The sequence below is a fragment of the Collinsella aerofaciens genome (assembly GCF_018785245.1).
Classification (GTDB): domain Bacteria; phylum Actinomycetota; class Coriobacteriia; order Coriobacteriales; family Coriobacteriaceae; genus Collinsella; species Collinsella aerofaciens_AD.
Genome location: NZ_WQPL01000059.1, coordinates 1 through 56,332, shown reverse-complemented (window position 1 = coordinate 56,332; position 56,332 = coordinate 1). Strand labels below are relative to the sequence as shown.

The 56,332-nt window shown below is 60.6% G+C and carries 48 protein-coding genes, 6 tRNA genes and 1 pseudogene; 7 read left to right on the top strand and 48 right to left on the bottom strand.

All coding sequences use genetic code 11. The annotated features are described in order from the left end of the window. Nucleotides 1–48: 48 nt before the first annotated feature. From GPK39_RS09125 to serS, 7 genes are all read right to left on the bottom strand, one after another. Entirely contained in the window at nucleotides 49–189 is a 141-nt protein-coding gene (locus GPK39_RS09125; protein ID WP_215675167.1) for a hypothetical protein, read from the bottom strand. A gap of 162 nt (nucleotides 190–351) precedes the next feature. After that, nucleotides 352–2,793, bottom strand: a complete 2,442-nt coding sequence (locus GPK39_RS09120) for a tetratricopeptide repeat protein (protein ID WP_215675159.1) — start codon at nucleotides 2,791–2,793, stop codon at nucleotides 352–354. 353 nt (nucleotides 2,794–3,146) lie between these two features. Next, nucleotides 3,147–3,223, bottom strand: a tRNA-Arg gene (locus GPK39_RS09115). Between the two features lie 348 nt (nucleotides 3,224–3,571). Continuing rightward, a tRNA-Arg gene (locus GPK39_RS09110) sits at nucleotides 3,572–3,648 on the bottom strand. 243 nt (nucleotides 3,649–3,891) lie between these two features. Next, a tRNA-Arg gene (locus tag GPK39_RS09105) sits at nucleotides 3,892–3,968 on the bottom strand. A 79-nt stretch (nucleotides 3,969–4,047) separates the two neighbouring features. Continuing rightward, a complete protein-coding gene (locus tag GPK39_RS09100; RefSeq protein WP_215675157.1) occupies nucleotides 4,048–4,425 on the bottom strand; it encodes a hypothetical protein in 378 nt (125 codons plus the stop codon). A gap of 171 nt (nucleotides 4,426–4,596) precedes the next feature. Next, nucleotides 4,597–5,880 (bottom strand): serine--tRNA ligase, encoded by a 1,284-nt coding sequence (gene serS / locus GPK39_RS09095; protein ID WP_152074052.1) that lies wholly within the window; start codon nucleotides 5,878–5,880, stop codon nucleotides 4,597–4,599. 111 nt (nucleotides 5,881–5,991) lie between these two features. On the opposite strand from serS, the gene GPK39_RS09090 reads away from it, so the two are divergent. Beyond that, entirely contained in the window at nucleotides 5,992–6,165 is a 174-nt protein-coding gene (locus GPK39_RS09090) for a DUF6724 family protein (RefSeq protein WP_215675155.1), read from the top strand. 156 nt (nucleotides 6,166–6,321) lie between these two features. On the opposite strand, the gene proC is transcribed toward GPK39_RS09090, so the two are convergent. The 26 genes from proC to GPK39_RS08960 form a co-directional block, all read right to left on the bottom strand. Further along, nucleotides 6,322–7,092, bottom strand: coding sequence for a pyrroline-5-carboxylate reductase (gene proC, locus GPK39_RS09085; protein WP_215675152.1), 771 nt, complete (start codon nucleotides 7,090–7,092; stop codon nucleotides 6,322–6,324). A 73-nt stretch (nucleotides 7,093–7,165) separates the two neighbouring features. Further along, entirely contained in the window at nucleotides 7,166–7,636 is a 471-nt protein-coding gene (rlmH, locus tag GPK39_RS09080) for a 23S rRNA (pseudouridine(1915)-N(3))-methyltransferase RlmH (protein ID WP_099432630.1), read from the bottom strand. A 6-nt stretch (nucleotides 7,637–7,642) separates the two neighbouring features. Then, nucleotides 7,643–8,581 carry an SPFH domain-containing protein gene (locus tag GPK39_RS09075; RefSeq protein ID WP_215675150.1) on the bottom strand — a complete coding sequence of 313 codons (939 nt, stop codon included), beginning with the start codon at nucleotides 8,579–8,581 and terminating at the stop codon, nucleotides 7,643–7,645. 288 nt (nucleotides 8,582–8,869) lie between these two features. Next, nucleotides 8,870–8,956: transfer RNA gene (locus GPK39_RS09070), tRNA-Leu, on the bottom strand. Between the two features lie 43 nt (nucleotides 8,957–8,999). Then, a complete protein-coding gene (locus tag GPK39_RS09065) occupies nucleotides 9,000–9,917 on the bottom strand; it encodes a TatD family hydrolase (protein WP_215675148.1) in 918 nt (305 codons plus the stop codon). Beyond that, complete coding sequence (gene rsmA / locus GPK39_RS09060) at nucleotides 9,907–10,767, bottom strand: 16S rRNA (adenine(1518)-N(6)/adenine(1519)-N(6))-dimethyltransferase RsmA (RefSeq protein WP_215675146.1); 861 nt, start codon at nucleotides 10,765–10,767, stop codon at nucleotides 9,907–9,909. Before rsmA ends, GPK39_RS09065 begins: the two co-directional genes overlap by 11 nt. 107 nt (nucleotides 10,768–10,874) lie before the next feature. Next, the gene (gene metG / locus GPK39_RS09055) at nucleotides 10,875–12,476 is read right to left on the bottom strand and encodes a methionine--tRNA ligase (RefSeq protein WP_215675144.1); all 1,602 of its coding nucleotides are present in this window, start codon (nucleotides 12,474–12,476) and stop codon (nucleotides 10,875–10,877) included. Between the two features lie 69 nt (nucleotides 12,477–12,545). Beyond that, nucleotides 12,546–13,424, bottom strand: a complete 879-nt coding sequence (gene rsmI, locus GPK39_RS09050) for a 16S rRNA (cytidine(1402)-2'-O)-methyltransferase (RefSeq protein ID WP_215675142.1) — start codon at nucleotides 13,422–13,424, stop codon at nucleotides 12,546–12,548. A 6-nt stretch (nucleotides 13,425–13,430) separates the two neighbouring features. Then, a complete protein-coding gene (locus GPK39_RS09045) occupies nucleotides 13,431–14,492 on the bottom strand; it encodes a glycoside hydrolase family 5 protein (protein ID WP_215675140.1) in 1,062 nt (353 codons plus the stop codon). A gap of 667 nt (nucleotides 14,493–15,159) precedes the next feature. Beyond that, nucleotides 15,160–15,232, bottom strand: a tRNA-Phe gene (locus GPK39_RS09040). 123 nt (nucleotides 15,233–15,355) lie between these two features. Continuing rightward, complete coding sequence (locus GPK39_RS09035) at nucleotides 15,356–15,640, bottom strand: ATP-binding protein (RefSeq protein ID WP_035137167.1); 285 nt, start codon at nucleotides 15,638–15,640, stop codon at nucleotides 15,356–15,358. Then, a complete protein-coding gene (locus GPK39_RS09030; protein WP_215675138.1) occupies nucleotides 15,640–15,906 on the bottom strand; it encodes a hypothetical protein in 267 nt (88 codons plus the stop codon). Before GPK39_RS09030 ends, GPK39_RS09035 begins: the two co-directional genes overlap by 1 nt. A gap of 58 nt (nucleotides 15,907–15,964) precedes the next feature. Next, entirely contained in the window at nucleotides 15,965–16,324 is a 360-nt protein-coding gene (locus GPK39_RS09025) for a DUF192 domain-containing protein (protein ID WP_338404412.1), read from the bottom strand. Then, nucleotides 16,321–16,797 (bottom strand): TadE/TadG family type IV pilus assembly protein, encoded by a 477-nt coding sequence (locus tag GPK39_RS09020; RefSeq protein WP_215675134.1) that lies wholly within the window; start codon nucleotides 16,795–16,797, stop codon nucleotides 16,321–16,323. Before GPK39_RS09020 ends, GPK39_RS09025 begins: the two co-directional genes overlap by 4 nt. Further along, complete coding sequence (locus tag GPK39_RS09015) at nucleotides 16,797–18,950, bottom strand: hypothetical protein (protein ID WP_252204863.1); 2,154 nt, start codon at nucleotides 18,948–18,950, stop codon at nucleotides 16,797–16,799. Before GPK39_RS09015 ends, GPK39_RS09020 begins: the two co-directional genes overlap by 1 nt. Next, on the bottom strand, nucleotides 18,922–19,458 hold the full coding sequence (locus tag GPK39_RS09010) for a TadE/TadG family type IV pilus assembly protein (RefSeq protein WP_215675132.1): 537 nt from the start codon (nucleotides 19,456–19,458) through the stop codon (nucleotides 18,922–18,924). The genes GPK39_RS09015 and GPK39_RS09010 overlap by 29 nt, the downstream gene beginning before the upstream one ends. After that, complete coding sequence (locus GPK39_RS09005) at nucleotides 19,394–19,612, bottom strand: hypothetical protein (protein WP_215675130.1); 219 nt, start codon at nucleotides 19,610–19,612, stop codon at nucleotides 19,394–19,396. Before GPK39_RS09005 ends, GPK39_RS09010 begins: the two co-directional genes overlap by 65 nt. A 1-nt stretch (nucleotide 19,613) precedes the next feature. Then, nucleotides 19,614–20,177 carry a hypothetical protein gene (locus GPK39_RS09000; RefSeq protein WP_215675128.1) on the bottom strand — a complete coding sequence of 188 codons (564 nt, stop codon included), beginning with the start codon at nucleotides 20,175–20,177 and terminating at the stop codon, nucleotides 19,614–19,616. Further along, nucleotides 20,141–20,374: a hypothetical protein gene (locus tag GPK39_RS08995; RefSeq protein WP_252204861.1), complete on the bottom strand. Its 234-nt coding sequence runs from the start codon at nucleotides 20,372–20,374 to the stop codon at nucleotides 20,141–20,143. The genes GPK39_RS09000 and GPK39_RS08995 overlap by 37 nt, the downstream gene beginning before the upstream one ends. Nucleotides 20,375–20,384: 10 nt before the next feature. Next, entirely contained in the window at nucleotides 20,385–21,026 is a 642-nt protein-coding gene (locus GPK39_RS08990; protein ID WP_195621199.1) for a type II secretion system F family protein, read from the bottom strand. Next, nucleotides 21,023–21,916 carry a type II secretion system F family protein gene (locus GPK39_RS08985; protein ID WP_232219721.1) on the bottom strand — a complete coding sequence of 298 codons (894 nt, stop codon included), beginning with the start codon at nucleotides 21,914–21,916 and terminating at the stop codon, nucleotides 21,023–21,025. Before GPK39_RS08985 ends, GPK39_RS08990 begins: the two co-directional genes overlap by 4 nt. Nucleotides 21,917–21,921: 5 nt before the next feature. Continuing rightward, nucleotides 21,922–23,250, bottom strand: a complete 1,329-nt coding sequence (locus tag GPK39_RS08980) for a TadA family conjugal transfer-associated ATPase (protein WP_006235095.1) — start codon at nucleotides 23,248–23,250, stop codon at nucleotides 21,922–21,924. Continuing rightward, nucleotides 23,247–24,896: a nucleotide-binding protein gene (locus GPK39_RS08975; protein ID WP_215675126.1), complete on the bottom strand. Its 1,650-nt coding sequence runs from the start codon at nucleotides 24,894–24,896 to the stop codon at nucleotides 23,247–23,249. Before GPK39_RS08975 ends, GPK39_RS08980 begins: the two co-directional genes overlap by 4 nt. After that, on the bottom strand, nucleotides 24,896–25,555 hold the full coding sequence (gene cpaB, locus GPK39_RS08970) for a Flp pilus assembly protein CpaB (RefSeq protein ID WP_022094089.1): 660 nt from the start codon (nucleotides 25,553–25,555) through the stop codon (nucleotides 24,896–24,898). The genes GPK39_RS08975 and cpaB overlap by 1 nt, the downstream gene beginning before the upstream one ends. Nucleotides 25,556–25,807: 252 nt before the next feature. Further along, nucleotides 25,808–26,761, bottom strand: a complete 954-nt coding sequence (gene rsgA, locus GPK39_RS08965; protein WP_215675161.1) for a ribosome small subunit-dependent GTPase A — start codon at nucleotides 26,759–26,761, stop codon at nucleotides 25,808–25,810. Nucleotides 26,762–27,239: 478 nt separating this feature from the next. Next, nucleotides 27,240–29,921, bottom strand: coding sequence for a cation-translocating P-type ATPase (locus GPK39_RS08960; RefSeq protein WP_215675124.1), 2,682 nt, complete (start codon nucleotides 29,919–29,921; stop codon nucleotides 27,240–27,242). A gap of 441 nt (nucleotides 29,922–30,362) precedes the next feature. Between GPK39_RS08960 and pyk the strand changes: the two genes are divergently transcribed. Continuing rightward, the gene (gene pyk, locus GPK39_RS08955; protein ID WP_099432613.1) at nucleotides 30,363–31,823 is read left to right on the top strand and encodes a pyruvate kinase; all 1,461 of its coding nucleotides are present in this window, start codon (nucleotides 30,363–30,365) and stop codon (nucleotides 31,821–31,823) included. 203 nt (nucleotides 31,824–32,026) lie between these two features. Here pyk and GPK39_RS08950 read toward each other — a convergent pair whose 3' ends face one another. The 6 genes from GPK39_RS08950 to pheS form a co-directional block, all read right to left on the bottom strand. Continuing rightward, on the bottom strand, nucleotides 32,027–32,875 hold the full coding sequence (locus GPK39_RS08950) for a hypothetical protein (protein ID WP_252204859.1): 849 nt from the start codon (nucleotides 32,873–32,875) through the stop codon (nucleotides 32,027–32,029). 79 nt (nucleotides 32,876–32,954) lie between these two features. Then, nucleotides 32,955–33,725 carry an energy-coupling factor ABC transporter ATP-binding protein gene (locus tag GPK39_RS08945; protein ID WP_052044000.1) on the bottom strand — a complete coding sequence of 257 codons (771 nt, stop codon included), beginning with the start codon at nucleotides 33,723–33,725 and terminating at the stop codon, nucleotides 32,955–32,957. 44 nt (nucleotides 33,726–33,769) lie between these two features. Continuing rightward, nucleotides 33,770–34,606 carry an energy-coupling factor transporter transmembrane component T family protein gene (locus tag GPK39_RS08940; protein WP_035136805.1) on the bottom strand — a complete coding sequence of 279 codons (837 nt, stop codon included), beginning with the start codon at nucleotides 34,604–34,606 and terminating at the stop codon, nucleotides 33,770–33,772. After that, the gene (cbiM, locus tag GPK39_RS08935; protein WP_035136804.1) at nucleotides 34,584–35,669 is read right to left on the bottom strand and encodes a cobalt transporter CbiM; all 1,086 of its coding nucleotides are present in this window, start codon (nucleotides 35,667–35,669) and stop codon (nucleotides 34,584–34,586) included. Before cbiM ends, GPK39_RS08940 begins: the two co-directional genes overlap by 23 nt. A 246-nt stretch (nucleotides 35,670–35,915) precedes the next feature. Further along, the gene (gene pheT / locus GPK39_RS08930) at nucleotides 35,916–38,369 is read right to left on the bottom strand and encodes a phenylalanine--tRNA ligase subunit beta (protein WP_215675120.1); all 2,454 of its coding nucleotides are present in this window, start codon (nucleotides 38,367–38,369) and stop codon (nucleotides 35,916–35,918) included. A gap of 63 nt (nucleotides 38,370–38,432) precedes the next feature. After that, on the bottom strand, nucleotides 38,433–39,509 hold the full coding sequence (gene pheS, locus GPK39_RS08925; protein WP_215675118.1) for a phenylalanine--tRNA ligase subunit alpha: 1,077 nt from the start codon (nucleotides 39,507–39,509) through the stop codon (nucleotides 38,433–38,435). 504 nt (nucleotides 39,510–40,013) lie between these two features. Here pheS and GPK39_RS08920 point away from each other — a divergent pair. Continuing rightward, nucleotides 40,014–41,588, top strand: a complete 1,575-nt coding sequence (locus GPK39_RS08920; RefSeq protein ID WP_215675116.1) for a carboxypeptidase M32 — start codon at nucleotides 40,014–40,016, stop codon at nucleotides 41,586–41,588. Between the two features lie 266 nt (nucleotides 41,589–41,854). On the opposite strand, the gene glmM is transcribed toward GPK39_RS08920, so the two are convergent. The 3 genes from glmM to GPK39_RS08905 all read right to left on the bottom strand — a co-directional run bounded on the left by glmM (nucleotide 41,855) and on the right by GPK39_RS08905 (nucleotide 46,754). Continuing rightward, complete coding sequence (gene glmM, locus GPK39_RS08915; RefSeq protein ID WP_215675114.1) at nucleotides 41,855–43,186, bottom strand: phosphoglucosamine mutase; 1,332 nt, start codon at nucleotides 43,184–43,186, stop codon at nucleotides 41,855–41,857. An 83-nt stretch (nucleotides 43,187–43,269) separates the two neighbouring features. Beyond that, nucleotides 43,270–45,582, bottom strand: coding sequence for a DUF4012 domain-containing protein (locus GPK39_RS08910; protein WP_215675112.1), 2,313 nt, complete (start codon nucleotides 45,580–45,582; stop codon nucleotides 43,270–43,272). Between the two features lie 149 nt (nucleotides 45,583–45,731). Next, nucleotides 45,732–46,754, bottom strand: a complete 1,023-nt coding sequence (locus GPK39_RS08905; protein ID WP_215675110.1) for a DMT family transporter — start codon at nucleotides 46,752–46,754, stop codon at nucleotides 45,732–45,734. A 289-nt stretch (nucleotides 46,755–47,043) separates the two neighbouring features. Here GPK39_RS08905 and GPK39_RS08900 point away from each other — a divergent pair. Together GPK39_RS08900 and GPK39_RS08895 are read left to right on the top strand one after the other, a co-directional pair. Then, nucleotides 47,044–47,118, top strand: a tRNA-Val gene (locus GPK39_RS08900). 226 nt (nucleotides 47,119–47,344) lie between these two features. After that, nucleotides 47,345–48,031, top strand: coding sequence for a DUF5710 domain-containing protein (locus tag GPK39_RS08895; RefSeq protein WP_215675108.1), 687 nt, complete (start codon nucleotides 47,345–47,347; stop codon nucleotides 48,029–48,031). A gap of 444 nt (nucleotides 48,032–48,475) precedes the next feature. Here the strand turns inward: GPK39_RS08895 and GPK39_RS08890 are convergent, their stop codons facing one another. Beyond that, the gene (locus tag GPK39_RS08890; protein WP_215675106.1) at nucleotides 48,476–49,558 is read right to left on the bottom strand and encodes an HNH endonuclease; all 1,083 of its coding nucleotides are present in this window, start codon (nucleotides 49,556–49,558) and stop codon (nucleotides 48,476–48,478) included. A gap of 215 nt (nucleotides 49,559–49,773) precedes the next feature. Here GPK39_RS08890 and GPK39_RS08885 point away from each other — a divergent pair, with 215 nt between their 5' ends. Next, nucleotides 49,774–50,265 carry a hypothetical protein gene (locus tag GPK39_RS08885; protein WP_055309616.1) on the top strand — a complete coding sequence of 164 codons (492 nt, stop codon included), beginning with the start codon at nucleotides 49,774–49,776 and terminating at the stop codon, nucleotides 50,263–50,265. Nucleotides 50,266–50,365: 100 nt separating this feature from the next. Here the strand turns inward: GPK39_RS08885 and GPK39_RS08880 are convergent, their stop codons facing one another. The 5 genes and pseudogenes from GPK39_RS08880 to GPK39_RS08860 form a co-directional block, all read right to left on the bottom strand. Continuing rightward, nucleotides 50,366–51,832, bottom strand: a complete 1,467-nt coding sequence (locus GPK39_RS08880) for an ATP-binding protein (RefSeq protein WP_215675104.1) — start codon at nucleotides 51,830–51,832, stop codon at nucleotides 50,366–50,368. Nucleotides 51,833–52,262: 430 nt separating this feature from the next. Continuing rightward, nucleotides 52,263–53,012: pseudogene (locus tag GPK39_RS08875) on the bottom strand (PTS system mannose/fructose/sorbose family transporter subunit IID); the annotation flags it as partial. A gap of 98 nt (nucleotides 53,013–53,110) precedes the next feature. Further along, the gene (locus GPK39_RS08870) at nucleotides 53,111–53,884 is read right to left on the bottom strand and encodes a PTS mannose/fructose/sorbose/N-acetylgalactosamine transporter subunit IIC (protein ID WP_215675102.1); all 774 of its coding nucleotides are present in this window, start codon (nucleotides 53,882–53,884) and stop codon (nucleotides 53,111–53,113) included. An 81-nt stretch (nucleotides 53,885–53,965) separates the two neighbouring features. After that, nucleotides 53,966–55,000: an SIS domain-containing protein gene (locus GPK39_RS08865; protein WP_022094037.1), complete on the bottom strand. Its 1,035-nt coding sequence runs from the start codon at nucleotides 54,998–55,000 to the stop codon at nucleotides 53,966–53,968. 194 nt (nucleotides 55,001–55,194) lie between these two features. Next, nucleotides 55,195–55,677, bottom strand: a complete 483-nt coding sequence (locus GPK39_RS08860; RefSeq protein WP_338404411.1) for a PTS sugar transporter subunit IIB — start codon at nucleotides 55,675–55,677, stop codon at nucleotides 55,195–55,197. Nucleotides 55,678–55,823: 146 nt separating this feature from the next. On the opposite strand from GPK39_RS08860, the gene GPK39_RS08855 reads away from it, so the two are divergent. Further along, a partial coding sequence (locus GPK39_RS08855; protein ID WP_215675100.1) for an IS110 family transposase occupies nucleotides 55,824–56,332 on the top strand: 509 nt, incomplete at its 3' end.

Below are 56,332 nucleotides of genomic sequence, written 5' to 3'. Positions count from 1 at the left end.
GATGGGGCCTCGGGGGCGTTCGGCTAACTGCGGGAATGGCCTATTTGCTCAATGTGTTCGGCTGAGATCGGAAATCAACCGACCATTCTCAAGAGCCTCGGCAAAGTCATCCAAAACAGTGTCCCGTCCGATAAGCTCAGGCGGATTCATGCCCGCCGTTGGCTTAAAGGGGTTAACAGCTTTCATCATTCTGCCCTCCTCTGCTAGTTTTAACAACTTTAACAAAGTTTAGCAACTTTAGCAGAGTTTAACAGTTTTAGCAGGCTCGGCGGCTTTATGCCTTACCAATCCTGCCGGGTCCTCCCGCCCGCGCCGATACAAATAGCGCGGTGCGGCCCCTCTATATCGCCCCTACCCCAGCGAGCGGTTGAGGGAGCCGAGCTCGTCGTTACCCATGGTGCGCCACATTTGGAAGATGCAACCGCGTGCAAGGAAAAAGAAGCCGTTGTCGACCAGTTGCACGGCGGCATCCGCCAGCTGATTCGTCACGGCGGACACTGGCGGCAGCTCAAGTCCAGCCGTGCGGATGGTCTCGACCGCTTCCTCGAACGTCGGCGGCTCGCTGACGCCCATCTCGTTCATGAGGCCCTGCATTTCTTCCAGCGCGCTGCTGCCCGATTCCTCACCGCGCGGCACTAGACGGTAACAAGCCAGCGCCAGGTCGAGCTGATCGCAATTCCAATAGGCAAACGCCAAGCGGTAGAACAGGTAGCCAATTGCAGAACGATCGCTGGCAATACGTAGGCCGTGGCGCGCCACCTCGATAATCTCGTCAAAGCGCTCCAGACGCGCAAGCACGTTGATGAGCGCAAAGTGCGATTGCATGGACGAGCGCGCCAGATCGTAAAGATGGCGCACCTCGGGCAGTGCTCGTTCAAAGTCCTCTTGCTCGGCGTAAAAGCTGCAAATCTCGTGCTGGGCAAAGTACAGCGCATCGGGCGCACGAAGGATCCGCACAGAGTCGTCTTCTTCCAACACCGGTAGCACCATGCGCACCAGCTGGTTATCGCAAAACTGCGTTTGAACCGGACCTGTCGCCAAAAGCTCGGCGACGGCGCACTTAGCCTCCAACTCCTCGACAAGACGGGAAAAGCCTTCAAAAGCACCTGTACGGTCGACTTTTGCCTGCTCGCGCAATTCAACAACACGGGCCACGTATGGGTCGTCGTCCTCTTCCATGACCTCCAACTCGTCAGCCGTATCGGCAAGCAGCAGATCGCGCAGCGCCGGCGGCAGCGTGCGATGGTCATCACGCGGACGAGCATGAACCTCCGCAGGCTCAATCGTCTCCGGAGCGGTTGACTCATACGCCTCAAGCACACGCTTGCACGGCATATCGTCCATGTCCATGCTCTCAAGATCCTTGGCGACAGGCACGCAATCGGCCAGATAGGCCGCGCGCCCAAAGAAATACGTTGCAACAACGCGCTCGCCCTGCTCACTGTCGGGAGCAGCAATCTGCACATAGCAGCGCGTGATGCAGGTGCCCGCGGCAAAACACGCTGCCGCAAGCGTGAGTGCCACGCGCGCATCGTGCTCCGCGGCCCAGATCGCGCGCGCGTCCTCGTCCAGCTCGCGCCAGGCGTCATCCTGAGCGTCGTATTCACGTTGCAGCATGGCATCAACGACAGACTGCCCAAACCGAACGAGCATAATCCCCTCGGCAACGTTTGCCCGATAGGTATAGTCGAGCCGCGTGACCACGTTGAGCGCCTCAACGATTCCCGCAAAACGGGTGCGCACGTCCCACTCGCCGCCCGGCTGGCACGAAACCGTTCCCGGCTTGGCCCACGGGTTATCGCTCGAAGCCGTATCGAGCAGTCGGGGAACATCGTTGGTCGTCTTAGCGATATGCCACGAATCAAAGAGTGCACAGCCCTCAAGGCTCGGCGACGAGGCCGCGGGGGCCAATCCGGCCCCGATGCGCTCGAGGATGCCGGAAAGGCGGTTGAGACGGCACTCTATTGCAAGCAGCATGTCAATCTCGTCCTGGTCCAGCAGGCTACGATCAAAATTGAGATAGAAAAGCTTTGAACGATCAATGCGAGCCAGGCTCATCTCGGACTTGGCAGCGATGGTGCGCAGACGGGGCAAGTCAATTTCGCTCATAAGGGTGGCGGCATAGCGCTCGATACCGCTCGGATTCTCGGCATGGTCAACGCGGTAGAGCAGCGTCTCGATAGCGTCAGGTAGCGGTGCCGTGTTAAAGCCCAAAAACACCTCGACCGGCTCGGGCAACTTTACGAGCTTGATCTTGTCGACAACATTTTGCATACCCTCGTCGAGTCCGCCGGCGTCCGCCGTGCTCGCAATGGCATTTTCGGAGTCAGCGAATATCACGTAGCGCAGGAACATCGATGCCATGAACTCGCCGTAAGGAAGGGCGCGGGTCGAATTCCATGTCTCGTGGTCGGACTGCTCGCGCATGGGGCCTTCGGGAGAACCGACAGTTTGCGCACATGCGTGCATTGCACCGTTGGCTTCCCTTACCATAATCTCACCAATACTGGAATCCGACTCGTCAAGGACCAGTTCCATGTCGGGATCGTTGGGCAGCGGAGCCTCGCTGACGGGGCGGTCCACCTTGTACACCTCACCCGAAACGCTTACGTAGCCCAAAAGCGACACATGACTTTTGCCAACGAACTCGACGACATAACAAGATTCACGCTGATCCTCGCCAAAGAGTTTCCAGACCACGCCATATGAGCGTCCCGCAGGCTGCTCGGGTATCGCCGGAAAGCGCTTCTTGGGATCGAGAAACCTGAGCTTGTATGTCGGACGCTCTGCCACGAAGTATCACCCTGATCGGTCGCTTGAAGAAGGAGTGGTCGCGAATAAGTCGCGACATCTACTCGGAATCTTACACGAGTCGACAGGAAATCGTCCCTTTGGACGAAAGCACTCAAGCTGGCGCTAAAGAAAAGCCCCCGTTGCCGGGAGCTTTAATCTCAAATGGCGCGGCGTATAGGATTCCGCGCATCCGCTGCGCGGATCCGCACCGGCTTCGCCCGCCTGCCGGCGTGCTCGCCCGCGGGCTAAAAACGCTCCGCGTTTTCTTTACGCCCGCGCCTCGACCGAGGTTCGAATCCATGCGGTGTTTACGTAAAAGAAAAGCCCCCGTTGCCGGGAGCTTTAATCTCAAATGGTGCGGCGTATAGGATTCGAACCTATGACGTTCTGATTCGTAGTCAGACCCTCTATCCAGCTGAGGTAACGCCGCGACTTGTTGATTATTATGCACATGGACTGAATAATGGTCAAGCGTTTTTTCAAAAAAAGTTATTGAATTTGATTTTTACTCATTTGGACCACTTGGCGTGATCTTCGATGCATCTCGATATAAGAAAAGTCCCCGTTGCCGGGAGCTTTAAAGTCAATTGGTGCGGCGTATAGGATTCCGCGCATCCGCTGCGCGGATCCGCACCGGCTTCGCCCGCCTGCCGGCGGACTCGCTCGCTCGCTGAAAACGCTCCGCGTTTTCTTGACGCTCGCGCCTCGACCGAGGTTCGAATCTCCGCAATGCTCCCATATAAGAAAAGCCCCCGTTGCCGGGAGCTTTAAAGTCAATTGGTGCGGCGTATAGGATTCGAACCTATGACGTTCTGATTCGTAGTCAGACCCTCTATCCAGCTGAGGTAACGCCGCAACGCACGGATTATTATGCACGTGACCCCTCGATGGGTCAAGCAACAATTTGGAAAAATTTTTACGGTGCGTCGATTTGTTGCTTCGCGGATCCGCACCGGCTTCGCCCGCCTGCCGGCGGACTCGCCCGCTCGCTACGGACGCTCCGCGTCCGCTTCACGCTCGCGCCTCGACCGAGGTTCGAATCCATGGGGTGTTTCCATAAAAGAAAAGCCCCCGTCGCCGGAGGCTCTCAATTTCAATTGGTGCGGCGTATAGGATTCGAACCTATGACGTTCTGATTCGTAGTCAGACCCTCTATCCAGCTGAGGTAACGCCGCAGCGCAAGACATATAAAACCACTTTAGTTCATCAGAGTCAAGCGCAATCTCAAACTTTTTTCTCCTGGGCGTATTTACCTCACGCTGCTCCGCATACGCCAGCGCTCACCGTGCGATCGATCGGTTTTTCGACCACGTCAAACTTGGCATCGAGTTCCCCAAGGAGTGAGCGGACCCGTTGAGCGCAATCGTAATCGGCAAACGAGATGCTCAGCATTCGAGCAACCTGGTTAGATGTCCGAACCCCATAGAAGTGCTCAAGGGCCACAAGTCCCTCGTGCGCCACAAATGTCTCGACCACATGCGGCGATTCCTCAAAGCACCATTGCGTCAACGGGCCCTCGCTCGTCTGCCGTACCACCAAGCCGCCCATACCAGACGGCTCGCACGTTACCAACAGGCGCTCTCCCTCTTCGTCGCTCTCAAACAAAACCACCCGCTCGTCAAACAGTTCCATCGCGTCCCTTTCTCTCGCTCTTATCTGGTAAAAGCATAGCAGGTAGATGACTGTATACAGAACGCGTGTTCGTGTATTTTCTATTGAGCTGTCCGGACGGCATGGTATGGGCTGCGCACAAAATAGGGCGCCCCAGATGGAGCGCCCTTGCAAATCGCTTGTGCGTCTAAGTTACGCGACCGGCTCGATCTTCTCGAGGCCACCCATGTAGGGACGAAGAACCTCGGGGATCGTGATGGTGCCGTCGGCGTTCTGGTAGTTCTCCAGAATGGCAGCCATGGTGCGGCCAGCCGGCAGACCGGAACCGTTGAGGGTGTGCAGGTAGCGCGAGCCCTTGAAGTTCTCGGGGTCGCGATACTTGATGTTGGCACGACGGGCCTGGAAGTCGCCGCAGTTGGAGCAGGAGCTAATCTCCTTGTAGGCGTTGTAGCTCGGCAGCCAAACCTCGACGTCGTAGGTCTGACGGGCAGAGAAGCCCAGGTCACCGGTGCACAGGCTAATCACGCGATACGGAAGGCCCAGCTGCTGCAGCAGGTACTCGGCCTCGGCGGTCATGCTCTCGAGCTCCTCGTCGGACTCCTCCGGCTTGGCAAACTTGACCATCTCGACCTTGTCGAACTCGTGCTGGCGGATAATGCCGCGGGTGTCGCGACCAGCGGAGCCGGCCTCCTCGCGGAAGCAGGGGGTGAAGGCAGTGTAGCGGCGCGGAAGGGTGTCGGCGTCCAGGACCTCGCCAGCGTGCAGGTTGGTAAGCACGACCTCGGCGGTGGGGATCAGGAAGTTGTCGCCCGAGACGTGATAGGCGTCGTCCTCGAACTTGGGCAGCTGGCCCGTGCCAAACATGGTCTGACGCTTGACGACGATGGGCGGCCACCACTCCTTGAAGCCACGGCTGGTGTGCGTGTCCAGGAAGAAGTTGATGAGGGCGCGCTCCAGGCGGGCGCCAGCGCCACCGAGAACGGTGAAGCGGCTACCGGAGAGCTTGTTGCCGCGCTCGAAATCGAGGATATCGAGGTCGGTTCCCAGGTCCCAATGCGGCTTGAAGTCGAAGTCGAACTCGCGCGGGGTGCCCCAACGACGACGCTCGATGTTCTCATCCTCGTCCTTGCCGTACGGGGTAGCCTCGCACGGAATGTTGGGCAAGTGAGCCATGAAGTCGTACTGCTCCTGCTCGAGGGCGGTACGGCGCTCGGCCAGACCGTCGATCTTCTCGTTGACGGCGCGCACGGCCTCCTTGGCTGCCTCGGCCTCGTCCTTCTTGCCCTCCTTCATCAGGGCGCCGATCTTCTTGGACTCGGCGTTGCGCGTAGCCTGGAGCTCCTCGACCTCGGTGATGACGGCGCGACGCTCGTCGTCGAGCTCAAAGAACTTCTCGCGATCCCAAGACGTCTGGCGGTTAGCCATGGCGGTGTCGATGGCATCGGGGTTCTCGCGAACAAACTTGATATCAAGCATTAGATCCTCCGGCGATATACATTCCATTTAGGTTGCAACCTTGTACATGTATGGGCAAGTATATACTTATGAGCGTTTACGACCCAACTCAACTACGCAAGAAGGCACCCAATGGACGCAGTTTTTTCCTTTTTGTTTGGCACCAGCACCGGTTTTGCCATTCTTTTTGGCGGCGGCATCCTGCTGTTTGCGATCCTCGCCTTTGTGCTCGAGAAGCGCACGCATAAGATTTACGTCGACCGCGGGCCCAAGTCCGAGGACGAGGAAGACAGCTTCTGGGACTAACCCGCCAAAAAGGGACAGGTTTATTTTGGTCGGTTTTATCTGGGCAAACGCAAGCGCCCCGCAACTGGAATCAATCCGGTTGCGGGGCGCTTTTTGCTAAAGAGACAAAACCGCAGGAAAAACCTGCCAAAATAAACCTGTCCCCTTTTGGTCGGTTTACTGGAGAGTGGCGTCGATGGCCTTGACCAGGGCGCTGCGCATACCGGCGTCCTCGAGCGCAACGACACCCTTAATGGTGGCGCCGCCGGGCGAGCACACGGCGTCCTTCATCGCCGCAGGATGCTGCCCCGTTGCAAGCTGCAGTTTTGCCGTGCCCAGCACCATCTGGCTCACGATGCGATAGGCATCGGCACGCGGAATGCCATGCTTGACGGCGGCATCACCCAGGGCCTCGATCGCCATGGCAACAAATGCCGGGGCACAACCACCCACGGTACCGCCCACAAACAGCAGGCTCGTGTCGAGCTCGACAACGGCGCCAAGCCTACCGAGCAGGTCGAGCACCGCAGCTCGCTGCTCGCTGCTAAGCGTGGAGGCCTTCTCGCAGACGATGACGCCCTCGCCCACCGAAACCGGCGTGTTGGGCACCGTCGAGATATGCGCGACACCCGGCAGGACCTGCTCCCATTTAGCACTATCCCAAGTCCAGGCAACCGAAAGGACGACCTTGTCGGCAAGAGCGTCCTTGAGCGGTGCGAAGACCTTCTCGATCATGTACGGCTTGACCGCGGCGACTACGATATCGGACGCAGCAACAACCTCAGCTGCATCATGGCAGGCGGTCATCTCGCGCGCCTTGCAGCGATCGACCAGCGCGTCGTATCGACCCGCGCAGGCACACATGTCGCTCGCAGCCACACCGGAAGCGATCCAGCCATCGGCCATAGCGCTCGCCATATTGCCAAAACCGACAAATCCAATCTTCATATCTCATAGTCCTCTCAGACACGCTCTTCAAAACGAAAGCCATTGTCCCACGTCATTGTTTCGTATTGCCGACCTATTTGTGATACGGCTCGCCGCGGCTGATCTTGCAGGCACGGTAAATCTGCTCCAGCAGTACCACGCGCGCCAGATTATGCGGCAAGGTAATGCGTCCAAAGCTGAGCATCTCGTCGGCGCGTGCGCGCACATCATCGCTCACGCCGTCCGATCCGCCAATCACAAAGGCGATGTCGCTGTTGCCTCTCAGCATGAGGTCATCGAGGCGGGCCGAGAACTCCTCGCTCGAACGCTCCTTGCCCTCGATAGCCAGCAGGATCACATGCGCTCGAGACGGCAAGGCAGCAAGAATCGCCGCCCCCTCCTTGTCGCGCGCGGCATCCACGCCGCCCGCCTTAGCCGGGTCGATATCGGCCACCTCGCGGATATCCACCTTGGCGTAGGCACCTAGGCGCTTGGTGTACTCAGCGCACGCGTCCTTCCAAAAGCGCTCTTTAAGCTTGCCGACACAAACGACGGTGTATTTCACGCGTGCCTACTCCTTCGACTCGTTCTGGACCTTGCCGGCGGTCAGCATCTGCTCGAACATAGAGGCTGACTGCGAGAAGTCGCTCGGCAACACGACCGTCGAGGTTTTACCCGTGCGAGCGAACTCCGTCATCATCTCGGACCACTGCGTAAACATGAACAGTTGGTTGGCCTCGTCATTGCCGACACCCGTCTCTTGGATGATCTCGAGCGAATCTTTGATACCCAGCGCGATGGCCTTGCGCTGGTTGGCGATGCCCTCGCCCGCCTTTTCCATAGCCTCAGCCTCGGCGGTCGCCTCGGTGACGCGCTTGATGCGGTCGGCCTCAGCGAGCTCCTGTGCCGCAGCGCGCTTGCGCTGGGCAGCGTTGATGTCGTTCATGGAGTTCTCGACCTCGGTCGGCAGTGCGATTTTGGTGATGAGCGTCGACACGAGGGTGAAGCCGTAGGCGGCCATCTGCTCGGAAACGGTAGCGTTGACATCCTTGGCGATGTCATCCTTCTTGGCAAAGACCTCATCGAGTGTGTAGACGGGAATCGAAGAGCGCAGGGCGTCGGTGATGAAGTCACGCATCTGGTCGACGGGCTCCTGCAGCATGTAGTAGCTCTTGTAGATACCCGAATCTGCCGGGCCGGCGCCCATGTCATAGCTCACGTGGTACTGAGCAGAGACCTCAAGGCCGATGGTCACGTTGTCCTGGGTCTTAACGTCGATGCCAAAACCGTTTTTCATGGTGCGCAGGCTCACCGTGGCGGCCTTGCGGTCGATCACGGGCACCTTCATGTGGAAGCCCGCGTTGACGATGCGGTTAAACTTGCCCAGGCGCTCGATGATCACGGCATGCTGTTGTTCAACGACATAGCAGGCGTTGGGAAGCAGTAGCAACAGAATGATGATGGGAAGCAGAAGGCTCGTAAGGGCGGCAATGATACCGGAAAACAGCATGGTCTCTCCTCTGATAGGCACACGTTGGCATTAGGATACCCGTCCAAGGAGATCGTGCATAACAAAAAAGCCCCCATTGCTGGGAGCTCTTTCATTTAATGGTGCGGGCGAAAGGACGTCCGCGTATCCGCTGCGCGGATTCGCACCGGCTTCGGCCGCCTGCCGGCGCCCTCGCCAGCTCGCTAAAAACGCTCCGCGTTTTCTTTACGCTCGCTCCTTCACAGGTTCAAGTCCCTGCGATGGGCCCATAACAAAAAAGCCCCCATTACTGGGAGCTCTTTCAATCAATGGTGCGGGCGAAAGGACTTGAACCTTCATGGGGTTGCCCCCATACGGACCTGAACCGTACGCGTCTGCCAATTCCGCCACGCCCGCGTGCAGGAATTAGAATAACGGAGCGCCACCGCGAACGCAAGAACTATTTTTGAAAAAGTTGGCAGGCATTTTCCCAAGCTGCTCGCGCGATAGCCTCGGCATCCTCCCCCGTGCGATCGACACGGTCGTTAACCAGCGCATTTGCCGTAATAGAAATCATTGCGGGCTCGCACTCAAGACCGCGGATCGGCTCCGGCGCCATGTACGGGCAGTCCGTCTCAAACAAAATACGATCGAGCGGGGTTGCCGCGAATGCCTCGCGCACGTCATCGTTGCGCTTAAAGGTAGCCGCGCCTCCATAGGCGATATAACAGCCCAAGCCCACAAAGCGCTCCATCGTGGCGCGATCCTCGCCAAAGCAGTGCAGCACACAACCGGCCTGAGGCACACCTACCTCGCGGAGCACGTTGTAGGCGTCCGTGTGCGACGTGCGCTCTTGGTCGGTGTCCTCGTGCCGCAAATGTAGCTCCACCGGCACGTTGCGACGCACGGCAAGCTCAAGCTGACGCGCCATGCAGTCAATCTGCATGTCATGAGGCGCCGGCGCGACATCGTCGTCATAGTCCATGTGGTAGTCCAGGCCAATTTCGCCGATGCCAACACACAACGGATCGTCGAGTGCGGCCACAACCTGGGCATGGATATCATCGGTATAGTCCGGTGCGCCATACGGATGCACGCCGGCGAGATACTTGATCTGTGGAATATCCTGCATCGGCAGAATCTCGTGCGTCAGCCAGTCGCTATAGTCCGTCACGCTGCGTTTGTCAGCGATGGGGTCGAACATCGTCACCAACAGGTCGACGCCCGCGGCTTTGGCGCGCACGAGCGTCTCGGGCACTTCCTTGCCCCAAAATGAGAGCAGATGCGCATGGGTATCGGCAAGTGGCGCCAGCGGCTCCGGACAGACGACCGTTTTCTTTTTCTTGGTAAACGTCACGCGTTCGGCATTAAGCGACATGGGATAGCTCCTGGGCCAGACGGACAAAGTCCGCAACGTCAAGCGTCTCGGCACGCGACGTGGGCGCGATACCGCAAGTCTCAAAGGCAGCATCGAGCACGTCCTTGGCAAAGCCGTTGGCGCCCATGGAATTGCGAATGGTCTTGCGGCGCTGGGCAAATGCGGCGTCAATCACGCGAGCCACAAAGTCGCGGTCAAGCCCCTCGGGCAGCGCGCCATCAACACGGTCGATACGCACGACGGCGGAGTCCACATGCGGTGCCGGCATAAAGCAGCGCGGCGGCACCTCAAAGCGACCCGTCACCTGCGCATACAGGCCCAGCTTGGCCGTATAGCCGCCATAGGTTTTGTTGCCGGGAACTGCGGCAATGCGATCGGCAACTTCCTTTTGCACCATGACCACAGCACGCTTGAGCGCTGGCATCGTCTGGAAGAACTGCAAGATGATCGTCGCCGCCACGTTATAGGGCAGGTTCGCGACAAACACCGTGGGCTCGCCACCAGCAGCCTGCTCAATCTGTTCCGGCGTCACCTTGAGCGCGTCGCCCATGATAAAGCGGAAGTTGGCATAGTCGGCGGCATGGGCATCGAGCACCGGCTCGAGCTCGGGATCGGCCTCGATCGACGTAACGCACGCCGCCTCCTGCAGCAGGGCCAACGTCAGCGTGCCGCAACCCGGTCCGACCTCGAGCACGCACTCATCGCCCGCAAGCTCGGCTAGCTCGCAGATGCGCTCAATCACATGGTTGTCGATCAGGAAGTTCTGGCCCAGGCGATGCTTGGTCGCAAGGCCAAACTCCTCTAGCAGCTCCCTGGTTGCCGTGGGGTTTGCCAAAGGCGAAGTTGTCATGGTTGCCTCCTTAACATGGTGGCTGCATCGTAAAGCAAAAGGGCATGGACCGTTGCGGCCATGCCCTTACATCTAAACAGCAAATTGCCGATATGGCGCGCAGCGACTTAGCCCAGACGCGGGAACAGCGGGTCGCCCTTCTCGACGGGCTGGCCGCCGGCAAGCAGGCCCCAAGCGCAAACGCCCTTAAGGTCGTCACTCGTGGCCTCGCCCTCGCAGGACAGACGGCGCAGAGCCTCGGCAGAAGTCTGGGGCATGAGCGGCATCAGCAGGTGGGCGGCGATGCGGATTGCCTCGAGCAGGTTGTAGATCACAAACGCCAGCTCGTCGGCCTTGGCCTCGTCCTTGGCAAGCGCCCAGGGCTCGGAATCCTCGATGTAGTGGTTGGCAGCGTGGATGAGCTCCATGACCTCGTCCTTGGCTCCACCGTAATCCAGCACGTCCATCTTGGCCATGTAGCGCTCGACCAAACCGTCGGCGATTTTTGCCAGCGGGTTGTCGAACGCGTCGGCAGACGCCGGTTTAGCCGGGGCGCAGCCGTCAAAGTACTTTGCACTCATGTTGAGCGAGCGCGAAATGAGGTTGCCCCAGCTGTTGGCCAGATCGGCGTTGTAGACCTGCTCCATGCGATCGAAGCTGATGGCGCCGTCGGTGCCGGGAACCACGTCGGTCATAAAGTAATAGCGGTAGCCCTCGACGCCCAGCATGTCGATAACGTCCTGCGGAGCGATGGCGTTGCCGCGGCTCTTGGACATCTTCTCGGCCTTACCGGTCTCGGCATTGCGCACGGTCAGGAAGCCATGGGCAAAGACGTGCTCGGGCAGGGCCTCGCCAATGGCCATGAGCATGGCCGGCCAAATAACGCAATGGAAACGGATGATGTCCTTGCCCACGATGTGGAACTGCGCGGGCCAGCGATAGGCCAGCTCGGCACGGGCCTCGTCGGTATCGACGCCGTAGCCGACGGCCGTCATATAGTTGAGCAGCGCGTCGAACCACACATAGGTCACGTGGCCCTCGTCAAACGGAACCTGGATGCCCCAGTCAAAACTCGTGCGGCTCACGGAAAGGTCGTTGAGGCCGCCCTCGACAAAGCTACGCACCTCGTTCATGCGGAACGCGGGCTCGACAAAGTCGGGGTGCTCGTCATAGAGCTTGAGCAGCTTATCCTGGAACGCGGAGAGCTTAAAGAAGTAGGACTCCTCCTGCACGCGCTCGAGCGGACGGTGGCAGTCGGGGCACAGGTGCTGACCGACGCTGCCGTACTCCTCGTCACCCTTCTGGACCTGCGTGTCGGTGAAGTAGGTCTCGTCAGGCACGCAATACCAACCGTCGTAGCTGCCCTTATACAGGTAGCCAGACTCCTTCATGCGCTCCCACAGGTACTGCACGGCATGATGCTGGCGCGGCTCGGTGGTGCGGATGAAGTCGTCGTTGGAGATCTCGAGTTTGCTCCAAAGCTCCTTGAAGTGCGGGGCCTGGCTGTCGGTCCACTCCTGCGGCGTCATGTTGTGCTTGGCTGCGGCCTCGGCGACCTTCTCGCCGTGCTCGTCCATGCCGGTCAGGAACTTGACGTTATAGCCGGCGGAGCGGCGATAGCGAGCCTGGACGTCGGCGATGATGGTGGAATAGGCCGTGCCCAGGTGCGGATCGGCGTTGACGTAGTAGATGGGCGTCGTGATAAAGAACGAAGGCTTGCTTTGATCCATGGGGTTTGTCCTCCAGAAAAACGTTGCATACAGGGGATGATTCTAGCGCAAGGGCCGCATATCCTCCATCTATTGCATATCGAGTACCATGGCATAGACATCGCGCTTGCGGCGCGAATACTTCTGAGACAGGCGCTTGGCCACCGCAGAGGCGGGCTCCCCCTCCTCGAGCGCAGCACGGATATCCGCGCGCAGGGCCTCGTCGGGATCCACTGCCGCGGCGCCAACCGGCACGATGCCGGCCTCCTCATCCTCGCACGGTGGCGCGATGACCAGCGCAATCTCGCCCTTTACCTCGCCGCGGGCACGTAGCTCCTCGACAAGCTGGGTGGCAGGCCCACGCAAGACCTCCTCGTGCAGCTTGGTGAGTTCGCGGCAGACGGCAACCTCACGCTGGGGAAAAACCTCGGCCACGGCTTCGAGCGTCGCCACGATGCGATGTGGAGACTCGTAGAAGATGAGCGCACCGGGCACCACGGCAAGACGTTGCAGCCGACGCACACGGTCACCATGTTTGCGACCCAAAAAGCCTTCGAAGAAGAAGTGCTCACAGGGAATGCCGGACGACACGAGCGCCGTAACGCACGCAGAGGGACCGGGGATGACCTCAACGGGCACATCGGCCTCGCGCGCTGCCTCGACCAGTGCCTGGCCGGGGTCTGACACGCTCGGCATACCGGCATCCGAGGCAAAGGCGAGGGTCTCCCCCGCCAGCAGACGGTCGACCAGGCCGGCAGCACGGCTTGCAATGACATTTTCGTCGCAGCGGACGAGCGGTTTGGAAATACCCAGATGCATCAGCAGCTTTGAGGTCACGCGCGTGTCCTCGCAGCAGATGACATCGGCAGCGGCAAAGGCTTCGCCAACGCGCGGGGACAGGTCGCCCAGGTTGCCGATGGGCGTGCCGACCACATAGAGTTTGCCCGTATGGGCGCTGTTTTGCGTCATATCAACCTATTCAATCATGCCGCGCTCGAGCGTACCGAGCGCCGCGCGGGCGTCCCATGCTGCAATGCGCTTCTCGGTCTTCCACGTTTGGAAGAACCAACCGGCAGCCGGCGCAAACGAAGCCAGCTGGTTGGCGATAAACACGCGCTCGTAGGCATTGCGGCCCTCGGGCGTAACCGACGAGTTGGCAAAGATCGCCGCGCCCGACCATTCGCCCACCAGCACGGGGAACCCAGTTGAAATCGCTTCTTTAAGCTCGCGCTTGTTACGCGAAATCGCCGTCGTCAGCCCGCGGGGGCTCGTGATGTCGAGCGCATGCTCGTCGCGGTAATGGTACAGGTGAAGGTCCATGTAGACGTTCTTGTACTTAGTGCCGCGCATAAAATGCTTCCACTCGCTGGGATGCCCCGACGACGAGAAGACGACGATCTTATCCTCGGGCATATACGAACGGACGAGCTCATAGGCATCGCGATAGAAGTTGCGCAGGTAGTGCGCCGGAATGCCATCCGTCACGGTGAAGAGGCTCTTGCGGACACTCATCTGCGGCGTATCCAGCAGCTCAATGCCCAGCAGGCTCTCGGCCTCGCCGTAGCGATCGGCCAAGCGCTCGAGCACGTCGAGTGCGACATGACGACCGTTGGTGGACGAATGCCACTCGGCGACAGCCTCCGGCGTGGTGGGCGAATCGTTGGAATCGCCCTGGCCACCGGGCACAGTTGCTAGATCAAGCAGCACGCGGATGTCGTACTTGGCAGCCCACTCAATTGCACGGTCGATGTAGTCGACAACCGAGATGTAGGACGCATCGGACTCCTGCGAGCCAAAGGCATACCAGGGTACCGGCAGACGCACGGCATTGAGGCCAATCTGCGCCATGCGGCGAAAATCGTCCTCGCTCACAAACGTCTCGTAATGACGGCGCATGCGCTCGTTATAGGCGGCGGTGCCCATGGCCTCCTGCAGCTCGGCCGCGTTGGATGCACCGGTCGCCGCGTATAGCGACGGGGTAACCCAAGGCTCGGGAATGAACCAGCCAGAGAGATTAACGCCGAGTATCCTCTCCATCACTGCCCCCTTCGGATCGTGCAGGCCGAGCCTGCATCGTATTGCATAGGAAAAGTATCGTTTTGAGTATACCCGCGCGTGCGGACAGACGACCGAACGGTCTGTAAAGTGGCGCAAAAGCGGGAGGAATGTCTGGGACAGGTGGGCGCGAGCTGGTGCGCCGAGATGTACATATGCGCCGGAAGCAGGTGGCCGGAAAGCGCATCCCGTTTTTCGCAAAAGACTGGGATGCATTTTCCGTTCGAGGCCTCAACCGGAAAATGCATCCCGTTCTGAGCGCGGGATCTGGGACGCAGTTTCCGCCAAAGGCCGAAAAAGGAAAGCACGTCCCATTCTGACGCCGGATTCCGGGTCGCGCTTTCCCAAGCGACATCAAAGCGGAAAACGCATCCCACTCTGAAGCCAAATTCCGGGACGCAATTTCCGCAGAGCCCTCGATAAAAGAAAAGGACCCCTTTGCAGAGGTCCTAGTCAATTCAAGGTGGCGGGGAAGGGAATCGCGTCCGCGCGCTGCGCGGACGGACCGCTGCGGCGCTTACGCGCCTTGCGAGCTGCGCTGGCAAACGCTTACGCGTTTACTCAGCTCCGCGCCCTCATGGGTTCGATTCCATGTGGGGGCTGCATAAAAGAAAAGGACCCCTTTACAGAGGTCCTAGTCAATTCAAGGTGGCGGGGAAGGGAATCGAACCCCTGACACGAGGATTTTCAGTCCTCTGCTCTACCAACTGAGCTACCCAGCCATTTGAGGTGTGCCTTGTTTCAAGGCTTGATTAGTATAACCAAGGACGCGTTCCGGTCAACCGAGAATTTTAAAAAAGTTTTTGAGCACAGCCTCGGTTCTATAAATCGGCACGTCAGAGGCATCAGCCGGCAGCAAGAAGTTTTTCACTCAGAGCCGCACGGGCAAACTCACTTGGCGTCATCCCCTCGGCAGCCGCCCGTCGACGAATGGCCTCCTTCATTCCCAGAGGAATCTTGACCGACAGCGTTGCCGTCCCCTCACCTGAGAGCGGGGGCCGTCCATGCACGATCCCACCAACGGTGTGTTCGCCATCCGGAAACTCTCCGCGCTCGTACGACTCGCACCACGCGTCAATCATTTCATCCGTTACAACCTGACCATTAGCGGCCGTATACGTCTTGCCCATCATTGACCCCTTTGCCGAGCCTGTTCAATCTCCTGCCAAAATTTCTTCTGGACTGGAGACAAGGCATGAATGATAAGCCACCCACGGACAAGCTCCACCGCGACAAGCTCCACGCTTCGTCCGTCTGAGAGCCATCCAATTGCAAGCCATCTCGGCGGCTCGTCCTTCGACTCGCGACGAATGCACTCAGTAACCGCAAGCCAAGCGCTAAGCACCTGCTTTTCCGTCAGGTGCTTTTTAGCGTTGGGATGGATCTCAACATCCATGCATCTTCTCCTCCATCTTACCCAATTTCGTATGACAAAAGTCCACTGTCGCCAATTCTTAAGCCGGCACGCGTTGGAGAGCAGGAGTCGAAACAATGATTGAAGGACGCTCTAGTACGGCCCAGGCGCCGGGGCAGGAGCACATACACCAGGGACATACGTTTTCGTAGCGCGCGAGGATATTGCCGCGTGCATCGATGAAGGCGATGTCGATGGGATAGGCCATAAAACACGTATGGACCGAAGAGCAGCGTGGAAACGCCATGACGAGCGGCAGGCCGTTGGCGGCAACCGGACGCCGTCCCAGCATGCCGCGCAGGCGCATGACAAACGACTCCGCTACCACAAACTCGGCCGGCGTCCAACCCAGCCTGTTGAGCGCCCGCGCGTAGGCGATGTAGGACGAGACCGCGGTCACATGACCACCCCCGGACGCCATGGATCGACCGTCACCGTGCGCTTGTGCGACAACGTTGTCGGCGCCCCCAGCGGAACGCCAGCGATGCTGAGAGAAGTCGGCCACGGCTCATAGTGCATGGTGCAGGTGTAGGTCCTAAACGTACCGGATAGGGAGAGCAGACCACCATCCGATGCCTCCGCGCCTTGCTCGCTCGACACTTCGATCCGCAAGTCATAGCCTTCCATGGCATTCAGAATTTGAGTCTGAACCGTCGCCGAGGCATCGGCAGAGCTTTCGTCGCCCTCCCCCTCCGACGCCACGGCGTGCGCCAACACGATGTCGGGTACCACGCGGTCGAAGCGCGCGACAGCGCTGGCAAAGATCATGACGTTGTACACGATGAGTGCCAACACCAGCAAAACGGGCGTAACCACCGCCATCTCCACCGTCGCTTGGGCGCGCTCCTCGCGCAGACGCATGCGGATACTCATTACGACCCACCGCCCAGAGCGCCAACCAGCGTGGCGACATCGACGGTGAGTGGGATGGAGCCGCCGCCGGGCAGAGGAATCTCCGCAAGCGTGAACACCGTACCGCTAATGGTGCGTTCGACTTGATATTCCAACGCCTCGCAAAGCGCCTCGGGATCGGTCACGCCCAACGGAATACTTCGCAGTTTGTCTTGCGCTTGAGAGAGACCAGCAATGTCAGACCCCGGGCTCTTAATGACGTTGATGGAATCGGTCAGCACTGGCTTTCGCAGGCGCAAGTCACACGGCTCCAGACCCAACGCCGCCACGGACGCCGAAACGGTATCGCCGAGCCACGATGCGATGGAGCCCAACGCGCCGCTGCCCCCTCCTAGGCCTTTAATCATCTCGTCCATAAGTTCGTCGGCCGAACCTTGGATATCACCGTATCCTACGAGCAGCCGTCCCCAAACATCCATGACGCCATCGAGCACGCCGGCAACGCCGCCCGAGCGTTCCTTCAATGTCGAGAAAAATCGCGAAAGAACGTTGTTTTGCGCCGTCGCGTCATCGGGTGCCAGCACCGCGCCAGAGATAGCACCGCGATTGCCAAGCCTGACTGCCGTGTTAAACGAAGAGTTGAGCTCGTCGGGGCTCGAGATGGCACCCGTAACCGCAAAGGCGACCACGCCGTTGCGACCGGGCGGAGCGATACGCGGACGCTCGCCCGAAAGCGCTTTAATGGCCTGGTCAAACGCATTGCCCGCACGGTCGGCCTCATCCTCGGTCTGACGCTCAAGTTCGAGTTCTTTGTTGCGGCATTCGACGTAGTCTTCCAGAGCCTCTTTGAACTTATCGAAGTGGTACTCGAAGCCCCTTTCGACAGAAGTCGTTGCAATCGCAACGTACCCTAAAGACGACACACCGAAATGGCATTCGCTACACGTTTCGTGACCGTCAAAATCTGCGACGGATGCCAGCCCACCCGGCTTTCCTTTTTTGTAATTTGGACAGTCAGTCCCATAATGCAAATAGGTAACTTTATCTACTTCACTCGTGGGCCAACGCGCATCGGTATAGAGTTCAGTCGTCCGCGCCTCATCTGGATTTCGCGGAAGGAAAGGAATGCGGGCGGAAACTTTGCCGTCCTTTTCAGTTATATATGCCCGCTCGACTTCTTCGCCCGCATAAGCGAAGAACACCTTTCGTGCAGCAGAATCTGCCTGTTTTTCCGGACCCTCGCCAAGCGGTTTCTCATTTGCCAGGCGCTGGCGATAGTAGGCCTTCGCGCGATCGAGCGCCACTTGCGGTTCCCACGTAACGCTCGAAGCGTAATGCGGATTTTGAGCACCAGAGAGATCCGTTAGACTTTTCACACGCTCCCACATGCAAGAACAGCTGCTGACCGAGCCCTTGTCAGACCCGCCACAATCCGCCAGCCAAGCGCGCTCTTTAGCCTTCGCCGTGTCCTCAGAAGCCTTCCGCAGCTCCTCGGCCGCACGCTCTAAATCATCTGATGTGTCTTTAATGGTATCGGTCGAGATCTCTGACCCTTTGAGCGCAGCGAAGTCCGATTCGGATGTCCTGGGCACGGCAAGCGCCGTACCGGTATAGGCCACACTATCGGTATCCTGCGCCGACACCGCCTGCGTGGCACGCGCGGCGATCAGATATGGCAGAGCCGTCTCGATTTTCTGTAAGCCTTCCGATGCGCTTTTGGCAAACTTGTTGCGCGTTTTAATGATCTCAATCCCGGTGTCGACCATATTGCCGGCAACTGGTTCGGCACCTGGGATGAGGATGGCGACCAGGCCCGTCCCGATTGTGGCAAACCCCGCCAGCCCCAGACTCAAGATGCTCGCATCAACCACCGTGGCAGCCGTGTGATAGGACGACACTACGTTGGCACCCGCCAGCGCGCCGCTATCGGCCGCCACCTGGGTATCCCCGGCACGCGACATGCTCCATATCGCCGCGGTCGACGAAAACAACAACGTGAGCACCACTAGGATGACCACGGCAGAAGAAAGCGTGGTGTAGGCACCGTCTTCGATAAACAGATCGACACCGGCGCGGCCCATAAAGCCGCCTCGTTTGCGATGGCAGCTCGGACGGCGCGTCAAAACGCATCTAGACCAGAAACGCTTAATCCCATGCAGCAATCCACGAATCATAATCTCCCTCCAGCCATTCGGGACGCGATTGATACGAGACATCGACCTTGAGCTCAACGTAGCCGCCCTCGGCGGTACCACCCATAGCCTGCGCAAACGCACCGATCACAGGCAACGGCTTGACCTCGCCGGAAACGGACACGGACGAGACGCCACCCGCACCGGCCCGGCCAAGCTCGATATCCCACGACAACGGCCCACCGGCATGAAAGATCGAAACGTTGGGCACTGCGGCAAGCCGGCGGCGGGTGAACTCCTTAAGATCGTCGTCCTCCGCCGTCGTCGTGGTCATGAGCCGCGCGGTCTCGGCGGCGGCAGACTCCATGACCGCGCGCGTATAAAGCAGGCACACCGGTTGCAGTGCGAGAAGGATGAGCGTCAGAAACATCGGCAGCAAAAAAGCGGCCTCGACCGTAGACTGCGCCCGGTCCTCGCGCGCGATATCAATACAACGCGATGTCCTTAGCGCCCGCAGCGGCGTCGATAACCGACGTCGAGGCAACGCCATGGGATGCCGCCCGCTCAACCAGCGCCGCCAAGCATCCATCGGTGCCAGCACGCCAAAGTCCCGCAATCGCCAGCACGATCGATAGCAGCGCCACCGTGACGATGGCGTATTCCACAGTCGCTTGGGCAACCTCTTCACGCAGAACGCCATGCATTTCACGATCCCTCCTTTGAGCTTATTGTTTGCGGGACCAGGCGCACCGCGCGCAGACGACACGAAGCATCGCCAGTATCCGCGGCAACCGTCACCATATCGACCCAGCCGCGCCCATCGCGCACGATGGCGCCCCATACGTTGCCCTTAATATCGAGATAGCCGCTCAGGGCGAGCTGGGCCGTTGGCACCTCGCGGTAGGCGCGTAACATATCCGCCGCCGCCTCGGTCATCGGTCGGTCCTCGGACCATGCAAGCCGGACCGCAATCGCGTTGTCCTCAGGCGAATCCGTCGCAGTGCCAGACCGCTTGTCGAGCGTCTGCAGAAAGGTTTGCGCCGTGACAGCGACATCCGAATCGCCCGCATCTCGCGTGTCGTCTTTTTGAGACGCCACCGCCGAATCTGAGCCCGAATCAGAGGCGGTCCCAAGACGCTGCTGCCGCGCGGCGTTAAGCCCCCAAAGCACCGCCGCTATCGCCACGGCCAGGCAAGCAAACACCAGCAGCACCCCGATGGGGCGCTCGCCCTCTACAGGCTGTTGATGCCCTCGCTGATAGCGTTCCATAGATCTTGGACCTTGCCCTTAAATGCGACGATGGCGATAATCGCGATCACCACGAGCACGCCGACCAAGATGGCATACTCGGTGGTACCCTGTGCGCTCTCCTCCTGCAGTAGCTCCTTGGCGCGCTGACGAACATGTGTCACCCGGCAAAACGCCCAGCCCTGGACCTTGCCAGCAGCGTCAGTCATCGTGTTCATGTATTCCTCCCTACATCATCCCGCCTGCTCCCAACAGCGGGCCCAATATGGACAGAAGCAACGCCGGCAAGATGAGCGTGCCGGTGGGAATCAGCAGCTTGACGGGCGCACGCTCGATCTCGCGCTCAACCGCGGCGCGATGAGCCGCACGGATCTCGCGACTTTGAGCGGCCAGTGTCTCGGCAAGTGGGGCACCCAGGGCGAGCGCCTGTCCCACCGTGATGGCAAAGGTCTCGAGCGCTCGCACGTCCAGGTCGCGCGCGGCGGCCAACAACTCGTCCTCACGCGTGCCCACGCCCACCTGCCACGCCATGCAGGCCCGCTCAAGTCGAAGAGCCAGCACTGACCGGCGGTTGGCGCAGAAAATCTCAAGCGCCGCATCAAACGAAAGACCGGCCGAAAGACCCAAGCGCACAACATCGATCATCTCGGACACTTCGCCGAGCGACACTCGCGCCGGACCGCCCGCTCCAACCGCGCCCTTCATTCGCGCGGTCAGAGCATCGACCACCGAGCGACCCGCGGCAGCGACCAGCACCGCCTCGCGCTTGCAGGCCTCTGCGATCTTGCGTGCATCCGCCCGATCCAAACCCGTCGCGACAAATACACTCAGAGCGCACAGGCAAGCCGCAACTGCAACCGGGGCGCTCATAGCTCCACCCGCATAATGCGCCTGATAACCACCAGGGCAACGGCGTTGAGGGCAAGACCCAGCACCACAGCGCCCGCGCCGGCAGGCGTCGCAAGACCGCGACGAAAATCTGCCGAAAGCAGCGCCAACACCGCGCACATGCCCGTCGGCATCGCCGCGACCATATGCGCAGACATGCGGGCCTGCGACGTCTTAACATCTAGGCGGCGCTTGAGCTCAATGCGCTCCCCCACCATGCTCGACGCCTCGGACAGTAAGTCGGCAAGCGGAGCGCCGGTGCGCTGTGACACCTTAAGCGCCAAGGTCACAAGCGAAAGACCGGGGGCGTCGATGCGCACGAGCAAGTCATCGAGCGCGTCGGTCGCCGAGATGCCGCAATCGATCGCCGCCGCCACCCGCAAAAACTCGGTATGCACCGGTTCTTGCGCATGAGCGCCCACAAAGCGCATGCCCTGAGCCAGCGAATGTCCCGAGGCAAGCGACATGGAAAGTGCGGTAAACGCCTCGGGCATGGCCTCTTCTGCATCGTGTTGCTCGCGCCGGCTCTCAAAGCCATCCCGAGCGGCGCCAACGGCAATCGGAGCAACAAGTCCCAAGGCAAATCCGAGGGGCGATAACGACACCATCGTTAGTAAAATGCAGCAGACACCGCTCGAGAGCAGCAGAAACGCCAAACGCCCCGAAGCATCTTCGATCACGAGGCCAAGGCGATGCGCCGGAGCCAGCGATGCCCACGAACGGGCGATCTTTTTCAGCAGATCGTTTTCCACCAGCTCACGCGGCAGTTTCTCTGCCACCGTCTCGAGCGCCTGACGCGCCAGCTCCGCCGGCGGCACCTGCGGCACACGAGGTTCCGCCCCGCACGCCGTCGCGACAGAAAACCCTGCCAAACCCCCTACGACGAGGGGCACAGCGACCTCCATTCGTCCACCTCCTCTTGTGTGAGCGTCCCCGACCGCAGGCCTTCTGCGATAAACGGCGGCTCGCGGTCAAGCGTCCAGGTGCGCTCGGCGGCATCGAAAGTCACATAGCGCTCGAGCTCTACGCCGCCCGACGCGGCGCGACGCACCCCCGAATACGAGGAGACGAAGCGCCTGCCATCGGCGTGGCGCTCGGACATCACGATGCCGTCGAGCGCCATGGCAATCTGCTCCTCGATGAGCTCGCTCGGCAGATCGATGCCATAACGTGCAAGCAACGTCAGACGCACCACGGTCTCCTGTTCTGAGCCCGCATGAAGTGTGGTGAGCGACCCGTCGTGGCCCGTGTTCATGGCCTGCAACATGTCGCAGCACTCGGCACCGCGCACCTCACCCACCACGATGCGGTCGGGGCGCATGCGCAGGGCATTGGTCACCAGGTCGCGGATCGTCACCGCGCCCTCGCCCTCAATTGAAGCCTCGCGCGCCTCTAGACGCACCACGTGCGGATGATGCGCAAACTTGAGTTCGGCAGAGTCCTCGATCGTCACGATGCGCTCGCCGGTGGAAATCTCGCATGACAACGCGTTGAGCAGGGTGGTCTTACCAGATCCCGTGCCTCCCGCAACCGCCAGGTCCTGTCGCAGCGACACCGCGCACGACAGCAGCTGCGCATACCAAAGCGGCAGCGACCCCAGCCCCACAAGCTCGTCCAGCGAGCAGATGCGGTCCGAGAACTTTCGGATGGTGAGAATCGGTCCGTCAATCGCCACAGGCGGAATCACCGCGTTGACGCGATAGCCCGTTTTGAGGCGGGCGTTGACGATGGGGCTGCGCTCGTCGATACGGCGGCCAAGTGGCGAGATGATGCGGTCGATAAGCACACGAATCTGCTCATCATCCTCAAACGCATGCTCGATGGGGTACAAGACGCCGCCGCGTTCAAAGAAAGCCGAGCGGCAGCCGTTAATCATGATCTCGGTAACGGTGTCGTCCTCGATGAGCGGCTGCAACGGCCCCAAGCCCACCACATCATCCAAAATCTCGTCGATGATGGTCTCGCGCTCGGGCGTCGCGAGATCGGTCGGCTCCTCAACATTGAGCGCCGCCTCCACCGCGGGACGCAATTCCGAGCGGGCAAGTGCCGGGTCGATATAGGCGCTGATACGCGCCACTTCGTCGTAACCCATGCGGTCCATCACGGCGCGCTTGGTGCGTCGTTTCACCGCGCGGCGACGCCCCGCATCTACAGGCGCTGCCGCCGCTGCAGCGCCGGCAGCCTTAATCCTCGTTTGCAGGCTCATCGCTGATCACCCTCGCGCGACCAGGGAAGGCGGATACGCGGACGTTCGGTGCGCGTTGCACGGTCGGCGACCATATCGCTCCAAGGGCCGACGGCGCACCCCAGTTCCACGAGCATCTCGCGCGTGGCCTCGCGCACGCTGGTCGCAAAAGCGCTGGTCTGCCCCACTGCCTCGTCAGCGCGCCCAAACGCCATGAGCGCGGCGAGATCCTGCCCGCCATCGGCGATACGAATCTTGGAGTTCAACGCACAGGCAATCTCAAAGCGCATGGCGACGTCCTCGTCTGCCCCGCGCGCGCCAAACCGGTTGAATACAGCGCTCATGCGCGTGCGCGGCACACCTACTCGACTTGCCAGTTCAATGACGCGCGACGCCGATGTCGCGGACGACACCGCCGCATCGCCAACGACCAGGCAACGGTCGCTCGCCGCCACCGCAGCCGCCACGGCATCGCCCCAAAAGACCGAGGTATCGATAAAGACCACGTCGGATTCGCGACGCAGGACATCGAGCAGCAGCTCCACCGGACGTGCCATGAGCTCAGCTTGCTCGGGCGCCGCGACGGGACCCCAGAGCGTAACGCCCGGGGCGACGCGCATCGATGCGGCCACGATATCCGGCTCGGTGAGCGTGCCCGCCGCCGACGGCTCGATAAGTGCCGCCATATCGTGCGGAGCATCGACGCCTAACAAGTCGTAAAGGTTTCCAAACATCAGGTCCAGGTCGAGCACGGCGGCACGCAAGCCCAACAGCGACGATGTGTGTGCCATGGTGGCAACGATCGTCGACTTGCCGCAACCGCCCGAACCCGAAATGGCGCAGATGACCGGAGCTCGATGCGGCGAAGCGGCAGCGTCTGCCGGCGGCATCGGAGGCGGCGGGGCGGGCGTCGGTGACAGCGTCCCCGTCTCCCCCGCCGCAACTACACGCTGCGTCCAAGCCGGCATGGCGGCTTGTTCGGTCTGCGAGGCAGGCTCGTTCTGCGCAATCTGCTCATGCTGCATCAGCGACAACTCGCCGCACCCGGCAAAGCCCTCAACTTCGTCGAGTTCATCCGCCAGATTCACGCCGCGCACGTATCCCATATCTACAGCCGGGGAGTCGCCAGCATGCTGCGCCGGTCCTCCAGCGTCATCGTATACAAGGGGGTTCCGGGGGCGCCGACCATGCTCGGCTTCCGCTTTTCCATAATCATCAACACGCGGGCCTCTTGTAGCGCGAGGCGCCCCGGGTTCCCTATCAACAAAAGCATCGGGCTCAATCGTCATGCGCCGATCGGAATCAACCGCTCCCTCGCCCGCTCGCCCGTTGCCGCATATACTGTGCGCAGCGATGACCTCGGTCGCCCCTGCGCGAAACAGCCCCTCGATATCCGACGGATCGAGTGCTTCTATCAACACGACCACGCGACTCACGCGGCCTTCGGCCGTCAGGCGCGCAACAGTCTTGCGCACATCTTCGGTATCAAACAGAGACGCCGCGATGATGGCAGCTCCGCGGCGCGACGGAAACGCCCGCGCCATGGAAACCAGCCCGTCCAGGTCACCCACGCGAAGCACCTGTGCACCCGTATCACGGCCCTCGACTTCCCGCTGCAACAGCCCGTAATCGCCGCACGCGCAGCACGCAAGCCAGATCGCCTTCATCACTCGTCGCCTCCGCTCTTTTTGCCGCGCGCCGTGGCGGGAATCGTCAAGCTGACCGTTCCCTTGCCCGAGGCTCCCAGCAGTTCCTTGACGTCTTCGGGGTCAGCCGCCAGCGTCACCCATTCGATCTTGCCCTCGCGCGTGGCACCGGAATCCTCACTGGTATCGATCACGTACGCGCCGCACAGTCGATCGGTTACGCCGTCTTTTTGCACGTACACGTCCACGTAGCTGCCCACGCCCGTGGCACCGCCGACCGAGTGCTCGGCATCGACCGCCACCGAAACGGCGACCTTGCCCTTAGGCACCTCGAGCTTGTGGCTCTCGGCCTTGGTGTAGACATTGCAGATCACGGCGTTTTTGGGAATACGCGAAGTCGTCACGTCGCCGCGCACCTGGCGCAGCTCGGTCGCCGCGTCACGCGGCAGCAGACTCGTCAGCCATTCCTGGGTTATGACATTGGTCTCATCGAGGGTCTCGCCCACATCGATATCGCGCGCCGCGACGCATACCTCGACGCGATCGCCACCGTACTTGGCCAAGGTCTCAGCCTGGACCTGTTCGGCTTGCGAGCGGATCGACGAGCCGTAAACCATGCAGAGCAGAGCAGCGAGCACGCCCGCGACCAGACTGATGGCGATGCGCTTGCTCTTGTTCACGGCCGCTCCTCTCATGGCAGTGCCGGGCGAATGCCCGTACCACCATTGTCTGGGCGGTCAGAGCGCAAAGCGGCGCAATCGCGATCTTGGTTTTCGATGTCAAACCAATCGCTGACCAAAAGCTGACCAGCCCGTCAAGCTCGTGGCAAGGTTTTGGCCAGCACGTCAGCAAACTGCATGTTTCGAGGCTTTTCCGCAGCAAAAAAGCCGTCTCCCGAACAGTTGGGAGACGGCTGTCATAGGAAAAATCAATTACAGATGGACATCGGGATCGAGCATTTGAGCACTCACGCGCATGGATGACGCCAGGTTTTGGAACGTTTCCAAACGCAGACTGTCGATCTGCCCGGCGTCCTCGGCCTCGCGAACGGCACAACCCGGCTCATGGGTATGCGTGCAATCGCCAAACCGGCACGCGCGCGATGCCTCGACAATCTCGGGGAAGGCGCGCGCCAGACCCCGCTCGTGACCCACGAGCGGTAGGCTGCGCAGGCCCGGGGCATCGGCGATCACGCCGGCGTCGCCCGGCAGTGCCACCATCACGCGCGCGACGGTAGTGTGACGGCCCTGGTCGTCGCGTTCGCGCACACCGCCGGTCGCCAACGTATCGTGGCCCAGCAGCGCATTGAGCAGCGTCGACTTGCCGGCACCCGACTCGCCCAGAATCATGGCGCAGCTCCCGGCAGGCACGCAGGAACGAACCTCGTCCAGGCCGCGCCCCTCGGCAGAGGACGTCACGATCACGCGCACGTCCGGACCCACCAGGCGGCGCACGCGGTCCAGATCGCGCTCGAGCTCCTCGGCATCGCAGCGGTCAGCTTTGGTGAGCACCACCACCGGCTCGGCATCGCAGTCGAGCGCCAACACCAGCGAGCGCGCCACGCGGTCGAGCAGCACCTCGCCGGCACCGAGCGCCTGCACGATTAGCACGCTATCCACGTTGGAGCAGAGCACCTGACGCTCTCCGCGGGCACGGCCGCGCCAACGCTCAAAGCTCGTACGGCGCGGCAGCACGCACTCAATCACACCCATATCGTGCCCGGGAGCGCGGCGCACCGCCACACGATCGCCCACAGCGGGCAGCAGGACCTCGTCCTCGCCGCGCGACTTGGCAAACCCCACGGCATGCTCGGCGCGGAAGATATCGTCGGCAGTCGCCACCAGCGGAAACCCGCGATCCAAGCGCACCACGGCACCCAGCCGCATCTGCTCGGGCTCCTCAGCATGTGCGCAAAAGTCGTCAAATGCCGCCTGCTGAGCCCCATCGACCGGCAGGTCATCAAACGCCGGAACGTCCTGCAGCGCGTCAAGCCCCGGTACGCTCGCCAACAACTCCTCGGCAGACGCGGGGGCCTCGGTCGCAAGCTTCCGACGACGATCGCGCTTAGCCCGCGCCCCCGTCGTCTTTTTCTTCGCCTTAGCCTTAGCCTTGCCCACAAGCGCCTCCCAGCACCACAAATCACAACTGAGCAGGTATTTTAAATCAAAAAGAGCTGGCCGGGCAAAGCCCGACCAGCTCACAAACTTTCCCTCAGCCCTTTTCATCCGCACGGGAGAAAAGCCAGCAAGGATACCGCAGGGCCCGCCCGCCGGGAGGGGTTTCCTAAGGGCACATCCCGCAGCCGCAAAGCGGCGAGGACGTGCCCGTGGAAACCCCGCAGGCGGTCGGGCCCGGGCAGGAACGTTACTCTTTTTCGACCGCGCGCATGATCGCCTTGTAGATCTCCATCAGCGGGATGATCAGGAAGGCCAGGCCCAGCGCGGCAAGAACGCCCTTGAGCTCAAGCGTCACAGGGCCAAAGAACATCTCGGCAAGCGTCGGCTGCACGGTCACGATCACCGTCAGCACCAGTGCCAGCGCGGCGGAAGCCCACAGCCACTTGTTCTGCTTCTTCATGGTGAACAGCGACGCACGACGGCTGCGCATATTGAAGCAGTGGAAAATCTCGACCATGTTGAGCGTGATGAACGCCATCATCACGCCTTCCTCGTCGGCATTGCCGGCGATCATATCGGAGATGTGGATGTAGCCCATGTCAAAGTACACGCCCACAAAGAAGCTCGCCAGCACCAGCGCAGTGATAATCAGGCCCTGGACCACACAGTCCAGGCCCATATGTCCGGCAAAGACACCGTCCTTGGCGTTGCGCGGCTTGCGCTTCATGATGTCGCCCTCGGCGTCCTCCATGCCCAGCGCGAGCGCGGGGAAACAGTCGGTGACCAGGTTCACCCACAGCAGCTGTACCGGCTGGAAGATGGTAAAGCCGATGAGCGTGGCGATAAACACCGAGAACACCTCGGCAAGGTTAGCCGAAAGCAGGAACTGGATGACCTTGCGGATGTTGTCGTAGATACGACGGCCCTCTTCGCAGGCACCGATGATGGTGGCGAAGTTGTCGTCGGCGAGTACCATGTCGGCGACGTTCTTGGTGACGTCGGTACCAGTGATACCCATACCGACGCCGATGTCGGCGCGCTTGATGGACGGGGCGTCATTGACGCCGTCGCCCGTCATGGCGACGATCTGGTCGCGCGACTTCCAAGCCTCGACGATGCGGGTCTTGTGCTCGGGCTGGACACGGGCGTACACGCCGTAATCCTCGATGTGCGCGTCGAGCTCCTCGTCGCTCATGCGATCGAGGTCGGCACCGGTAATGGCCTGGCTGCGATCGGCGACGATGCCAAGCTGCTTGGCGATGGCCACGGCGGTGTCGATGTGGTCGCCCGTGATCATGACGGTGCGGATGCCGGCGTCGTGCGCCTCGCGGATAGCGTCGGCCACCTCGGGACGGACCGGGTCGATCATGCCGGACAGGCCGCAGAAGACCAGGTCATGCTCGAGCGCGGCGGGGCTGCAGTCGGCCGGGACCTCGGTGTAGGTGCGGCTTGCCAGCGCCAGCACGCGCAGGGCCTCGTCGGCCATGGCCTTGTTGGCGGCCACGAGCTCGGCACGACGCTCCTCGGTCAGCGGAACGACCTTGTCGCCGTCGTAGATATGGGTACACAGGCCGATCACCACGTCGGGCGCGCCCTTGGTGTACTGCTCGTACTCGCCGTCCAGGGTCTCGACGACCACGGACATCATCTTGCGGCCCGAGTCGAACGGGGCCTCACCCACACGCGGGTGCTCGGCGGTCAGGCCGGTGAGCCCCGCCTTGCCGGCGTCGTTGACGAGTGCACACTCGGTCGGCTCACCCACGGCCTCGCCCAGCTCCTCGTCCCACTGGGCGTCGGAGCACAGAGCCATGCCGGCCAGGAACTTCTCCTCAGGCGCGGCGAGCTCGTGCTTGACGACGGTCATCTTGTTCTGGGTGAGAGTACCGGTCTTGTCGGAGCAGATGGTCTGCGTGCAGCCAAGGGTCTCGACGGCGGAGAGCTTGCGGATAATCGCCTGACGTTTGGCCATCTTGGTCACGCCAAGCGACAGCACGATGGTCACGACGGCAACCAGGCCCTCGGGGATGGCGGCGACGGCAAGCGAGACAGCGACCATAAAGGTGTCGAGCAGCGCGGTCGGGTCGGTGAGAACGTTGCCCACGCCGTGGCGGAGGATGTCGACGCCAAAGATGACGATGCAGATGACGATAACCATGATGGTGAGGATACGGCTGAGCTCGGCAAGCTTCACCTGCAGCGGCGTGAGCTCCTCCTTGGCCTCGGCAAGAGCGCCGGCGATCTTGCCCATCTCGGTATTCATGCCGGTGCCAACCACGACGGCGCGGCCGCGGCCGTATACCACGGTGGAACCCATGTAACACATGTTCTTGCGGTCGCCGAGCGGCACGTCGTCGGTGCCGGCGGCGAGCTCAATGACGTTGGCATGCTTCTCGACGGGCACGGACTCGCCGGTAAGGGCGGCCTCTTCGATCTTCATCGTGGCGCTCTCGAGCACGCGGCAGTCGGCCGGGACGGAGTCGCCCGCCTCGAGCATGATCACGTCACCGGGCACGAGCTCGGCGCTCGGCAGGTGCACGAGCTTGCCGTCGCGCAGCACCTTGGACTGCGCCGCGCTCATCTCCTGCAGGGCCTCGAGGGCCTCCTCGCTCTTAGCTTCCTGGACCACGCCCAGCACCGAGTTGATGATAACGACGAACATGATGATGGCGACATCGGCAAAGTCGGGCTCGCCCTTGACCATGCCCGTGAGCGCGCTGATGACGGCGGCAACGATCAGCATGATGACCATGGGGTCTGCCATCTGCTCAAAGAAGCGCTTCCACAGCGGTGTCTTCTCGGCTTCCTCAAGCTTGTTAGGGCCTGTCTTGGCGAGGCGCGACGACGCCTCGCCGGTGCTCAGGCCGAGGTTCTCATCGACACCTTGGTCGCTGAGCACCTCCGCCGCAGCGGACAGGTATTCCTTTTGCATATAGAGTCCCCTCCTGGGATTCGGGCCACTCAGCAGATTGATGCCCGATCATAATTCCCAGGAGAAGGGCAAGGGCTCATCAAGGCTGCCGTGCTGAGCGGCAGTTGATAGTGGAGCTATGGTACCCCAAAGCGACCCGTCTAGCCAAAACAATCCATTTGGAAATATGGTCCATAAGCAACGATGCAGACCGTATGATGCTCAACATTGATAAAACGTTTTTTCTTTGGCGCATCGTCAAACTGAAATATCGCCCAGATAGCAGCGGTTAGAACGGTTGGTAAAGTTTTTGCATATACCGTTTTTCCGCAAAAAATGAACTTCTAATTCGGCATACGGTCGATTTTTGGGGGTATTCGGTCGTCATTTCGTTATAATCAACTAAGTTTTATTTCTTATGGTTTATCTATCAGCGCAAGACGATGTCAGATGGAGGTCTGAATGTACAAGCGCACTAAGATTGTATGCACCATGGGTCCCGCCTGCGATAGCGACGAGACCATCCGCGAGATGATCAAGGCGGGCATGAACGTCGCCCGTTTTAACTTCTCGCACGGCTCCTACGACGAGCACCACGGTCGCATCGAGCGCGTCCGTCGTATTTCCAAGGAGCTCGGTATGCCCGTCGGCATCCTGCTCGACACCAAGGGCCCCGAGGTCCGCACCGGCCTTCTGGTCGATGGCAAGAAGGTTGCCGTCAAGACCGGCGATAAGATCGTCGTCACCGCTCAGCCCACGTCCGAGGATTTCCACGGCACCGCTGAGCACATCTCCCTCGACTACCTGGCTCTGCCCTCCGAGGTCGAGAAGGGCTCCCTTATCCTGATCGATGACGGTCTGGTTGCCCTCGAGGTCGAGTCCGTCGACGGCCAGGACATGACCTGCGTCGTCAAGAATGACGGCCTGATCGGCGAGCGCAAGGGCGTCAACATGCCCAACGTCAACATCTCGCTGCCCGCTATCACCGAGCGCGATCGTCAGGACATCCTCTTTGGCCTGACCGAGAACATCGACTACATCGCCGCTTCCTTCATCCGTGACGGCGAGTCCGTCCGCGGCATCCGCGAGCTTTGCCGCGAGAACGGTGGCGAGCACGTGACGATCTTCCCGAAGATCGAGTGCGCCCTGGGCGTCGAGAACTTCGACGAGATCCTCGAGGCTTCCGACGGCATCATGGTCGCCCGTGGCGACCTGGGCATCGAGATCAAGCCCGAGCTCGTTCCGCACATCCAGAAGGAGATCATCGCCAAGTGCAACGCGGCCTATAAGCCCGTTATCACCGCTACGCAGATGCTCGACTCCATGCAGCAGAACCCGCGCCCGACGCGCGCCGAGGTTGCCGACGTTGCTAACGCCATCTACGACGGCACCGACGCCGTTATGCTCTCTGGCGAGTCCGCTGCCGGTAAGTACCCGGTCGAGGCCGTTAAGATGCAGGCCAGCATTGCTCTCGAGACTGAGAAGTACCTCCCGGCTCACGCTCCGCTCGAGGTTCCGGCTGACGCCCACGGCACCCGCGTCGTCAACAACGTTGTGGGTATGTCCGCTGTGAACATGGCTACCACCGTTGGCGCCAAGTGCATCACCGTGCCGACGACCACCGGTCGTACCGCTCGCCTGATCTCGCACTTCCGTCCCAACATGCCGATCTGCGCGTTCTCCCGCCACGAGTGGGCCGTCCAGCAGATGATTATGTACTGGGGCGTTATCCCGCACCAGGCCGAGATTACCCAGGGCACCGTCAACGGCACGATCGTCAAGGCGATCGAGACCGCTAAGGAGCTCGGCTACGTTGAGGCCGGCGATCTGACCGTCGCCACCGCCGGCGACCCCCGCATGAGCGTCCAGCTCGAGGACAAGGTCTCCTCGACCAACGTCGCTTACGTCGCTCAGGTGCGCTAAATCGTACTTGCAAGCACACTTGCATTGCAAAGGGCCCGGAAGGCATTGCCTTCCGGGCCCTTTTTTAAGACCTTCTCCATATGCCGCTTCATCGATTTGCGTTCAGTCGCAAGCCTCTCCGATGCCGAGCGCACCACCGAAGATGCCCTGCGACGGGAGCCGTTGGTCAATTGGGATGAACTGTTCGCCGTCAAGCCGGCCGGCTAGCAGCTAGCGATCAGAGGGACTGCGGGGACGTCAGAAGCGGCAACGCGAGCCGCAAAGCCCGCCTCGGTCAGCTCGATCACCTCGGTAAACGTCGCGTCGAAGAACTCCTCGGTCAGCAGGCGGTATGGCGGATGGTCGGGCTCACCGGGGTTTTCACGTACAATCTCGTGCATGACGCCGATGGTCTTGAGCACGTACTCTTTATGGATGGGATACTGCCCAAAACGCGTCGCAGCGGTATAGAGGCGATCGGTCGCGCGCGGAATTGAAACAATGCCGAGCGTCTTGCCAAACCAGTCAAAGTCGCCTTGCTTTTTAATGCGGAATTCCTCGCACGGCTTGCCGCCGTGCGCCTCCAGGTACTGATTCACACGCGTATTCCATACGGTATCGGCCACCAGATGCGACCAAACGCCCAGCGTCAGATCGAGCAGCGACTGCGCCACGTCATCGGGCGCGAGCGAAAGCTCGCTAGCACCGGGACCGGCGACCGGCTCGGCGTCCTTGTAACGTTGGGGATAATGCACCCGATTGAGTCGCTCGCGCTCCTCGACAATCGAGGTCGCGGCAGCTGGCGCACCGGTGGGCGAACTTTTAAGCAACGGTGCCACATAGGTATCCCAGAACTCATGCTCACGAGGCTTAGGGATAGGCTCGGGCTTTGCAAAGTGCGTAATGCGGTACGGGATGGGATCGGCGATGCCAGGGACCATATAGCCCACGAAGATATCCGGAACCACGCAGCCAAACAAAAAGGCATTGCGGTCGCGCACGCTATTGGCAAGCGCACCGGTGCGCTCCAGCAAACGCTCCGTCTGAGCGATATGAATGTTCCAGCTTGGCATAGCCACCCCCATAAAAACCTGGATAACTATACCATCACGGCAAAGCCGCGCGGGCGGCTACGCACGCTCCACGCAGCAACTATTCCACAACGCCGCTCTCGGTTCCATACGACGATACCGGCGCCTCGACCACATGGTGATATCGATCGATAAAGATTGCACGGGCACCCAGGCGTCGTACCAAATCCTGATGGTGCGTGCTCATCAAGACCGTCTTACCGGCAGCAACATAGGCCAGTAGAAAGTTGACCACGATGTCGCAAGAGTCCTCGTCAAGTCCGTTGGTAGGCTCGTCGAGCACCAGGATATCCGGGTTCATCGACACGACGGCAGCCAGCGCCACGCGCTTCTTTTGCCCGCCCGAAAGCTGATAGGGCGAGGCATCGACCAGATCGGCAACCTGGAACAGCTCCATGGCGTCGCGGACGCGACGCTCGAGCTCGTCTGCCGGCAGCCCCATTTGAGCCGGGCCAAACGCGACCTCCTCGCCCACCGTGGCGCAAAAGAGCTGCGCATCGGCATTCTGGAACACAAAGCCCACGCGCTGATGGAACCGCTGGGCCGTCGCGGAATCCTTGAGATATGCCGCATCGACCGCATGCCCGTCAAACAGATACGCACCCGCGTCCACAAGTTCAAGGCCGTTGATAAGGCGCATGATCGTCGTCTTGCCGCAGCCGTTGGGACCGAGCAGAGCAACGAGCTCCCCACGGTTCACCTGCAATGAAATGCCGTCGATCACCGTATGACCCGCATAGGAAAACAGCACGTCGCGAAACTCGATGATCGGCGTGACCTCGGTGCCGGCAGCACCGCTCGCACCCATCGCGTTATTCGTATCGTTTGCCAAAACGTCGCCCTTCCCTACTCACATCGACGGTTCGACCGTCCGCGCTACAGCACCGCGCACAACACGGCGAGCAACGCAACGCCGGCCGCGTAAACCGCATCGCGCCAGCCAAAGCCGCTCCGTGCAGGCGCCGGATACACGCCGGCGAAGCCGCGGCACAGCATGGCCTCGTCCATCGCGCGGCTGCATTCCATCGCCTTGATAAACGTCATGCCCATGATACCCGCCAGCGAGTCGGTACGCGAAAAACCCGCGGGCGCGGAACCGACGCTGCGCAGCATGACCGATTCGCACAGATCGTGCGCCGTGCGTCCCAGCACCTCGATATGCTTGAGTGCCATATCAAACGTAAAGATAACCTCGTCGGGCAGGTGCAGCATTTTGAGCGCCGCCGACATGCGGCTCCAGGTAAGCGTCCACGAAACACCCAGCACCAGCGACACATTAATAAACGTCTTGAGCGCGATCTTGAGCATGGCGCCCGTGGCAGACGCGCCCAGCAGCAGGGCAGGCAGTGCCAGAACCACGGCAAGCCCCGTGGCGCCGAGCGCCGGTACAAAGGTCGCACGCAGCCCGCGTGCGGGGCGCACCGCGACCAGCACCAACGCGATTGCCGCCATCAGCATCAGGTACAGCGGACTCTGCGTCAGGCACACGCACAGGACGCAGACGAACATCCCCACCAGGCGCACCGGAGCCGAAACGCAAGAAAGGGCGCGGTCGACCATCGACCCGCCCTCGTGCGCGCCTCCACCCAGGCGAACCCGCTCAAGCAGGCTCGCCAGGTGCAGGACATTCTTTTGCATCACACGATGCCGAGCCCCCGCGGGCTCGTAACGCTGCTCGGTCGCAAGCCAGCTAGGCAGCTCGGCTATTGCCATGAGCACCGCTTTCCTTGACCGTCAGCGAGATCAGACGGAATGCGATGGTGAGCACCGCCACGCCAATCACGCCGGACAGGATATACATGGCAGCCTGACCGGCAAAGCCAAGACCCTGCTCCTCGGAATAAGCCTGCAGGTAATCACCCGTGGGCAGCGCGTCGGCAAAGGTCGGGGTATCGAGGCCGACCGAAGCCTGCAGGCTGTCATCGCCAGCCTCCTGAACGGCGGTCGCGGCGCCCTCGGCGTCCCACTCACCCCAGGCGTCACCGGTGGCAAGCAAGCCCAGCGGCGTGGCCACCACGAGCACGGCGACCAAAATGAGCGTGGGGACCAGCGAGGTCTTCTTGGCAGCAGCGCCCTCGGCAGCAAGCTGGCCATCGACGGCCTCGGGCCCGACGATAATGCTCGGCGCCGTCTTCTTAATGAAACCGTAGATGGCGGCCGTCGCCACGCCCTCGATCACACCGGCAACCAGCATATGCGGGATCAACATGGCCGGAATAGCCACGGACAGCGGGAAGGGGCAGTACAGCGGAGCGCCCGAAGCGTTGGTGAAGAGCATCGGCTGAATACCGAACTCGACCGCCGCGCACAGGGCCGCCAGGCACAGGCCAACCCAGCCGCTCACGATGGCAGAAACCGAGGTGCCCCAGCTCTTGTCGTGCAGACGGCTGTTGAGCGCACGAAACACGATAGCAGCGACAAACGGCAGCACAAAGGCCATGTTAAAGCAGTTGGCGCCAAACGACAGAACGCCGCCGTCGCCAAATAGCAGCGCCTGCAGCGCCAGCGCGACCGAGACAGCGATAGCCGCGGCCTCGGGGCCCAGCAGCAGCGCGATGAGCGCGCCGCCGACGGCGTGACCTGTGGTGCCGCCGGGCAGCGGCACGTTGAACATCATGAGCAAGAAGGAGAATGCGGCGCAGATGCCCAGGAACGCCATATGCTCGCGATCGAGCGTGGCACGCACCTTCTTGATGCAGTGAACCCAAACGGGCACCATCGCCACCGCCATGACGGCATCGGTCTGCGGGGACAGATAGTTATCTGGAATGTGCATGTACGCCTCCCGGTTGTCGGCGCACAGAATTGCAACGCCGCTTAAATCACCTTGACAGTGTTACGTATTGTCAAATTCGTAACACGACGCGGGCTATCATAGCAAAACGGCGCACTGCCGACAAAGCAGCACGCCGTTATGTAATGCGCGTGTCATATATACAGGCTCAACGGTGCCTCATACCGAGCATAGCGGTCACGTAGGACTCGGCGGCAGCCACCGCCGACCCATATCCCAGTGCAGGACCTACCCGCGGACCTCGCCGTTTACGCCCTTGCACACCTTGGTGACGATCTTCTGGTGTGCTTTTTCGACCTCTTCGCTGGTGAGTGTGTGGTCGTCGGAGCGATACGTAAGCGCAAAGGCCATGGACTTCTTGCCCACGCCCACGCGGACCGGGTCGCGGTAGACGTCGAACAGGCGCACGCCCTCGAGCAGCTTGCCACCGGCGCTGGTAATGCGGCGCTCAAGATCCTCGCAGGTCACGGAGTTATCGACCACGATAGCCAGGTCGTGCTCAACAGCCGGATACTGCGAGAACTCGCGGTAGTTCTCCTGGTTGCGAGCGCCCTTGATCAGCTTGTCCAGATCGAGCTCAAAGGCAACGACGACCTCATCGATGCCCATCGCCTCGCGCGCCTCGGGGTGAATCTCGCCGACCCAGCCCAGCACGGTGCCGCCGGACAGGACCTCGGCGGCGCGACCCGGCTGCAGGAAGGCATAGCCCTCGCCCTCGACGGGACGGAAGCGAACCTTCTCGATGCGCAGCTGGGCGAGCAGCTCCTCGACGATGCCCTTGCCAAAGAAGAAACGCAGCTTACGGTACTTCATGCTCCAAGACTGCTCGCTCCACTGGCCCGAGAGCACACCCGCCACGGACTTGGTCTCCTTGGGTAGGCTGGCGTTCTCGCGGCCGTGGAACAGGCTGCCGACCTCGTACAGGTGCACGTTGGGCGTGCCGTGGGCCTCGTTATAGGCCACAGACTGCAGCAGGCCCGGCAGCAGCGAGCGGCGCATCTCGGTCTGCTCGGCCACCAGCGGGTTCATGAGCACCACGGGGCAGCCGCGGCCCTCGGTGGACATGCCGATCTTCTCCAGGTCGCCCGGGGCGGCAAAGCCAAAGGTCGTGGTCTCGTTGAGGCCACAGGCGCGCAGGATCTCGCCGACCTTGCGGGTAAGCTTCTGCTCGCGCGTCAGACCGCCGATGTGGTTCTTGGCAGCCGGGATGGTCGCCGTGACGCGACCCATGCCCCACAGGCGCAGGACCTCCTCGATCAGGTCAATCTCGCGCGGCAGGTCGGGACGGAAGCTCGGCGGGGTGACCATAAAGTCCTCGCCGTCGCGCTCGACGGTGCAGCCCAGGCGGGTGAGCGAGCGCTCGATAAAGTCGGGCTCGATGTCGGCGCCGCAGATGGCGTGCACGCGGGCCAAGCGCAGCTTGATGCTGTCGATGGTCTTGGGCGCGGGGAACACGTCCACATAGCCGGGGGCGACCTCGCCGCCGGCGATCTGCTCGATGAGCGCGCAGGTAACGTTGGCGACATCCACGCAGCCGGTCTCGTCGACCTGGCGCTCAAAGCGAATGGAGGCGTCGGAGATCAGCGACAGGTCGCGGCTGGTGTGCGAGGTGCGACCGGCGTTGAAGCAGGCGCTCTCGACCATCACGTCGACGGTGTCGTCCTCGATCTCGGAATCCATGCCGCCCATAACGCCGGCCAACGCCACGGGACGCTCGCCGTCGGTGATAAGGCCCATGCCGGCGTCGAGCGTGCGCTCCTCGCCGTCAAGGGTCGTGAACTTCTCGTCCTGCTGGGCGGCGCGAACCACCACGCGGCGATGACCATCGCGCTCGGCAAAGGTAGACAGGTCAAAGGCGTGCAGCGGCTGACCGGTGAGCATCATCACATAGTTGGTGATGTCGACGATGTTGTTGTGCGGGCGCACGCCCAGGGCGTTGAGGCGCTTGACCATCCAGTCGGGCGACGGGCCGACCTTCACGTTGCGCACGATGCGGGCGACGTAGCGGTCGCACAGGCCTTCGTCGGCAATCTCGACCGAAAGCTCGTCGTCAGTCGCGCGGCCGGTCTCGGCCTTGATGGCGGGCAGCTCAACGTGGAAATCGCGATCGAAGATGGCACCGGTCTCGCGGGCCATGCCGATCATGGACAGGCAGTCGGGGCGGTTGGGCGTGATCTCGCAGTCGAGCACGGTGTCGCTCGAGCCCACATACTCGGCAAACGGCATGCCGCAGGGCGTATCCTCGGGCAGGATCATAATGCCGGAGTGGTCGCCGCCCAGACCGAGCTCGCGCGCAGAGCAGTTCATGCCCATGGACACGACGCCGCGAAGCTTGCTCTTCTTGATCTTGACGTCGCCGGGAAGCACAGCGCCGATCATTGCCGTGACGATGTGGTCGCCAGCCTCGAAGTTCTGCGCGCCGCAGACGATCTGCAGCGGGGCGGGGTTGCCGTCGGCGTCGAGATTCTTGTCGCCCACGTCGACCGAGCACACATACATATGGTCGCTATCGGGGTGCGGGGTCTTGGTAAGAACCTTGGCAGTCACCACGTGGCCGAAGGACTCGCCCACGGTGTCGATCGCCTCGACCTCGGTGCCGGTACGGATGTATTCGTCCGAAAGGGTCTTGGGATCCTCCGGAATATCGATCATGGTCTTGAGCCAGTCGTAAGAAACGCGCATCTAACTGGTCTCCTTTCATAAATGCGGCTTTGAGCCGGAAACTGCAACTAAGAAGAAAGCGTTCTAGAACTGGTTCAAGAACCTCATGTCACCAGTCATCAACGTGCGCAGGTCGGGCAGATCGTAGCGCAGTGCCGCGACGCGCTCGGCGCCAATACCAAAGGCGAAGCCGGTGTACTTCTCGGGGTCGATGCCGCAGTTGATCAGGACGTTGGGGTCGACCATGCCGCAGCCCAGGATCTCGATCCAGCCGCTGTGCTTGCAGAAGTTGCAGCCCTTGCCGCCGCACACGTGGCAGCTCACGTCCACCTCGCAGGAAGGCTCGGTGAAGGGGAAGAAGTGCGGGCGATAGCGCGTCTTGCGATCCTCGCCAAACATGCACTTAACAAAGTAGTCGAGCGTGCCCTTAAGATCGCCAAAGGTGATACCCTCGTCGACGACCAGGCCCTCGATCTGGTTGAACTGCGGCAGGTGGCAGGCGTCGGCCGTGTCGGGACGGTAGACGGTGCCCGGGCAGATCATGTAGATGGGAGGCTTCTGCGACTCCATGGTGTGGATCTGCACGCCCGAGGTCTGGGTGCGCAGCAGCACGTCGGACTCGCCGTGAGCGTGAGCCTCGGGATGCGCGACGCTGCCGGGGTTGTTGTCGACCACATAGAACGTGTCGCGAGCCGAGCGGCTCGGGTGATCCATGGGCGCGTTGAGCGCGGTGAAGTTGTAGTAGGAGGTATCGACCATGGGGCCGGACTCGACGGTGTAGCCGATGCCGCAGAAGATCTCCTCGGCCTCCTCGATGATCTGCTTGATCAGGTGCTGGTGACCGATCTGCGGACGGATGCCCGGCAGCGTGATGTCGACGGCCTCGTGCTCGAGTGCGTGCTTGAGGGCGGCGGCCTTCATCTCGGTGGTGCGCTCGTCGAGCATGCCCTCGATCAGCTGGCGCATCTCGTTGGCGCGTTTGCCCATCATGGGACGATCCTCGGGAGCGAGCTTGCCCATCATGCGCATCAGGCCGGTGATACGGCCCTTGCGGCCGAGCAGCTCAACGCGCGCAGCCTCGAGCTTGGCGGCGTCGTCGGCGCCCGCGACGAGCTCCTTGGCCTCTTCCTCGAGTTTGACCAGATCATCAATCAGACTCATGTCTTCCCTTTCGTCTCTCGCGCTCCCCGCTTGCCGAGGCGGCTGCCGCCGTCTGACGTTGCGAAAACGCGGCCCGGTTCGGTAACAAAAAACCGTCCTCGGGCATTTGCATTGCCCAAGGACGGTTGAATTCCGCGGTACCACCTTGTTTGACCCGGCGGATGTCTGGCCCGCCGTGCCCACTCTTTGCCCCTTGTCGCGAGGCTCACGGCTTCCCTACTGGGGACATCGCCGCCACCGGCCGCGCGCCCGTTGAGGTCGCTGCTCGGGAGTGAACGCTTGGCCCTTGCCACCGCAGGAAGGCTTGCAGCCCATGACCTTCCCTCTCTTGCCGGCGACGCGGCGGGCAAACCCTCTCCGTCAACGCATTGGGCTATAGGATAACACATTGTGTGGGCGTATCGCCGCGTTCCGTTTTGTTCGTGCTGGGTACAAGGCAGGTAGCTGTGCAAACTGGCCGTGCGCCCAGCCGTGGCGTTCGGCTCGCGAGATCAAGGATATGGTATGGAAAAGAAGCACGATAAGAAGGCCAAGCCCGCAGCGGGCAAGACGCCCAAAGGCATGAAGGTCGATAAGGCCGTCAAAAAATTCCGCAAGCTCGAAGGCAAACTGTGGACCCGCGAGTACCTGCTCAAGATTGCCGAGTTTGACGGCGCGACCATTGCTCCCGCCAACGGTGCCGCCGCCCGTGCCGACGCCATGGGCACCCTTGCCGGCGAGCACCATAAGCTCCTGACCAGCGAAAAGTCTGTCGAACTTGTACGTTCGCTGGCACGCGAGACCGTCACCGGCGGAAAGATCGACGACCCGCAGCTGCTTGACGAGATTCGCGTGCTCGGCCGCGACCAGCGCGAGGCAAGCGTCATCCCCACCGAGGAGGCCGAGGCCTGGACCAGGCTCACCTGCGAGGCCGACGCCGTGTGGCACAAGGCCAAAGCGGCCAACGACTGGGCGAGCTTTGAGCCCTATGTGGATAGGATCGTCGCCCAACTTAAGCATCAGGCCGAGCTCATGGACCCCAAGCGCGACCCATACGACGTGTGGCTCGACCAGTACGAGCGCGGCCTTTCCACCGAGAGCTTCGATGCGTTTTGCGACGAGGTTAAGGCCACGGTCGTGCCGCTCGTGCACGCCATCGGCGAGCGCGGCCAGCAGCCCGATGCCGACTTTTTGCACGCCCGCGTGCCCGAGGCCGCCCAGCGCGCCATGAGCTTTGACCTTATGAAGCTCGTCGGCCTGGACCTGGACGACACCACGCTTGCCTTTACCGAGCACCCGTTTAGCGAGGGCTTTGCCGTGGGTGACGCGCGCATCGCGACACACATCTACGAGGACGATTGCATCTCCAACGTCTACAGCATCATCCACGAGGCGGGACACGCCATGTACGAGCTGGGCGTGAACCCCGCCTATGCGCGCACCTGCCTGGAGGGCGGCACCTCCATGGGCATCCACGAGAGCCAGAGCCGCTTTTTCGAGAACACCGTGGGCCGCAGCCGTGCCTTTATGGGACCGCTGCTCGAGGTGCTGCGCCGCCACGCACCCGAGGTCTACGGCGACGTCGACGAGGACACGCTCTACCACGCCGTGAACATCGCGCAGCCTTCGCTGATCCGCACCGAGGCCGACGAGCTCACCTATCCGCTGCACGTTATGGTGCGCTACGAGATCGAGCGCATGCTGTTTGCCGGCGAGGCCACGGCCAAGGACATCCCCGCGCTTTGGAACCGCTTCATGGATGAGTACCTGGGCATTCCCGTTCCCGACGACACGCACGGCTGCCTACAGGATACGCACTGGAGTGGCGGCTCGTTTGGCTACTTCCCCACGTATGCGCTGGGCAGCGCCTACGACGCCATGTTTGTGCCGGCCATGTGCCGCGACGGCGTCGACCTTACCGGCGCCTGCGCGAGCGGCGACCTGACACCCGTCCGCGCCTGGCTGGGCGAGCACATTTGGCAGTGGGGCCGCGCCAAGGACGCGCCGGAGCTCATCAAGGGCGCGTGCGGCATGGCGTTCGATGCCCGCTACTACTGCAGCTACCTGCAGGACAAGTTCACCACGCTCTACGAGCTGTAAGGCATAACCGACACGCCAACGCAAAGGGGACGCCGCGGAACCAATCCGCAGCGTCCCCTTTTTTCGCCCAATAACTAGGTACCCAATGACTAGTTCGTTGACGCTAATGACTTGGCAATGTCAGCGAAAACGGCCCCAAGCGAGCAAGGTGACGTGAAATGAAAGGGCGCTGACCTTCTGGTCGCACCCTTGAAATTGAACGTCAGATTGCCGCTTGGGGCCGTTTGCAGCGTCGAGCAGTTACGCGGTTTGGTAAAACCGCGTAACTATAAAGCCTCGAGCGCGTTGGCGATGCGCTTCATGGCGGCATCGGCGGATGCTTGGTCGGGCGCCTCGGCCAGCACGCGGATAACCGACTCGGTTCCGCTCTTGCGTACGAGCACGCGGCCCTCGCCCGCCAGCGACGCCTCGGCCTCGGCGATGGCGTTCTGCACGCCCATGTTCTCGAGCGCGGCGTCCTTGTCCGCCACGTGCACGGCCACCTGCGCCTGCGGCAGCAGCTTGCACGGAGCCGTGAGCTGCGAGAGCGTCTCACGCTCGGCACGAATCACTTCCATCACGCGCAGCGAGGTCATAATGCCGTCGCCCGTGCGCTCGATATCGCCAAAGATCGTATGGCCCGTCTGCTCGCCACCCAGGCTGTAGCCGCCCTCGCGCATCTTGGCATACACGTGACGGTCGCCCACACCGCTGGTCACGGCGCTCAGACCGGCAAGCTCCAACGACTTGACCAGGCCAAAGTTGCTGGCAATCGTCGGCACCACGGTACCGCCCGAGAGTCGCCCGTGCTTGTTCAGATACACGCCGCACACGTACAGGATCTGATCGCCGTCTACCACGCGACCGCGCTCGTCCACGGCCAGGCAGCGATCGGCATCGCCGTCATAGGCAAAGCCCACGTCCAGGCCCTGCTCCACCACATGGCGCTGCAGGCGCTCCATATGCGTGGAGCCGCAGTCGACGTTGATGTTAAAGCCATCGGGCGCGGCGTTGATCACGCGCACGTCGGCGCCCAGTGCGTCGAACACCGGCTTGGCCACCGAGGATGCCGAGCCGTTGGCGCAGTCGATACCGATCTTGACGCCCTGCAGCGAAAAGTTCGCGCTGGCGATGAGCGAGGCAATATAGCGGTTGCGGCCCTGCATGTAATCGACCGTGGCGCCGATATGGTTGCCCGTTGCCAGCGGTACCTCGCTCTTGCCATCGATGTAGTCCTCGATGAGCTCCAGCACGTCCTCGTCCATCTTAAAGCCGTCGCTGTTGACGAGCTTAATGCCGTTATCGCAAAACGGGTTGTGGCTCGCACTGATCATGATGCCGCAATCGAAGCAGCCCTCCACGGTCTGATGTGCCACGCCCGGCGTCGGGATCACGTGCAGTATATAGGCGTCCGCACCGCTCGCGACCAGGCCGCTCACCAGCGCCGCCTCGAACATATAGCTCGAGCGACGCGTGTCCTTGCCCACGATGACGCGCGCCTTAGCACTGCGGTTGACACCGTAATACCAGCCCACAAAACGGCCAATCTTATAAGCATGCTCTACCGTCAGCCCAACGTTGGCCTCACCGCGAAAGCCGTCGGTGCCAAAGTACTTCATGCGCTCTCCTTACAAAATAGGGGCGAACAGATTGCCTGTCCGCCCCAAAATGGTACTCGATTATCTGCGCTACCAGAAAAACCCTACGCCGACGCGCTGTCGCGAGCCGCCTGGCATGTAGGAGTCTGACGCAGCGTAAGCGGCTTGTCCCCCGCCTCGGCCGACGTGGTCAGCGTATACGTGATCGTCGTCGTCTCGCCAGCATGCAGGTCAACGGTACCCGAATAGAAGGGGATTCCATGCCACGTAGCGGCGCCAAGACCAAACTGGGTGCCCTCGACGGTCAGATCAGTAATGTTGCCGCCCGTCGGGGCAAACAACGAGACATTCAGACGCTCGTCGTCACGCGCGGCATCGGGTGCGCTCGCCGCAACGTAGTCGGGCAGCTTGCCAGCCTCCTCCTGCGTCATGATGTTCGTCAGGGTAACGGTGATGCGATAGGAGCACGTGCCGTCACCGTTCTTGATGCCCTGACCAATCTGAGTGTCGGCGTTCAGATACCAGTCGAGCTTGGAGAAGCTCAGGTTGTTAAAGTAAACGCCGGCAACAGGATCGGCACTCGGATCATCCGGATCGGGCAGCGAAGCGTCAATGCCTGTCTCTTTGATGGCATTCTGCTCATCATCGTTTCTCATCCACGCGATCAGGCGGCCCTCTTCGGCACCGCGCTCAACGGCGCTGACAAGCTTCGTAACATCGACATCGCCGATACCGCCAAGAATCTTGTCGAAGGCTGCGCTGGCGACGGATGCAAAGATTCCGTCCGACTCCTCGACCGGATAGTTCCAGTACACATCGTGCATGAGGACCTTTGCGGCGTTAGTGCCGTCGACAACCGTTCCGTCGGGCAGTGACACGTTACCGACCAGGCCCAGCAGATACTGCAGGAACACCGGGTCGATACCGATGACGCCATCAACGTCCTGTCCATACTGGGACTTCCACAGCGCGGCGACACGCTGCGAGTTGCGGGGCCAATCAGGCGAATAGGTATTGCCCGAGTTGTACAGGTTACTGTGGTTGCCGAACAGCGCCTCATCCTCTTCGTCGACGCTCTCGACTGCCTCATCCTCGCTGAGTCCAATGCGGGGAACAAACTCGCCAATCGACATCTGGCCGTCAGTGACCGAAATCAGGCCCTGCGAACCGCCAAAGCCGCCGCAAGCACGAATCTCGACGTTGTTCATGGCGTACATAAGGTAGTTGCGCGTCTGGCCGTTGGCGCCGAGCATCTGGGGAAGGACGGGGGCGACCTTCTCCGCCGCGTCAACCGCGCCGTTGAGGGTGGCAAAGCCGTCCTTGGCCTTATCGACCAGCTCGGTCACCTGGGAAATATGAGTATCGCCAATGCCCTGGACCTTCTCGTTGGCGCTCTTGAACACCTTCGAGCTGCTGGAAAGCGAATCGGCGACCGCCTGCAGCGCGGACACGTTAATCATGCCGTCCTGGAACAGCTTGCCGGGCGTAGCCTGCGAAAGGTTATCGGCCATGGGAACCAGCGCATTGCTCGAGACATCGGACAGGGCGTCAATCATGGTGCGGGCCGCATTGATATCGCTGCCATACACCGGGATAAACGAAGCCGCCGCCCACAGCGGGCTCGAGGTCTCCGCCTTCATGCTGTTACAGAGCTCATCGATCTTCTTCGCATCGTCGGGCAGCGTCGAAAAATCGCCCGACGTGACCTTGTCCTTAAGGCCACCGACGATCTCGACAGCCTCCTTCGCTTCGCTCTTTACGGTCTTTGCCGAGTTAAGCAGCATAAAGCCGCTTGCGCCAAGCACAACGAGAAGCACCGCGACTACAGCGGCAATAATGGCGCCAGTGTGACGCTTTTTGCGCTCGCCCTTGCGATGGCGATGACGGACCAGACCGTCAGAGGTCGAACTCGACGAAGCGTCGCTACCGTAGTTCAAACCAAAATCGTAATAATCTTCCTTGGAACCCGAGCCCGCAAACTCGGCACCGCTATCATCCAGGCGGGCGAACGTGCCAGTCTCGGAGGCGCCGGTGTAAATCGTGCCAAGGTTACCCGTAAGCCCCGCGCCACCGGCAGAGGGAGTATTGTTGGCGGCCTTGCCGGCATTAACGTTGCCGGCGCCATTCGCGGCGTTGGCAGCACCCGCGTTGTTCGCGGGTACCGAAGGAGCCCCGCTCGGCTGCGACGTGGAGGTTACACCGTCCGCAAAGACATTTCCTCTTGCACGGCCGGTCTTTTTTGCCTTTTGAGACTGCTCGTACAGAGCGGTAAACATCGCCGTCTCGCCCGGGGACACGCGCTTACCGGAACCGCCCTGTCCAGCCCCGCCCGGCGTGCCGGCCTTACCAGCCCCGTTCGGACGCGGCGGAACTGCAGGACGGCCGCTATCGCTGCCCTTAAAGTGATTACCAGCCATAAAGAAATCCTCGCAATTGAGTCGCAATGAAAAAGTCCATAACGTTATTAGTTTATGGCATTTTGAGCATCGACAGCTAAACTCCAGACACGGACATCAATTGGCGAAAATGCGGCACAACACCTTTTCCGTCTTGGCAGCGGCGCCAGCTACACCGTGAGGAACATCATCACGATGATCATGGCAAAGCCGATAAGGTCGGTCGGCAAAAACACCGTGCCCAGCATAACGGCGCTGGTGATGGTCGCCGAGACGGGCTCCACGGTTCCGATGAGACTCGCACGCACCGAGCCGATGTCCTTAACGCCCTGCATATAGAGCATGTAAGCAAAAAACGAGCCGATAACCACGAACACCGCGAGCGCCTCGACGCCGGCAGCGTCGAGTGCCGGCACATGCGCCCAGGGCTGCACGAAGACACATGAGATCACGCCCGCCGTGAGCATTGCCGAGCCCGTGACGATGGGGCTGCCGTATTCGGGCAGGATCTTGGCGGGAATCACCGCCATACACGCGGCGCTGGCCGCACACATAAGACCTGCTGCCAGGCCAAGCGGCGAGATATTCAGGCTGGTGGGGTCGCCGCCGGTGGCGATTAAAAAGGTTCCACCCAGAGCCAGGCCAATGCCGATGACTTCGCGAGTACGCGGCATGCGGCGATCGATCACGCAGGTGTAGCCCATGATGATAACGAGCTGCAGGCACTGGAGCACCGTCGCGGTTCCGGCGTTCGTCAGGCGCACGGCCGAAAGATAGCAAAACTGGTTGAACAGCAGGCCAAAGGCGGTAAAGAGCAGCAGCTGCTTACGATCGGCGGGTGTGGTCCAAAGCTTGACCAGGCGTGCGCGGTCGCGCGTGACAACCACAGCCATAAAGAGCAGGCCGGCGAGAATCTGACGCACGCTCATAAGCCACAGCGTATCGACATGGTAGGTATCGAACAAAAAACTCGCGCTGGTGCCCGAGAAGCCCCAAAACGAACCGCCCACCAGCGTAGCCAAGACGCCCGTGATCATCTTGCGCGTCGAAGCGCTGTTCAGGCGGTCGCGCCATGCGCGACGGGTGTTGCGGCTGAGCTCGTCGGTGCCCTCGGGCACATCAATGTTCGATATATCGGTCATCGGCACCGAAGCCCCTGCGCCTTCGACCTGCTCGACACACTCTTTGCTCATTCCACTCCCCCGAAACAGCCTGGAAACAATTCGGCTTACCTTACCACGGCGAAGTCACCAGCTGGAGGCTTGTCCGCTTATCGGTAGGACAATTCCGCAGGCGTCTTTCCATAGCTCGATACCGCAATGGCCTTGCATTATGCGACAGCCAAATCGCAGCAGCAGGCTCTTTTGAAATGGATACGGCAAAGCCCCCGAATTCCACAATGTAAGCGATTTTTAAAAATGTTCTTGCCACCGAGTTCAGGCTCCGTTATATTATCCCTTGCGCGCTTGCGCACCCTTGATCGGGCGTTTAGCTCAGGGGGAGAGCGCTTCCCTGACACGGAAGAGGTCAGAAGTTCAAATCTTCTAACGCCCACCAAATGTTCGCAGCTCAGAGGCTATGTCATCTGGGCTGTTTTGTTTTATGCCGCCAAATCCGCCGGCAGCTCCAACCGCCCAACTAGCCAAAATCCGACCATCTACTTGCCGATCTATCCATCGGCATAACCAATCAGTCCGCACCGCAACTTCTCAGCAAAACGCCGCGATGTCTGCGCCCTGCGGTATCCTTGGGCCACTTGCACCTGCAGCACCAAGGAGCCGCCATGCGCACCGAGCTCGATGTCCCCTTTTCGCACAAAGAAGAAGCCAAGGCGCTGGGCGCCAAATGGGACCGGACCAAGAAGGTCTGGTATGTACCCAGCGGCGTCAACCCCGAGCCCTTTACCGAGTGGCTGCCCGGTGTTGACCGATCCGACCCCTCAGCGCCGTATATATATCTAGTACTGGGCAAGCGCGAGTGCTGGAAGTGTCACAAAGAGACCTCGGTCGCGGCCTTCGGCATTCCCTATCGAACCGATAACGACGAGAGCGTCGCCATCGCGCACGCGCCCAACGAATCCGGGCACATTGCCATCGACACGGCCAACGCCAACGCACTCGCCATCGTGCCCGCTCTTGGCTGCGTGCCGGGCGAGATCCGCGACTACCTTCATAAGCGCTGCGGCTACAAGCCCGTAGGCGCGCGAGCCTCCAAAGCCCCGTCGCTCGGCAACACGTGCACCAGTTGCGACGCGCTGCAAGGCAGCCGCTATCTGTTCGAGGAGCCCTCGTCCCCGTTTGCCCTCACTGCCATCAACAAGCTGCCGGCACTGGAGTTTATACGCGTCGAAGTTGCCGGCGTCTTTGGCGTCCCGGCCACGCGTACCGACTTTGACCAGGCGCTCTTTACCTGGGCACGCGACCATCACGCCGAGTTCCACAAGCAACTCGGTGAGGGGATTTATTTGTAGAGGCAAAAGGCACTCACAGCCAACTCCTCCGCATCACCTATCCCTCGTCGCCGGCGTCATACACGATATCGAGGCCACAAACAGGGCATTTCTCCGGATACACCGGCATATGAACGCCTGTCTGTTTTCTCACTTCGTCGCTGAACCTGTCGCGCGCATCGATGAACCGAATGTCGAGACACGGTATTTGCGAGCCGCAGCAAGGGCAGGTGACGACAAACGACCCGCAATCAACCTCTACGCTCGGAAACATATTGTTGTCTATAAGGGCACACGGCAGTTTTCCGTACTTCCCCATCGCAATATCGCCTCGCCAGCTCATACACGCTCCCCTCTCGCTATACAAAACAGGAAGAGCATGCACCGGCGGGCATGCGCGAGATTGCATCGCCACGCGATCCGATCAAACAACACGATCGTCAAAGAATGCCAAAGCCAAATACGCTAATACGGCAGAAGCCCCGCCTTTTCACGCTTCTTTTCCGAGCGATCGAACTCAATGCGATGGGCCTCAAGAAACACCGTATTGGGTCGCCACTGACGCTCATTCGGCTGCCTTAGCGTCGCACCCGCAAAGGAAGCGTAGCCGGTCTTATCCAGCAGGTACGATCCGCACAGCCGATATTCGCCGCAAACAGGCTCAAACGAAATCAGATGAGCATCGAATAAAGCATGTAAGTCGCGCCGAAGCAGAATGCCGTTGCTGGCAACCTGCGATTTGGGTCCCGAGTAATTCTCGATATGTGCAGCCTCCAGAGCTTCGCTGACGCCGCAGTCCGACACCGCGCAACGGCCATCATAGGCGGCAACGAGCTGCTTGCGGAACCATTGCTGCCCCAATCGCTCGCGCCTTAACGCATAGCGGACCTTTTCGTCGTCGGTCGTAACCTGTCCGGCAAACTCAATATCGACGGGCATGTGCTTCAGATAGCTCATGTCGGGCGCAAAACGGGGGTCCGGTCCGCCTTTATGAACAGGACCGTGCAGAACAAACCATCCGTTTTCGGGCTCGAACCGTTCAACAAACGCAAGGCCGAGCACCTTGTAGCCCACCTCGGTTGCAAATATGACTCCGACTGGAACGCCACATTCCATGCAGTTGAGCATTTTACGGTTGTAATTCTGGTCTCGAGAACCAACGGCGCCTGGCGCTTGGACCGAATACTTAATGACCCACGTACCATCGTCCAAATAGAGCGGAGGTACATCGGTGTAGAAGCTCTTTTTAGAGTTATGGACCGAAAGCGCAAAGATCTTATTGGGATCTTGCTTCACCCGATCCTGGCCCGGCCAGAAGATCCCTGAATCCCGCGTTACGGGAAAGAAGTCCGAGCCAATTCTCAAACGATACTGATACTGAGGGCTATCTTCCTTGGTGTGGTGCGGAAGGCTGGTCCAAACGCCGCCGCGCTGTTCCTCACCCAGAAACCACTCCCATGCCTCAACGTATTCGGAAGGCACGAGACTGCAGGCGCGGTCATAGCTTGGTCCATCCATCAACGGAACAGCAAGGTCAATGTCGTTCATCGCCAGCACCTACAACCATACGAACGCGAGTCATGCCACTCAATAATATGGCCGAGAGTCAATTATTACGAGATCTCATTCCGCGATCGGCACATCGTTGATGCTCTCGGTTTGCCGCTGGCGCGTTTGTACCCCGCTGCCCCACTTCCCTGTATACTGATGTAGCACGTGTTTCATCCGGGCTTGTTGGGCCGGATTGTTCATGGGAGGGTCTTATGGCTGCTTCGAATCCGCCTAAGGGGAGCGTTTCTTCTTCGTCCATCAAGCCGGTTACGCGCAAGGCCGTGCGTTGCCAGCGCGAGGTCGCTTGGCTTGTCACGCAGGCGGCGGGCAGGCTCGTGGCGACCACTCAGGACGTCAACGCGCCTACGCCGAGCTTTGTGCTGGCAGCGGCGCTGGATTTTGTGCGCCAATTGGAGCTTGCCGCACAGGATGCCAGCGGCCACCTCGACTACCAGAATGTTATGGCGCCCGACCTGCAAACGTTCTGCCACATGGCCAAGTTGCCCGCCGCGCCCAATGCGCTTTCGGACGCAGGCTACATGTTTACGCTTTCGGGCGCGGACCTTATCCGCGACATCTATACATACTGCAGCGAGCTCGCCGAGCGCCATGTCTTTGACGCGGCTGAAGTCAAACCGGGATATGTCATCAAGCTGGTTCTTAGGCTGTTCTTGATGGACGGGTTCGCGGCCATGCCGGCGTAAGCCGAGTCTTTAGCATCACCGTCAACTGGACAACAACCGCTTAACCTTAGTGGGCGCCAATCGAGGGTCGATTATTGGGTCGCCTCGTCCGCTAAAGCATTTATTCCACGCGCTCCAACAGTCGATACTTGCGGTTGCGGCTCGTCGCCGGCGCCGTGGGCTCAAGCTCGCCTTGAGCAATGAGCGCGTTGACGCGCGACCTAACCCGGGAAATTGTGAGCCCCGTGCGCTCTGCCAGCTCACGCGTCCCCAGCTCGCCGTAGCGTTTGAGTGCCGTCACAATTAAGCCCCCGCCATGATCGACCGGCTCGATCTTTGAACGGTAAAGTACGACCTTGAACTGATCGAACCCCGGGCAGAACAGGGGCTCGGCGAGACCATGCGCGCGCATGGCATCGATCATCATCGGGATGCCTGAGCCATTGCCCTCAGCCGGCGAACCTGCACCATCCGGCAGCGGAACAATCGACATCAGTTTCACAAGCGTCGCATTGCGACATCGGGAGCTGCCGTCAAACAGGTTCTCGCGAGTCTTTCCTCCGTATAGGCCGCCGGGGTTCGTCACTTCGATACGGTCATCAAAGACGTCAACAGCGATCGACTGCCCACAGAACCGGTCTCCGTATTCTCGGTGGATTACGGCGTTGGCAATTGCCTCGCGCAGGACCTCCTCGGGAATCTCCAGCGAGTCGACACGCGAGACGCCTTTAATCATCGAGGTTCGTCGCAAATTCTTGGCGATTGCCGCGACGGCATCCGAGATCATTTCGCCCAACGTTCCCTCGCAGATCGTACGGTCCATGAACCTCAACGACCCCGCCGCGCCCTTCTGCGTTCCGGCATAGACCGCCACATCGATAAAGAGCTTGGGATAGAACTGCTGGGGATAGGCACCCGCGGCCAGGAGTCCGGCCTTAGTGACATTGCCCTGGGAGTCGAGGAAATTCAGGCGCTCCAGCTTCGTTTTCTTGTCCGGCGCGCCGCGCATCGCACGAGGTGTCAGTGAGAAAGCACGCTCTATCGTGCGGTCGACCAGGGCCTCGTCAAGATCGCCTGCGACCGCGCCGGGCACTGCATCGCGATCACTGGGGCTCGTCCGCTCATACGATGACAAGGACAGGACCTCGGTCGACGAGAGCGGAACATCTTTATCATCGATGCGTTTGTAGCTGCCGCCTTGAGCGCCCCGCTCTATGACATAACAAGGCTTGCTCGACGGGTCGAGCTCCTCAATCGTGATGACCAGAACCACGGTGCCCTGGAGCTCCACGCGTTCAATGGTGTATTTGGGCGGATTGGCCAGTTTTCCGCGCCCGCCGGCATCACCCATGCCCGCTACGAATTGGTTGAGCACCTTCTCGGTCTCAAAGTTCTCAACCGGGACAAAGCCCGCGCGCTCGCTCACGCCGAGCACGATAATTCCGCCAGCGGTATTCACGAATGCGCTAACCGTTTCCCATACGTCGCGGGAAAGCGTCGTGGCACTCTCCTTGACCTCGACGTTAAGATCGTCCGAGCCCATGCGCCTTAAAGACTCGAGCAGACCGGTCAGCTCGTTTTCGTTCATCTGCATGTCCTTTCGCTCGGCCCGGCGGAGAATGCCGCGAATAGATTTCCTTCGTCTCTCAGTTATCTCTCGTAATTATCTCTCGTCTTTCTGCTATCTCTCATATTAGAGATAAGTGAGAGATGAAAGATAAGATGTCTGCCATCTGTTTCATTTAAACATGTTTTTACTGGTAGAATAATCAGTATTGAGACAATAGCATGATTGCTTGTCTCTTTGCTAATCAGTTATCTCTCATTTTTATCTCTCGTCTTTCGGTTATCTCTCGTATTAGTGACAAATGAGAGATGAGAGATACGTGAGTGACGGACGGGCGCAGATTTTTGGACGGTCGGAAAATCCCTCAAACAAAAAACGGGGCCGGCCTTACGCCGAGCCCCGTTTTCAAACGGTCAGTTAGTTATCCAACGCGCGAGCATAGCAGTCAACATTACGCCGCCGCGAACACTCCCAAGCCCGTTCCGATGATGCAGATCGCGAAGATGCCAATAATAATCCAAATGGTCTTGACGCCCTTTTTGTACAGGGCGACGCAGGCAAAGGTTGCCAGCAAGGGCAACAGACCGGGGAAGATCGAATCGAACAGATCCTGCAGGACAATCTCCGAACCACCCACGTCAAAGGTCAAAGCAGTGGACAGTGAGACCTGTGCCGCAATCATGGCGCCGATAACGGTCATTCCGAGGACACCGGCAGCATGCGTCATGCGAGACATAAGGTTGTTCTCTTCGGACTGCTGCAGGAACTTGGTTCCCAGGTCGTAACCCAGATGGGCTGCGACGATACGCGTTGCAAAGTTAATCACGGAGTAGATGAGCGCGTACACGATGGGGCCGAGCGGGTTGCCCGTCGAAGCGATGCCAATACCAATGCCGGCGGCGACCACGCGGAACGTACCCCAGTAGAACGAATCGCCAATGCCGGAAAGCGGTCCCATGAGGCCGACCTTCATGGCGTTAATCGAGGACGTGTCGAAGTTCTTATCGGCAGCCGCCTGCTCTTCCATCGAAACCGTTAGGCCGGCTACAAACGGAAGCACATGAGGCGTGATGTTAAAGAACTCGGTATGGCGATCGAGCGCCGCATAGTAATCGTCGTCGTTGGGATAGATCTTTCGCAGGGGCTTCTGAATGGTGTACATGAAGCCCATTGCCATCATCTTGTCGTACGACTGCGAGCACTGGCTCGTAAACTAGCGAAGGAACATGCTCCGATACATATCGGGGCTCATAATCGCGTCCTTCTTGGCCTCTTTGAGGTCGGTGTTCTGGGTAGCCATTAGAAGTCCTCCTCTTCATCTGCAGCAACCGTCTGCGGACCGGACGAGCCCTCGCGGAAGGCCAGGAGCAGTGCGACGCAAATGGCAGCTGCGGCGACGCCGATAACGTCCATCTTGAGGTAGATGACCATAATGAATCCCAAGAACAGCCAAGGAAGCAGCTTGTTATCGCCCATGGTCCTAATAAGAAGTGCGAAGCCGATGCAGACCATGACGCCGGAAGCAACGTTGAGGCCGTCCATCACAAACTGCGGAATCGCGTTGAGCGCATTGTTGATGAGGTCGGCACCAAAGAACAGCGAGCAAAACACCAGCAGTGCAGACGGAATGCCAATCGACAGCGGCACGACGGTCAGATGGTACAGGTTCGCCTTTGCAAGATCGCGATTTGCCAGAGCAGTCTCAATCTTCTTGCAGGCAAAGGCACCCGGAACGGCGTAGCAGAAGTTGCGCCACACCTGAAGGAAGACGGAGACGGGAAGGGCGAGCGCGACGGCAGTTGCCGTGCCCGTACCCGTAATGACGGCAAACGCGCAGCCAAGCACGCCGGAGGCATAGACCTCGGGAGGAACCGCCGCGCCGACCATGATGGCGCCCATGAACATGGACTCCAAAGCAGCGCCGACGATAACGCCCTGCTGGACATCGCCAAGGATCAAGCCGACAAACAGGCTCGTAAACAGCGGACGACCAAGCATCGTAATGCCAAATAATTGCTCGTCCATGGACGCAATAAATGCGACCAGTGCAATTAAAAGATACTGGACAACCATTTCGATCAACCCCAGAAACAGGTCTGCAGGCGAGGCGTTCTGCGCAGCTCGCCTGCAGACAACCGCAGCAATTTGAGAGGATTAGTAGTTCATCTGGTGATAGTAACGACGCGTGGTGAGCGGGTGGTTACGGACGTGCTCGAGATGGCAGCTCAGACGCTCGGTGATGGTGTAGGTGACCATCGGGGAGACGATCTTGCGGAACTCGGGGTCGCTGAACGGCAGCTCGACCTCGGCGGTGTCGAACTTGTTCACGCGGACATGGACGCCCTTCTCGTCGGCGAGCATGTGGGTGAAGTTGTCCACGCGGTCCATGAGCTTGCGGGTGTCGTCCTCGCCGTAGAGCATGATGAGGCTCGTGCCCTCCTCGCACAGCTCGATGGTGCCGTGGAAGAACTCGGCGGCGTGGATGGACTTGGTCTTGATCCACTGCATCTCCTCGAGGATGCACATGGCGTAGTCGTAGGCCTCACCCCAGAGCATGCCGGAGCCGATCACCATGTGGTAGTCGGTGTCCTTGAAGTCCTCGGCCATGGCGGCGCAGCGCTCGTCCTGGGCGTCCTTGGCCTTGATGAGGTACGGGGCGATGTTGCCGAACTCCTCCATGAAGGTGTCGTACTTGGGGAAGGCGCCGGCGTTCTTGAGGAAGCGGGCGACCAGCGTGATCTGGTAGGTGTAGATGGCCTCGCACAGAACGTCGTCCTCGGCGAAGCTGAAGAACTTGTAATCGGCGTACTCGGTGGCCGGGGTGTTGTCGTTGGAGACATACATCAGCGTGCGGGCACCCTGCTCCTGGCAGAACTTGGCGGCCTCGATGATCTCGGGGGTGGTGCCGGTACGGGTGGAGAAGACGCAGACCGAGTCCTTGTTGAAGGTCTTGGGCGGGCATGCGAGGAACTCAGCGGCAATCTCGCAGTGGACGTCGACGTCGGCCGTGGTGGTCTCGACCCAATACTTCATCGGGAGCGTGTGGGCCCAGGTGCCGCCGCAGCCGATGAAGAAGATGTTGGAATAACCCTGCTCGCAGACCTTGTCCACGGCAGCCTCAATCTGAGGACGGAGAGCGAGGGCATCGCTCACAACCTTCTCGTAACGAGGCTCATCGAAATTGAACATCCCTTACTCCTAACTCACTTGGATGAACCCTTCATTCATCCCATGACGTTATAATACTTTATATAACTAACTATGCAAGAACTATTTCAGATTTTTTTGATTTTTCTTTAATAAAAAGCCCGCCGGTCAAATGATCGGCGGGCTAAAGAAAGGAGGACCTGGTTAATAAATGCTAGACAATGGCATGTTTCCAGCTAGAAAACGTCCTTGGCAAGTACCTTTGAGTCATTGGGAACCTGACGGATTTCGATAACCACGCCATCGTTCACAAGCTCTTGGATATGCTCGGCATCGGTTTCGGTCGCAAAGATCGCGGGGGTCGGATGAAGCGTGGTCTCGGGAGACTTTCGAGTTCCGCCCAGATTGATCTCCTTGATGTCTTTGCAACCCTTAGCAAGGCGATAGGCATCTTCAATCGTCTCAACAATGATAAACAGCGAGTACTTGTCGGTAACGCCGCTGTTGAGCGCCTCGATGGCCGCGTTTACGTCTTTTATGACGAGCTTCACGCCGTTGGGACGAGCTAGCCTCAATGCGGCTTTTCTCATGTCGTCTTTTGCCACGGCGTCGCTGGCACACAGGATGCAATCGACATCCAGCGCATGTGTCCAAGACATGGCGACCTGGCCGTGAATCAATCGGTAATCAACTCTCGTAAGCTTAATCATCGTAATCATCTCCGCACGTAAGACGATATGAGAAAGCCATTTGGGTCGCCTCCCCCGCGGCGCAGCTTCTTTCCGCGGGCTCGGGATGCCACAATGGGCTTTGAGTATCGGCCCGTGCGGTAGCCCTTACCGCACCTGCGGGGAGGAGGCTTCCCATGCCCCATGTTACCTCCATCGGCCTGGACGTCCACGCGCGATCGGTCGCCGCCGCGGCGTTCAACCCCTTCACCGGCGAGGTGGTGCACCGCGACTTCGGGACGGACGCCGCCGAGATCGCGGAGTGGGCCCTCGGGTTCGAGGAGCCCAGGGCCTGCTACGAGAGCGGCCCCACCGGCTTCCACATGGCGCGCGAGCTGCGCGCGCTCGGCCTCGACTGCGCCGTGGCCGCCGTCTCCAAGATGCAGAGGCCGGCGGCGGACGCGCGCCGCAAGAACGACCGGCGCGACGCCGAGTTCATCGCCCGCATGCTCGCCACCCACAACATCGTGGAGGTCCCGCTGCCCGATGCGGCCGTCGAGGCCGCCCGGGACCTCGACCGCGCCCTCGACGACGCCACGGCGGAGTACCGCCGCGCCAGGCAGCGACTCAACATGTTCCTGATCAGGCTGGGCCACGTCTGGGACGAGCGCAACGCCGACGGGACGAGGAAGGGATCCTGGACGCG

What these genes read in the sequence shown, in the direction of transcription:
- GPK39_RS09125 (WP_215675167.1), bottom strand. Translation starts at nt 189, where the DNA reads ATGATGAAAGCTGTTAACCCCTTTAAGCCAACGGCGGGCATGAATCCG.
- GPK39_RS09100 (WP_215675157.1), bottom strand. Translation starts at nt 4,425, where the DNA reads ATGGAACTGTTTGACGAGCGGGTGGTTTTGTTTGAGAGCGACGAAGAG.
- serS (WP_152074052.1), bottom strand. Translation starts at nt 5,880, where the DNA reads ATGCTTGATATCAAGTTTGTTCGCGAGAACCCCGATGCCATCGACACC.
- GPK39_RS09090 (WP_215675155.1), top strand. Translation starts at nt 5,992, where the DNA reads ATGGACGCAGTTTTTTCCTTTTTGTTTGGCACCAGCACCGGTTTTGCC.
- proC (WP_215675152.1), bottom strand. Translation starts at nt 7,092, where the DNA reads ATGAAGATTGGATTTGTCGGTTTTGGCAATATGGCGAGCGCTATGGCC.
- GPK39_RS09075 (WP_215675150.1), bottom strand. Translation starts at nt 8,581, where the DNA reads ATGCTGTTTTCCGGTATCATTGCCGCCCTTACGAGCCTTCTGCTTCCC.
- GPK39_RS09065 (WP_215675148.1), bottom strand. Translation starts at nt 9,917, where the DNA reads ATGTCGCTTAATGCCGAACGCGTGACGTTTACCAAGAAAAAGAAAACG.
- rsmA (WP_215675146.1), bottom strand. Translation starts at nt 10,767, where the DNA reads ATGACAACTTCGCCTTTGGCAAACCCCACGGCAACCAGGGAGCTGCTA.
- metG (WP_215675144.1), bottom strand. Translation starts at nt 12,476, where the DNA reads ATGGATCAAAGCAAGCCTTCGTTCTTTATCACGACGCCCATCTACTAC.
- rsmI (WP_215675142.1), bottom strand. Translation starts at nt 13,424, where the DNA reads ATGACGCAAAACAGCGCCCATACGGGCAAACTCTATGTGGTCGGCACG.
- GPK39_RS09045 (WP_215675140.1), bottom strand. Translation starts at nt 14,492, where the DNA reads ATGGAGAGGATACTCGGCGTTAATCTCTCTGGCTGGTTCATTCCCGAG.
- GPK39_RS09035 (WP_035137167.1), bottom strand. Translation starts at nt 15,640, where the DNA reads ATGGGCAAGACGTATACGGCCGCTAATGGTCAGGTTGTAACGGATGAA.
- GPK39_RS09030 (WP_215675138.1), bottom strand. Translation starts at nt 15,906, where the DNA reads ATGGATGTTGAGATCCATCCCAACGCTAAAAAGCACCTGACGGAAAAG.
- GPK39_RS09020 (WP_215675134.1), bottom strand. Translation starts at nt 16,797, where the DNA reads ATGAGTATCCGCATGCGTCTGCGCGAGGAGCGCGCCCAAGCGACGGTG.
- GPK39_RS09015 (WP_252204863.1), bottom strand. Translation starts at nt 18,950, where the DNA reads ATGATTCGTGGATTGCTGCATGGGATTAAGCGTTTCTGGTCTAGATGC.
- GPK39_RS09010 (WP_215675132.1), bottom strand. Translation starts at nt 19,458, where the DNA reads ATGGCGTTGCCTCGACGTCGGTTATCGACGCCGCTGCGGGCGCTAAGG.
- GPK39_RS09005 (WP_215675130.1), bottom strand. Translation starts at nt 19,612, where the DNA reads ATGCATGGCGTTCTGCGTGAAGAGGTTGCCCAAGCGACTGTGGAATAC.
- GPK39_RS09000 (WP_215675128.1), bottom strand. Translation starts at nt 20,177, where the DNA reads ATGGAACGCTATCAGCGAGGGCATCAACAGCCTGTAGAGGGCGAGCGC.
- GPK39_RS08995 (WP_252204861.1), bottom strand. Translation starts at nt 20,374, where the DNA reads ATGAACACGATGACTGACGCTGCTGGCAAGGTCCAGGGCTGGGCGTTT.
- GPK39_RS08990 (WP_195621199.1), bottom strand. Translation starts at nt 21,026, where the DNA reads ATGAGCGCCCCGGTTGCAGTTGCGGCTTGCCTGTGCGCTCTGAGTGTA.
- GPK39_RS08980 (WP_006235095.1), bottom strand. Translation starts at nt 23,250, where the DNA reads ATGAGCCTGCAAACGAGGATTAAGGCTGCCGGCGCTGCAGCGGCGGCA.
- GPK39_RS08975 (WP_215675126.1), bottom strand. Translation starts at nt 24,896, where the DNA reads ATGAAGGCGATCTGGCTTGCGTGCTGCGCGTGCGGCGATTACGGGCTG.
- rsgA (WP_215675161.1), bottom strand. Translation starts at nt 26,761, where the DNA reads ATGCGGCTGGGTGCCGTGGTGCGCTTGGATCGCGGGTTTCCGCTGGTG.
- GPK39_RS08960 (WP_215675124.1), bottom strand. Translation starts at nt 29,921, where the DNA reads ATGCAAAAGGAATACCTGTCCGCTGCGGCGGAGGTGCTCAGCGACCAA.
- pyk (WP_099432613.1), top strand. Translation starts at nt 30,363, where the DNA reads ATGTACAAGCGCACTAAGATTGTATGCACCATGGGTCCCGCCTGCGAT.
- GPK39_RS08950 (WP_252204859.1), bottom strand. Translation starts at nt 32,875, where the DNA reads ATGCCAAGCTGGAACATTCATATCGCTCAGACGGAGCGTTTGCTGGAG.
- GPK39_RS08940 (WP_035136805.1), bottom strand. Translation starts at nt 34,606, where the DNA reads ATGGCAATAGCCGAGCTGCCTAGCTGGCTTGCGACCGAGCAGCGTTAC.
- cbiM (WP_035136804.1), bottom strand. Translation starts at nt 35,669, where the DNA reads ATGCACATTCCAGATAACTATCTGTCCCCGCAGACCGATGCCGTCATG.
- pheT (WP_215675120.1), bottom strand. Translation starts at nt 38,369, where the DNA reads ATGCGCGTTTCTTACGACTGGCTCAAGACCATGATCGATATTCCGGAG.
- pheS (WP_215675118.1), bottom strand. Translation starts at nt 39,509, where the DNA reads ATGAGTCTGATTGATGATCTGGTCAAACTCGAGGAAGAGGCCAAGGAG.
- GPK39_RS08920 (WP_215675116.1), top strand. Translation starts at nt 40,014, where the DNA reads ATGGAAAAGAAGCACGATAAGAAGGCCAAGCCCGCAGCGGGCAAGACG.
- glmM (WP_215675114.1), bottom strand. Translation starts at nt 43,186, where the DNA reads ATGAAGTACTTTGGCACCGACGGCTTTCGCGGTGAGGCCAACGTTGGG.
- GPK39_RS08910 (WP_215675112.1), bottom strand. Translation starts at nt 45,582, where the DNA reads ATGGCTGGTAATCACTTTAAGGGCAGCGATAGCGGCCGTCCTGCAGTT.
- GPK39_RS08905 (WP_215675110.1), bottom strand. Translation starts at nt 46,754, where the DNA reads ATGAGCAAAGAGTGTGTCGAGCAGGTCGAAGGCGCAGGGGCTTCGGTG.
- GPK39_RS08895 (WP_215675108.1), top strand. Translation starts at nt 47,345, where the DNA reads ATGCGCACCGAGCTCGATGTCCCCTTTTCGCACAAAGAAGAAGCCAAG.
- GPK39_RS08890 (WP_215675106.1), bottom strand. Translation starts at nt 49,558, where the DNA reads ATGAACGACATTGACCTTGCTGTTCCGTTGATGGATGGACCAAGCTAT.
- GPK39_RS08885 (WP_055309616.1), top strand. Translation starts at nt 49,774, where the DNA reads ATGGCTGCTTCGAATCCGCCTAAGGGGAGCGTTTCTTCTTCGTCCATC.
- GPK39_RS08880 (WP_215675104.1), bottom strand. Translation starts at nt 51,832, where the DNA reads ATGAACGAAAACGAGCTGACCGGTCTGCTCGAGTCTTTAAGGCGCATG.
- GPK39_RS08870 (WP_215675102.1), bottom strand. Translation starts at nt 53,884, where the DNA reads ATGGTTGTCCAGTATCTTTTAATTGCACTGGTCGCATTTATTGCGTCC.
- GPK39_RS08865 (WP_022094037.1), bottom strand. Translation starts at nt 55,000, where the DNA reads ATGTTCAATTTCGATGAGCCTCGTTACGAGAAGGTTGTGAGCGATGCC.
- GPK39_RS08860 (WP_338404411.1), bottom strand. Translation starts at nt 55,677, where the DNA reads ATGATTACGATGATTAAGCTTACGAGAGTTGATTACCGATTGATTCAC.